Raw genomic sequence first — 57,671 nt, 5'->3', positions numbered from 1 at the left:
GTGAAGTTGAAGATGAGCAGCCGGTTGCCCTGGGAGTACACCTTCGAGTAGTAGCCGTGGTTGAAGATCGCCACGAAGCCGTTGAGAAGATTGAACAGAGCGCTGACCATCAGCAGGATTCCGGCGAAGGCCACCCAGTGCGAACGCTCCATCGGCGGCACGAGGTCGTCTGGCTCAGAGGCTTGTTGCTGCATGAGAACCATGAGATCCAGCCGCACGGCGGACCGCAATCCGTACTGACCCGTTGGTGTCCGGACCGGGGCCGGGCGAGTGGCCCCGACCGCCGTCGTCAGCCCGCCCGCACCGGTCCGGGCTCCGGGGACGGACCCAGCAGGATCACGGTGTCGTGGGCCCCCGGCTGCGGGGTGCGGGTCCTGGTGACCGGGTCCAGCCGCCCGTCGGGGCGTACGAGGAACAGCAGCGCGTGTCCGGCCGGGACGCCCTCCCCGGCGGGGCGGGCGGTGATCCGGGCGCCGTCCGCGTAGCGGCGTGCCAGTTCCGGTCTGTTGAGTTCGGCGCCGAACAGGGTGTCGCCGGACGTGTAGGGGGCGACCACGCCGTGACTCAGGCCGGGCGGCCCCAGCCGGTGGACGAACCCGTCGACGTTGCCGCGCAGGGTCGCCGACGCCAGCGCGTTGAAGTCGTCCTCCTCGGTGAGCAGCAGGACCCCGGTGATTCCTTCGAGTTCCGCTCCCTCGCCGGTGGCCGCGGCGAGCAGTTCGCCCGGCGCCAGGTGCAGTCCGGCGGCCCGGATCAGGTCGCGTTGCTGTTCTCGTCCGGCCCACATCAGCACGTCGAGGCCGGCGGTACGAAGGGCTCGTCCCATGTCGATCGCCCAGAGGTCGCCGCCCACGAGCAGCGGGCGGGCGCGCGCCGGGCGCAGCACGCCCAGGCGCCGGGCCACGGGGTGCGCGCTGAGCCCGTACAGCGTCACCGTGGTGACGATCACCAGGAAGGTGGCGGGCAGGATCTTCTGGGCTCCGCCGATGTGTTCGGCCACCAGGGTGGCGGAGAAGGTCGAGGCGGTGGCCGCGGCGACGATTCCGCGCGGTGCCATCCAGCCGATGAAGGCTCTCTCGCCGCGGGGCACATCCGTTCCTGCCGTGGACAGGAACGCGATCGCCGGTCTGATCACCAGGACCAGGGCGGCGACGAGAACGAGCGTGGGCAGGATGACGTGCCGCAGGGAAGCCGGGGTGACCGTGGCCGAGATGGAGATGAACAACAGCCCGATGATCAGCGACACCAGGGTCTCGAGGAAGGGCCGGCGCGCGGGGAGGGACATGCCCGGCAGGTTGGCCAGGGCCATCCCCATGACGACCGCGGCGATGAGTCCGGTGTCGTCCCGGATCGCGTCGCAGGCGGCCGCCACGCCCACCGCGGCGGCGAGCTGCGCCGTCGTGCCCAGCACCTCGCCCAGGTGCAGGCGGCTCAGCAGGAACCACAGCACGGCGGCACCCACCGCGCCCCCGATCAGACCGACGGCCGAACTCACCACGAACTGGCCGAGCTTGGCGGCCACGCCCCGGCTGTCGCTCGCGACGACGGCGTGGAACGCGAGCGCTCCGAGAATGCCGCCGACCGGGTCGATCAGCGACCCCTCCCAGATCAGGATGCGCTGCAGCCGCTCGGTCGGGCGCACGAAGTTGAGCAGCGGGCCGACGACGGTGGGCCCCGAGACGACGAGGATCACGCCGAGCATGACCGCCGAACTCTTCGACATGCCCAGCAGCGGTACCGCGAGAGCGGCGGTGGCGGCCCAGGTGATCAGGACGCCGAGCCAGATCAGCCGCACCACGACGCGCCGCATGTGTCCGTGCAGTTTGCGCACGTTCAGGCCGAGTCCGGCTTCGTAGAGGATCACCGCCACGGCGAGCGACACCATCGGGGAGAAGGCGTCCCCGAGCAGTTTGTCGGGGTTGACGATGTCGGTCAGCGCTCCGGCGGCGAATCCGACCGGCAGCAGGACGATCAGGGCGGGGATCCGCAGCCGGCTCGCCACCAGCTGGGAGCCGACGGCCAGGACGACGATCAGTCCGAGGCCCTCCAGGATCTGGTTGTCCGTCACGGCTGTCTCCCTGCCGGTCAGCTCGGCTGACGTTCGTCTCGTCGCGGGGGGAGCGGCACTTCTGGCCGCCGGCGGTCGTTTCAGCGGGGCCGACGGCCGGTTCCGCTCACCGCCGGACCGTCGAGGCCGGTCCGGCCGTCGGTTCCGCCGGCCTGCGGTCCCTCTCGGTCGGGCCGACCGGCGGTCCTCTTCACCGCCGGTCCGCCTCTGCGGTGCGGTGGGCGGCCGGCGGGTCAGCCCGCGCCGCCCTCGACGTCCGCGTCCGTCTGGGCCTCGAGCAGACCCCGGGTGTCGAGGCGGTACAGCACCACCAGCGCGGGCCCTACGAGCACGATCGCGATCGCCGTGACGATCAGCAGCCAGTGCAGCGAACCCGCCGCGCCGGCGGCCTGCTGGACCGTGAGCGACGTGGGGATCAGGTAGGGCCGCTGGGCGGCGCCCCACGCGGCGATCACCAGGGCCACGGCGCCCACCGAGGTGAACCGGGCCCAGCCCGCGAAGCGTCCGGAGACCAGCCACGCGGTGGCCGCCGCCGCCACCGCCGAGAGGATCACCAGCAGCAGCCCCAGGCCGTGGGTGAGGCCGTGGTAGACGTACGTGGTGTGCTCGCGCGTCACGCCGAGACCGATCAGGGCCAGGACGCCGACAGCGGCGAGGCCGCACCAGGCGCGCCGCCGGAAGTACACGATCATGTCCGGGGCGTCGAAACGGCGGGCGTCCGCGGTGAGGAAGACGGCCCCGAGGAACGCCGTGGCCGCGACGGCCAGGAGACCGGCGACGACGGAGGTCGGGCCGGCCCACACGTCGGCGGAGGCGGTGGTGCCCGGGGCGGCCCGGCCGGAGGCCACACCGCCGACCGCGGCGCCCAGGAAGAACGGGGTCAGCAGCGAGGCGACGGCGAAGACGGCTCCGAAGATCCGGCGCTGGGCCAGCCGGTGGGTGGGTTTGCGCAGGGCGAATCCCGCTCCGCGCAGCACCATGCCGACAGCCGCCAGGGCCAGCGGCAGCCACATCGCGCTGAACACCGTCTCGAAGAAGACCGGGAAGCCGGTCCACATGAGGACGAAGACGAAGATCAGCCAGACGTTGTTGACCTCCCAGACCGGTTCCATCGCGTCGTCGATCAGCCCGCGCGGCCGTCTGCCCCGTCGGGTGCCGCCGGCGACCAGGTCCCAGAACCCGGCCCCGTAGTCGACACCGCCACCGCAGGCGTAGGCGGCCGTCGCCACCAGCAGGATCCAGGCGGCCACCGTTGCGGTCATCGCCCGTCTCCCGGCTCCGGCCGCGGCCCGGACTCCGGTGGCGCGGAGGAGCCTCGCGTCGCGGCGGCCCTCTCCCGCCGGGGCCCGTACGGCGTGTCGGCCTCCGGCTCGTGTCCGGGCTCGCCGACGGGGCTCGCACCCGCGAGACGCCAGCGTCTGCTCATCTTCAGTACGACGCCCAGGAACGCGCCGAACATGAGCACGTAGACGACCACCACGATGCCGAACATCGTCCACAGCGAACCGGCGGAGGTGGGCGTGACCGCCTCGGAGACCCGCATGTGCTGAGAGACGATCCAGGGCTGGCGGCCCACTTCGGTGGTGATCCAGCCGCATTCGACCGTCACCACGCTGGCCACGCCGGCGATCGCCGCGCACCGGAAGAACCACGGCGACCGGGGCAGGTCACGGCGCCGCAGCCAGCACCAGCCGTACCAGAGCGCGAGGAGGATCAGCGCGGTGCCGATGCCGGCCATGATGTCGAAGGTCCAGTGCACGATGGTCGCCTGCGTCGGGGTGGGCCGGTCCTCGGCCGGCACCGAGGTGAGCCCCGTGACCTTGGTGCCCGGGCTGCCACCCGCGAGGATCGAGTCCAGCTGGGGGATCTTGATGCCTCCCGTGACGGTCCCGTCGGGATGCAGTCGGCCGAAGAGGTATTCGGGAACGTGCGTATCGGTCTTCCAGACCAGCTCCGCGGCGGCGAACTTCACCGGCTGCTTCTGGTAGATCTGCCGGGCGATGTTGTCGCCGAGGAAGAACTGCACGGGCGTGAGGATCGCCGCGACGGTGAACGGCACGCAGAACCCGAGCCGGTGATACCGGTCCCGGCGCCCGCGCAGCCAGCCGACCGCGTAGACGCCGGCCACCACGTAGCCCGCCGTGAGGAACATCGCGACGACGAAGTGCCAGTACTGGGGGCCGAACATCGGCGTGAACACGGCGGAGCGGACGTCGACGTTCGTAGGCCTGCCCTGGGAGTCCAGGGTGAAGCCCTGCGGGGTGTTCATCCACGCGTTCGCGCCGATGATGCCGAAGGCGCCCATCAGCGCGGCGAGCGGCAGCGGTGTGGCGAGCCAGAAGTGCGGCCAGGCCGGGAGGCGGCGCCAGCCGTAGAGGTAGATGGCGATCAGGATCGCTTCCAGGAAGAACGCCCAGGCCTCCACCCCGAATCCGAGGCCGAAGACGTCTCCCCAGGTGCCCATCATCTTCGGCCACAGCAGCCCGAACTCGAACGACAGAACGGTGCCGGTGACGATACCGACGGCGAACTGCACCGCCATGACGGCCGACCAGCGGCGGGCGAGCAGCAGGGCGACCGGGTCGTTCCTGCGCAGGGCGCGGTGGTGCATCACGAGCGTGATGAACGGCAGGGCCACGCCCAGCGGCACGAGGATGATGTGGGAGGCCAGGGTGAAGGCCATCATCTCGCGCGCGGGCAGCAGCTGGTCGGGAGTGCCGGCCAGAAAAGTGAATGCCTTGTTCATGCGGGCCTCATAGGCTGGTGCCGACAGTGGGCGGCACCGCGCACCGAGGCGACGTGAGCGCGGGCGCCACCGTCTCAGCCACCGGTGGCGAAGCCGGGGAAGAGCGTCATCCCGCCGTCGACGAACAGGGTCGTGCCCACCACGTAGTCCATGAGGTCGGAGGCCAGCACCGTCACCGCGGTCGCGATGTCCTCGGGTTCGCCGACCCTGCGGTACGGGATCAGCCGCAGGAGTTCCTGCTCGGCCTCGGGTGTCTCCCAGGCACTGCGGTTGATCGGGGTCTTGATGGCGCCGGGCGCGACCGCGTTGACCCGGATTCCCTGGGGGCCCAGTTCCTGGGCGAGCGTCTGCATGAGCATCAGGACGCCGCCCTTGGACGCGGCGTAGTTCAGGTGGCCGGACCACGGAATGATCTGGTGCACGGAACTCATGCAGACGATCTTTCCGGCCGAACGGGAGACCTCCGGCACGACACCGCGCCGCAGGAACTCCTTGGTGGCCTCCCGTGCACACAGGAACTGGCCGGTGAGGTTCACGTCGATGACCTTGTGCCACTGCGCGAGGGTCATCTCCGTCACCGACGCGTCCCGTTGCAGGCCGGCGTTGGCCACCAGGATGTCGATCGTGCCGAACTCCTCCAGCATGCGCGCGAACATCCCGACGACCTGGCCCTCGTCGGACACGTCCGCCTCATGGGCGAAGGCCCGTACGCCGAAGCCCTGGATCTGCCGGACCACGTCCTCGGCGGCCTCCTGCCCGACGACGTAGTTGACGACGACGTCGGCGCCCGCCCGGCCCAGCGCGATCGCCGTCGCCAGTCCGATTCCGGAGTTCGCCCCGGTCACCAGGGCCTTCTGGCCTCGCAGGAGCGGCAACGCCGCAAGCTGCCCACCCGTGTCCACACCTGAGGTCACTGCCGTCTCCCATTCGTCGGTGCGCCGTTGCCGGGACCGGACGTGCCCCCGGCCTGCCGGCTCACCTCGCGCGTGCCCGCTCGGCACGGCGCCGGTGTCCTTGGGGCCACCGCCGGGAACCGCCCGCCGCGACCACGTCGGCTTCGGGTCCGCGGGCCCCGCACCGAGGCAAGCACTCCGGCCCGGGGTCGGCGAGGGCGGACTCGCCTCGCTCGGCCGTTGGAAGTAGCCGGGTCCCCCGGGCGGAGCAACCGCACGGCGGCCGGTGCCCCGCGGCGCGAGTGCGCCTCACGACGAAGGCGGGAGGATCACGTTCACCAGCTCCTCCCCCGCGAGGTGGCGGAGCAGTTGAGCCCTGACCAGGCTCAGCGCGCGTGGCGGGAACGCCGACGAGTTGCCCCCGACATGAGGGGTGATCAGGGTGTTCGGTGTCCGCCACAGCGGATGTCCTTCGGGCAGCGGCTCGGGGTCCGTCACGTCGAGGGCCGCCGCGAGCCGTCCGCGCTCGAGCTCCGCCACCAGGGCGCCGGTGTCCACGACGGCGCCCCGCGCCACGTTGACGAGCAGGGCTCCGTCCCTCATCGCGGCGAGAAACTCGGCGTCCACCAGATGCCGGGTCCTCTCGGTGAGCGGAAGGGTGAGCACGACGACGTCGGCACCGGGCAGGAGATCGGGCAGTTCGGCGATGGAGCGCACCGGCCCGCGCGGCGCCGGACGGGCGGTGCGGGCGACCCGTACGACCTGGCACTCGAAGCCCGCGAGCCGTTCCTCCACGGCCTGGCCGATGGAGCCGTATCCGCAGATCACGACCGTCCGGTCGGCCAGCGAGGGAAAGTAGCCGCTCTGCCAGGTCCCGTCGTCCTGAGCCCGCACGAAGCCAGGGACACCGCGCAGCGACGCCAGCGTCAGGGTGAGGGCGAGTTCCGCCGTGCTGGCGTCGTGCACACCTCCGGCGTTGCAGAGCGTCACACCCGACGGGATGTGCGGCACGAGGTCGTCGACACCCGCCGACAGGCTCTGCACCACACGCAACCGGGGCATGCGCCGCAGCAGCGGCACGCACACCGACGCCAGACCGTAGGGAACGACGAAGAACTCCACCGAGTCGAGGACGTCTTGAGGCGGGGGTCCGCCGGTTCCGTCCCAGAACTCCGTCTCCGCTCCGGACGCCGCACCGAGCTGCGCCGGCCGGTACGGAAGCAGACTCCTCGCCGTCCGTCCGCCGGGCGGGCGCTCCACACCACTCATGGAAGGCATCTCAACAGGGATCGGCCCCGACGGCACCTCGGCCCGCCAGGGCACGGACCACCGCGAGGGGCGACACCGGCCTCCGTCTTCGGCGCACCCATCCGGGTGCATTCCGCCGGAACCGCGCCGCCGTGTGGGCCCTACGTCCCTGGCCTCCCCCCAGGATTCCGGCGAGGGCCACCCACGTCCTGCCGGACCGATCCAGGAGAAGCCGCATGACATCACCCGGGACCGCACCGACGATCGTGGTCGTCATGGGCGTCTCGGCGTCCGGCAAGAGCACACTCGGGAGGAAGCTCGCCCAGCGTCTCAATGTGCCCTTCGTGGAGGGCGACGACTTCCACACACCGCGCAACATCGCCAGGATGAGCGCGGGCCTGCGGCTCGACGACGCCGACCGCGAACCGTGGCTGCACACGCTCGCGAACTGGATCCGCGACACGAGCCGGTTCCGGCGGAGCGCGGTCGTCTCCTGCTCGGCCCTCAAACTCCCCTACCGGGAGCTGCTGCGGGCGGCCGGGCCCGGCGTGTGGTTCGTGCACCTGGACCTCGAGATCGAGATCGCCCGCCGGCGCATCACGCACCGCTCCGGCCACTTCATGCCCGAGGGACTGCTCGAGTCCCAGTACGAGGACCTCCAGCCGTTGCTCGACGACGAACCGGGGCTGAGGGTCGACGCGACGGCCGACGCCGAGACGATTCTGGACCGGGTGCAGGCGGCCCTCGCCCGCTTCGAATCCGAACGCCGGGGCACGGCCACCGACTAAGGTCCGTCCGGCGGATCATGAGTGTTCCGATGTGCGTGGCCGTGTAGACCCGGCAGCACTGCCCCGACAAGGGGCTCGGAAGGTCCTGGGGCGGGCTGACGAGCAAGATCCACCTCTTGAGCGACGGCTGCTGCAGGCCCCTCGCCCTGCTGATCACTCCCGGCCAATGGGGCGACGCACCGCAGATGATTCCGGTCCTCGAACGCGTCCGTGTTCCCCGCACTGGAGCGGGACGGCCGCGCACCACGCCGCACCGGCTCAGCGCGGACAAGGCCTACTCGTCCCGCCGCAAGCGCTGCTACCTGCGCAGTCGCCACATCAAGCACATCATCCCTGAGCCGAAGGACCAGAGAACCAACCGCCGGCGCCGGGGCAGCGCCGGAGGCCGGCCCGCTGGCTTCGCCAAGGAGCAGTACAAGCGCCGCAACGAGGTCGAACGGACGATCAACCGCCTGAAGAGCTTCCGTGCCGTCGCGACCCGGTTCGACAAACGGGCCTACGTCTTCCACGGCACCATCACTGTGGCCGCGATCCGCCTCTGGCTCCGAACGTGATGCGCCAACGACGGCTCAACCCGTGAAGGGATCCTCCACCGTCGGGATGTACGGGGACAGCAGCACCTCCGTGTGCTGGGTGACCAGGCCCCGGACGAGCCTCAGCACGCGTACCTCGTTCTCGTGACCCGGTTCTTCGTCATCGTGAACATGGAGGAGTCCGTAGGAACCAGGGGCGACCTGGGCCACATGCTCGAACAGTTCGACGACGTCAGGCGACGAGCGGTGATTGGACGAACCACCGAGGTGGATGAACGGCTCGCCGTTCATCCACCTGAGGTCAAGCAAGTACGGGCTGTCCATCTGAGCAATGCGGAGGCGAAGCTCATCGACGATCTGCTGCAGCCTGGGCTCATTGTCGTCATCGGCTGCGGTCTCCCTGACCGTGATCCACCCGTGGTACTCGAACATCCCGCGATCGTAGCGAGACGACCCACTTCACTGTCCCGATCACCGCATGATCCGCCGGACAGGCCGTAGCGGCGCACGGCACACAGCGGGGAACACGGCAGGGGGAACACGCACGGCGCCCCGGAGGTGCTCCGGGGCGCTGTTCCGCGGCAGCCGCTTCCCTTGCCGCGGGACACGAACCGGCGGTGCCGGTCGGCGCGGTGGCCGGTGGAGTTCCCTGCGGCTCCGCCACAGGAGTCACCGGCCCGGAACCAGAGTGCCCTGAGATGCGGGTGGGGCGGGTGAGGTTCGCCGGCATGTCACCGCCTTGTAAGGAACCACACACCCGAAGGGGCGGTCCGGCGGACCGCCGCGGAGGGCCGGGAAGGCCGGACTCTCACTCGGGACGGCCCCCTCGGCACCCTGCTGCCCCGTGTCAACTGCGCACCTCCATGAGCCACGTAACGCGCCGTTCAAGAAGTGAACTGCGGTCCGCCGTGGACGAAGGCGCACCTCGTCGCGATTCTCCCGCGTCACCGCCCGGCCGGACGGTGACGCGGGCCGACACCGAGCTCCACTGCGTCGAGCCGATGAACGCCCTTGCCATTGCGCCGAGTTCAGCGAACGACACGCTCCCGGATGTTCAACTCCTCGCGCTGTCAGCCGATTTCAAAGGGTTCTTTGTTTCACATCTTGACGACTTTGGTGCAGACCTTTAGGTTCACCGATCACCAAGACTCCATGAATGCATTCGTCGTTCACAGACTTGAACCCCCCACCCTTGCAGGAGTGTCCCCCATGTCCAGATTCCCCCTGCCCGGATCCAGAAGAAGGTCCGGTCGCCACCGGACGATCAGACTGCTGACGGTCACCGCCCTCGTGGCGACAACGGTGTCGGGCCTGACCCTCGCCTCGCAGGACGCGGTCGCCCTGAACGGCGCGGTCGCGCAGGCAGCCGCGGTGCCGACCGGCTGGGCCACCGTCGTCAACGCGGGCAGCGGCAAGTGCGTCGACGCGCGCGCGGCCGGAACCGCGAACGGCACGGCGGTCCAGCAGTACGCCTGCAACGGCAGCCAGGCCCAGCAGTGGCAGTTCGCCGCGACGTCGAGCGGCTACTCCCAGGTCGACAACCGGGCCGACGCCACGAAGGCCTGGGACGTCACCGACGTCTCGACCGCGGACGACGCACTGGTGCAGCTGTGGGCCTACGGAGGCGGCACCAATCAGCAGTGGCAGGCCGTGGCGGAGGCCGGCGGGGCCTACCACTTCGTGAACCGCAACAGCGGCAAGTGCCTCGACGTGCCGAGCGCCTCCACCGCCGACAGCGTGCAGCTCCACCAGTACACCTGCAACGGCACCGCGGCCCAGTCCTTCTACGTCAACGCGGTGGACACGCAACAGCCGCCCGGTACACCGGACCTGGGCCCCAATGTCACCGTCTTCGACCCGTCGACGCCGGCCGCCACCATCCAGAGCAGCCTCGACTCGGCCTTCTCCCAGCAGGAGACCAACCAGTTCGGCACCGCCCGCAAGGCCTTCCTCTTCAAGCCCGGCACCTACAGCGCCAACGCGAACGTCGGCTTCTACACCCAGGTCGCGGGTCTCGGTCTGTCCCCCGACGACGTCACGATCCGGGGTTCGGTGCACACCGAGGCGGACTGGTTCCAGGGGAACGCGACCCAGAACTTCTGGCGTTCGGCGGAGAACCTCTCGGTGACTCCCACGTCCGGTTCGGACCGGTGGGCGGTGTCGCAGGCGGCGCCGTACCGGCGGATGCATCTGCGCGGCAATCTGGCGCTGGACGACGGCGGCTGGTCCAGCGGCGGCTACATGGCCGACACGAAGATCGACGGTCAGATCAACTCCGGATCGCAGCAGCAGTGGCTGTCGCGGAACACCGAGTGGTCGAACTGGACCGGATCCAACTGGAACATGGTGTTCGTCGGCGCGAGGAACGCCCCCGCGAACAGCTTCCCGAGCCCGCCGTACACGACGGTGGACCAGACACCGGTGTCCCGTGAGAAGCCCTTCCTGTACGTCGACGCGGCGGGCGCCTGGAAGGTGTTCGTTCCGTCCGTGCGCACCAACTCCAGCGGTACCAGCTGGAGTTCGGGCACTCCCGCGGGCACGTCCCTGCCGCTCTCCGACTTCTTCGTGGTGAAACCGGGCGCGACGGCGGCGCAGCTGAACGACGCACTGGCCCAGGGAAAGAACCTGCTGGTGACGCCGGGTGTCTACCACCTGGACCAGACCCTCAAGGTCACCAGGGCCGACACGGTGGTGCTGGGCCTCGGTCTCGCCACGATCGTCCCCGACAACGGCATCACCGCCATGACGGTGGCCGACGTGAGCGGTGTCCACCTGGCGGGGCTGCTGATCGACGCGGGCACCACCAACTCCGCGCAGCTGCTGGAGATGGGGCCGAGCGGCTCCTCCGCGGACCACAGCGCCGACCCGAGTTCCCTGCACGACGTGTTCTTCCGCATCGGCGGCGCGGGCGTCGGCAAGGCCACCACCAGCCTGACGATCAACAGCGACGACGTCATCGGCGACCATCTGTGGCTGTGGCGCGCCGACCACGGCAGCGGGGTGGGCTGGACGAGCAACACGGCCGACACGGGGCTCGTGGTGAACGGTGACGACGTGACGATGTACGGCCTGTTCGTGGAGCACTACCAGAAGCACCAGACGATCTGGAACGGCAACGGCGGCCGCACGTACTTCTACCAGAACGAGATGCCCTACGACCCGCCCAACCAGGCGGCCTGGATGAACGGTTCGACGCAGGGCTACGCGGCCTACAAGGTGGCGAACTCCGTGACCAGCCATCAGGTGTACGGCTTCGGCAGCTACTGCTACTTCAACGTCAATTCCTCCGTCGCGGCCGAGCACGCCATCGAGGCGCCCAGCAACGCGAACGTGCGCTTCAAGGACATGGTGACCGTCTCGCTGGGCGGCACGGGAACCATCCGGCACGTCGTCAACGACCGGGGCGGGCCGTCCAACTCCTCGACCAACGTCGCCAACCTCGTCAGCTACCCGTGATCCGCGCAGAGAGGATGGATCAGCCGATGTACACGAACCGATCCGGTACGGCGCGCGCGACCCTGCGGGTCTTCCTGCTGCTGGCCACGCTGCTCACTCTGGCCGCACCGCCCGCCGCCCGGGCGAGCTCGGCGGCGGCGCCGTTCAAGGTGCTGGCGCTCTACAGCGGCACCTGGGACGCCGCGCACATCGACTTCGACAACGAGGCGAACGACTGGTTCCCGGCAGGCCGCGGCGAACGGCTTCACCTACACGGCCAGCACCGACTGGGACCTGCTCAGCAACGGTGGCGTCAACGCCTACCAGGTCGTCCTGTTCCTGGACGACCTGCCGCAGACGTCGGCCCAGCGGAGCGGCTTCGAGGCCTACATGCGGGGCGGCGGGGCCTGGATGGGCTTCCATGTGTCGGCCTTCACGACCAACGCGGCGGAGTGGCCGTGGTATCACAACCAGTTCCTCGGCAGCGGCAACTTCCAGTCGAACACCTGGGGTCCGACGACCGCGGTCCTGAAGGTCGAGGACCGTACGCAACCCGCCAGCAAGAACCTGCCGGCCACGTTCACCTCGGCGGTCAGCGAGTGGTACAGCTGGTCCAACGACCTGCGGCAGAACCCGGACATCAAGATCCTGGCCTCCGTCGACCCCAGCAGCTTCCCGCTGGGCACGGATCCCAACCAGAGCTGGTACAGCGGCTACTACCCGATCCTCTGGACCAACACGAAGTACAAGATGCTGTACGCGAACTTCGGCCACAACGCGATGAACTACACGACGAACACGCGGCTGTCGTCGACGTTCGCGAGTGAGACCCAGAACCGGTTCCTGCTGGACGGGCTGAAGTGGCTGGGCGGCGCCGACAACACGACCCCGCCGGCGGACTCGATCTCCGAGACGGCCTGGTACTCGCTGACCAACGCCGGCAACGGCACCTGTGTGGACGCCCGTTCGGCCGCGACGGCGAACGGGACCGCGATCCAGCAGTACGCCTGCAACGGCACACAGGCACAGCAGTTCCAGTTCCGCTCGACAGTGGCTACCGGCAGGCCGCTATCCGCGGCAACCCGCAACAGGTCATCGACGTCGCCAACGTCTCGACCGCCGACAACGCGCCGCTGCAACTGTGGAGTTACGGAGGCGGGCAGAACCAGCAGTGGCAGCCGGTGAAGGAGAGCAGCGGGCGTTACCACTTCACCGCCCGGCACAGCGGCAAGTGCCTGAGCGCGGCGGCCTCCGCGGCGAACAGCGTGCAGCTCACCCAGCGCGCCTGTGACGGCTCGGCCGCGCAGAGCTTCGCACTCACCGCGAAGCCCTGACGGACCGGTTCACGAAAGGTGCCCCCGCCGCGTGCGCGCGGCGGGGGCACCTTTCGTGGCGGGTCGGACGGCCGGGGCCGGCGAGGTCGACGGGCCCGCGCGGCGTGGTCACACCCTGCGCCACCGTGCCATCGCGAAGGAGAACAGTCCGAACAGGACCAGCCCGAGGGCGACGCAGACCAGCAGCCACGGACCCATCGGCGTTCCGGCGAAGGACCGCAGCGTGTCGTCCATCCCCTTGGCCTTGTCGGGTTCGTAGTCCACGGCGGCCCGGACCGCGAAGGCCCCCGCCGCGGCGAACACCGCGCCGCGCGCGGCCCCGCCGCCCACGCCCGCCGTGTCGACGGCCCGGCGGACCCGTCGCGACATCTCGCCGAGCTTCAGATGCTTGTGGTACTTGCGCATGACGGCCCGCGCGGCGATCCAGACGCCCGCCACGACCAGCCCCACGCCGAAGGCGCCGACGATCCACTGTCCAGCGGGCATGCCGAGCGCCTTGGCCGTCACATCGCGGGACTGCTTGTCGCTCGAACCGCTGCCGCGCGACCCGGCGGCGAAGGAGAGCACGGAGTAGGCGACGAACCCGTAGAAGACACAGCGCGCGGCCGCCATCAGGCGCTTGCCCACCGCGCCGCCGTCCTGCCCGGCGCCACCGAACACCGCCTCGGACAGGCGCCACAAGGCCATGCCGACGAGCCCGGCGCCAAGGGCCCACAGGAGGGCGGCGCCGAACGGCTTCGAGGCGATCTCCTCCAGGGCGCCGCCCCGGTCCGCCTGCCGGCCGCTGTCACCGAAGGCGATACGCAGGGCCAGCACGCCGACCAGGGCATAGATCACCCCTCGCGCGGCCAGCCCCGCCCGGGCCGCACCTTCCCGCGCCGAGCCGGTCGCCGCGCGGCGGGCGCCGATCTCTCCGTTGCGGGCCACCGACCCGGCGTTCACACGGACCGCGTCTCGTGTGCCGTACTCGAATCCAGCCGCAGCTTCATCTGAACCTCCTGATCACCGGCCTCCGTGCCCAGCTCGTGCACGGTGAAGGCGGAGCCGAGGGCCTCTCGCAGACGCTGCGTCGCGAGAGGGCCACCCTGCGCCTCCACGGTCGGTTGCCCCGAAAGTTCCTCGACAGGCCCGGCAGCACGCACCGGATCACCGGCCGTGTCGAACAGGGCGGTCCACACCGTCGGCCGGCCGAGTTCGGACTCGTGGGGCTCGTCCGCGCCCTCCCGGTCCGCGGTGAAGCGGCCGGACAGGACGGCGAGCACGCTGCGGGCATCGGCCGCGGAACAGTCGCCGAGCATCACATGAACCGTTGACGCGGGCAGTTGTTGCACGCTCATGAAAACCCTCTCCCTCGCGTCGGTGAAGGGACACGCGCGCCCGCGAACGAGCACGTCGTGATGCTGACGCGAGTACCCAGCGACCCCGCGCGAAACAAGGACCGCACACATTGCCTGCGGCGATACCAGCCCAGGTCAAAACGGTCCGTGAGCTATGTTGAGTTCTCGTGGGACATCAAGGAGGCGCACCGGTGCCATCGCCGCAGCAGGCACGCGCTCAGGCATCCGCGATCACCTCGGGAAAGACGGCTCCCGAGGCGGGCGTGGCACCCACGTCCCAGCTCAGGGAACTGTTCGACGGCCCCCGGCTCTCCCCGGGCCAGCGGCGCATCGCCCAGTACCTGATCGAGCACATCACCGAGGCGGCGTTCCTGTCGATCACCGACCTCGCCGAGCGCGTGGGCGTGAGCCAGCCCTCCGTGACCCGCTTCGCGGCGGCCGTGGGGTTCAGCGGTTACCCCGCGCTGCGTGAGAGGCTCCAGGCGATCGCGCTCAGCACCCTGGGCAGCACACCGGGAACCCCGGCCGAGGTCACGAGCAACGAACTCCAGGCGGCGGTGGACGCCGAGATCGAGAACCTGGAGAACCTGCGGCGGGACTTCGCCGATCCCGACGCGGTCATCCGTGTCGGCCGGGCCCTGTCGAAGTCGGCCCCGCTGACGGTCCTGGGCCTGCGGATCTCCGTCTCGCTGGCCGAGTACTTCGCGTACGCCGCCCGTCGTATCCACCCGGACGTCCGGCTGGTGACGCGCGGCGGCTCGGTCGCCTACGACGCGCTGCTCCAGTCGCGCGAGGCGGGTGGCACCTGGGTCCTGGCCTTCGGGATGCCCCGGCACGCCCAGGAGACGCTCACGGCCATGCGGGTCGCGCGCAGCGCGGGCCTCCAGGTGGCCCTGATCACCGACCTCGGGCTCGGCCCGCTGGCCGACGAGGCCGACGTCACCTTCGCCACCGGCACCGGATCCCGCCTCGTCTTCGACTCCTACGCGGCGCCCGTGGTGCTGTCGGCGGCGCTGCTCCAGGCCATGACCGACGCCGATCCGGAGCGCACGCAGGCGCGCCTGGAGGAGTACGAGCAGGTCGCCGAGCAGCACCAGTTCTTCCTGAAGGACTGACCCCGGCACCGCCCCGCGTACGGGGCGCGCGACGGCCCGGGCCGGCTCGCGGCACCGACAGAAAGCCCTCTCCCGTACCGGCTCTCACCACGGCATCACGGGATCATTCGTATCAAAGCACGCATGAATGTTTTCATGTCCTTGCGCATCCGGCGGTATATATAAATACTTCTTTCGGATCGCGACCCGGATGCCTCCAGGTCACGACCCATGACCACCCGGGGCCGTCCGCTCCTACCCGCATCGGGTCCCGGGTGATCGAGCGGGTCTCGCCTGCGAGGCCCGTGGTGGCGGCCCCGGTCATCCCCTATGCCGGGGCCGCCCCAGAGTCCCCCGCCGACGTAACCCGGAAGCGATGAACATGGCCCTGACGTATTCACCGATCGCCTCGGACTGGCCGTGCCAGGTCAAAACCCCCGGCAGCTTCGACTGGGAGCGATCGGCGGTGAAATGGCTGCGCGAGCTGGTGCCGAGCCGCTACGCGAGCTACCCCGTCCTGCACAAGCACCCCGTCCTGCTCGCCCGCCACGCGCATCTCCAGGTGCAGCAGGAGATACGCGTCGCCCGCACGGCACTGCAGACCGCCCGCTCCGAGCTGCCCGGCCTCGGCCTGCACGAGGGTGTCATCGAGCACACCATCAAGCTGTACGCCGCCGAGCTCATGCAGCTCCAGCACATCGCCCGGAGCATCCGCACGGTGTCCCAGGCACTGGTGGACCACGCGCACCCGCGAAACTGAGGTCCCGGGCCCTGCCGTGGTCCGGCAGGACCGAGTCCCAGGGAGACAGCGTGGACACTCCGAGGCAGCAGACCGACGGTGCCCGTGGAAGCGACGATCGCGCACCTGCCGCACCTCTCGACGTGCGGTGGATCCACGGTTCGCTCTCGGCCAAGCACAACACGGACCCCGACATCCAGGTCCACGCCTACGACGAGCACACGGTGATCCTTCGCCAGAACATGGCGATCGACTACGAAGCGCCCTTCATGTTCCTGCTGTTCGGCACGGAACGGGCCCTCCTGATCGACACGGGCGCCACGGCGTCCGCCGACCACTTCCCACTCCGGCGCGTCGTCGACGAACTGATGGAGTCGTGGTCGGCCACGCATCCCCGGGACGACGACTACGGGCTGCTGGTGCTCCACACCCATCCGCACGGCGACCACATCGCGGGGGACGGCCAGTTCACCGGCCGCCCCGGCACCGAGGTCGTGGACGCGGCCCTCGACAGCGCCTGGGACTTCTTCGGGTTCCATGACGATCCCGACGCGGTCGCCCGGGTCGATCTCGGCGGCCGGGTGCTGGAGTGTCTGGCCACGCCGGGGCACCACGAGGCCGCGGTGACGTTCTTCGACCCCTGGACCGGGCTCCTGCTCACGGGCGACACGGTCTATCCCGGCCGCCTGTACGTCGAGGACTGGCCGGCCTTCACCCGCACCGTCGACCGCCTGATCGACTTCTGCGGGCGCCGCCCCGTCACGCACGTGCTCGGCTGCCACATCGAGATGACCAGGCAACCGGGGCGGGACTACCCCGTACGCACCACCTATCAGCCCGACGAGCCGCCCCTCGAGATGACCACGGATCAACTGCTGGACATCCGCCGGGCGACCGAGTCCGCCGGTCTGCGACCCGGCCGGCACGTCTTCGACGACTTCATCATCTGCCGCCGCGACACGCCCGGGGCGGCCCGGTCCTGATCGCTCCGGTCCCGGCACGCGCGCACGGATGGCCGTATCCGGGCGATAGCCGGGGCACGAGCGGGCACACGGAAGGGAGGAACACCCCCGACGAGAGCCCTGGACGGACACATGGATTCGATCTCATGGAACGTGATCCTCGTCGTCGCGGTCCTGGGCGCCGTCGCCCTCGGCGTGGCGCTCGTGCTGCTGCTCCGACTCGTACGCACCCGCCGTGACCTGCGGCGGGCCGGACTGCCGACCGGGCCCCGCTGGGTGTTCTGGGGCGCCGTCGCCTATCTGGTGCTGCCGACGGACCTGCTCCCCGACCCCGTCTACCTGGACGACATCGGCGTCATGCTGCTCGCCCTGCGCTCGATGCGCGCCACCCAGCCCCGGTAGCCACCGCGCGCTCCGCGCCGGCGGCCTCCACAACCTCTGCTGCCCGCGATGGTCGGCGGCCGGTCCCGGGAACCCCGGGGCGCGGGCGGTCCGTTGACCGTCCGACAGCCCGCGCTGTACGCCACGGCGCGGCCGGCACGGATCACCACACCGACGGGCGGCGGCATGAGCGAGCTGGTTCCCGGGGGCAACACACCCCTGCCGGACGGCGTCCTGACCCTCAGGGTGCCGGGTCCCTTCGACGTGTCCGCCCTGATCACCGACGACAGCGGCAAGGTGCGCGGCGACGGCGACTTCGTGTTCTACAACCAGCCGGCCGCGCCCGGCGCCCGCCTCGACGGCGACCGCCTCACCATCGATCCGGCGCGGCTGAGGCCCGGAGCCGCCCGCGTCACCGTCGTCGTCAGCCCCGCCGACCCCGGGACTCCCCTGGGCCGGCTGCCCTCCCCCACCGTGCAGGTCACCTCGCAGGACGGCCGCGCCCTCGCCCGGTTCACCCCGCCCCGACCGCAGCGGGAGACGGTGCTGCTACTCGCCGAGCTGTACCGGCGCGGCACGGCCTGGAAGCTGCGTGCCCTCGGACAGGGGTACGCCGACGGACTGGCGGGCGTCGCGCGGGATTTCGGGGTCGATGTCACCGAGGACACCACACCCTCGGGACCGACGCCGGGCGCGGTGCGGGGAGTGGTCCCAGGCGGCCGACCCATGACGGCGCCGGGTACGGGACGGCTCACCGCGCCGGGAGCCGGGCCCGCCGCGACGGCGAGGAGCGGACCGGTGGGGTCGACGGGTGGCGGACCCGACCCCGATGGATTCCTGGGGCCGGTGAACTCCGCGCGCGCCTCCGCCGGTTCCCCGCCCGTCCGTCTCGACGCCCGGCTGACGGCCGCGGCCCGGGAGCACGCCGGCGCCATGGCGGCCCGCGGCCTGCTCAGCTCGGAGAGCCCGGACGGCAGGTCCGTCTACCAGCGCGTCACCTCCACCGGCTACACCTATCTGACCATCGGCGAGCATCTGGTCTCCGGCCCGCGCACCCCGCGCGAGTTCGTCGATTACTGCCTCTCCAACGAGCAGTCCCGGCGCACGCTGTGCGATCCCGCGTTCGACCAGGCGGGACTGGCGTCCGTCCCCGACCCCCGCTCGGGCGACCTGTACTGGACGGCGCTGTGGGCCCGGCCGTTCAGCCCGGCCGGCCTGGAACGGACGGCGCACGAGGTCATCGCCCTCACCAACGCCGAGCGGGCCTCGGCGGGCCTGCCGCCCCTCTCCGCCGACACCCCGCTCACCACCGCCGCCCAGGCCCACAGCGCCGACATGGTGGCCCGCGACTTCTACGCCCACACGTCCCCCGAAGGGGGCCAACCCTGGGACCGGGCCGCCGCCGCCGGCTGCACTCGCCGCACCATCGGCGAGAACATCGCCTGCGGGCAGCGCTCCCCCGCCGAGGTGGTCCAGGGCTGGATGGACAGTCCCGGCCATCGCGCCAACATCCTCAAGCCGGACTTCACCCACATCGGGATCGGCCTCGCCGGCGGCGGCCGGGCGGGCACGTACTGGACACAGCTCTTCGGCGGCTGACCCACCGTCACCCCGCGCCCCCGGTGCCTTGTGGCCCGGGGCCCACCCGGCACTCTCGACGCATCGTCAGGCCCCGCCCGTCGCGGCGCCTTTCCGCCAATTCGCCGATTCCTCTTCACCGTTTCCGCTGCATCCCTGTGCAATGCAACCCGTGCGCCCTTCCAGCGCGTACAGATGGAGCCGACGTCCGCATCCGCGGCGCGGTTCGAGCCGGGAAGTCCGACCGGCGGAAGGCACTCGGGAGAAGAGTCAGATGGTCTCAAGAACGGTGGGCACGGGCACGGCGCTGGGAGCGGTCGTGGTGTCCCTGCTGGCGGCCCCGGCGCAGGCCGCGACGACGTCGGCGGGCATCGGCGGGGACGGCACCGAACCGGTCGCGTCGGCCGCCGCCGCGGCGCCCGACGACGCGGGCCTGCGCGCGATCCTGCGCACGGCGCGCACGCAGGGAGCGCCCGGCGCGATGGCGAGAATCGACGACAACGGCACGGTCCACCGGCTGGTCGAGGGCGTCGCCGACCGCGCCACCGGACGGACCATCAGCACCAACGACCGCTTCCGCGTCGGCAGCATCACCAAGACCTTCTCGGCCGTGGTGCTGCTCCAGCTGGTCGACGAGGGCAAGCTGAAGCTCGACAAGTCGGTGAACAGCTATCTGCCGGGCCTGCTCCCCGACAACCGGATCACCGTGCGGCACGTCCTGAACCACAAGAGTGGTCTGTACGACTACACCAACGACATGTTCGCCCGGACGGTCCCCGGTTTCGAAGCCGTCCGCAACAAGGTGTTCAGCTACCGGGACCTGGTGAAGCTGTCGCTGGCGAAGCCGCGCACCAACACGCCGGGCGCCGCCTACTCGTACTCGAACACCAACTTCGTGGTCGCCGGCATGCTGATCGAGAAGCTCACCGGGCACGGGGTCGCCACGGAGTACCAGAAGCGCGTCTTCACGCCGCTGCACCTCACCGAGACCTTCTACGTCCATCCCGGCACGTCGATCCCCGGCCGCCACGCCAACGGCTATCTCCGGCCCGACGCGGCGGGAGCGGCCCTGGTGAACTCCACCAAGCAGACCGCCTCCTGGGCGCAGAGCGCGGGCGCCATCATCTCCACGGCGCACGACCTCGACGTCTTCACCTCCGCGCTGCTGCGCGGCAAACTCATGTCCGCCGCCCAGCTCACCCAGATGAAGAAGTGGACGCAGGTCAACAGCACCACGTCCTACGGCCTCGGGCTGCGGCGCCGCACCCTGTCGTGCGGGATCTCCGTGTACGGGCACACCGGCACCGTGCAGGGCTACTACTCGTACGCGTTCACCACGAAGGACGGCAAGCGCAGCCTCACCGCGCTGGCCAACACCTCGAACAACACCACGGTGCTCAACACCATGTACCGCACCCTGGAGCCCGCGTTCTGCGGCAAGCCCGCGACCAAGGCCGCCACACGGGCCGCCACGCCCGGAGCGGCGCCCGTGGAGCGGCACGAGGACATCGCGCCCGGCCTGACCCGGGACTGACACGCCGACGCCCCCGCTGCGTCTCAGCCCCGAGGGTTCGGCCGCCGGTGCGCCGGCTGGTCCGGGGCGGGGCGCAGCCTCGGCGCCGGGATCGGCAGGCTGCGGGGCTTGTCGGCGTCGACGGTGAAGGGTTCGCGGTAGTGGTGGATCTCCAGGGGATCACCGGTCGCGAGCGTGTACGTGGCGATGTCGTGCTCGATCTCCACGCGCAGCCGCCGGCCGAGGAGTTCCAGGGAGAAGGCGAGACGGTTGAACCGTTCGGGCAGCCGGGGCGCGAACGCCAGGGTGTCGCCGTGGTGCCGCAGACCGCCGAACCCCGCGACCAGGGCCATCCAGGTGCCGGCGAGCGAGGCGATGTGCAGGCCGTCGCGGGTGTTGTGCTCCAGGTCCTCCAGATCCATCAGCGCGGCCTCGACCAAGTAGTCGTAGGCGAGGCCCGGATGACCGGCCTCGACGGCGATCACGGCCTGGCAGCAGGCCGACAGGGAGGAGTCCCGGACGGTGAGGGGCTCGTAGTAGGCGAAGTTGCGGGCCTTGTGCTCCTCGTCGAAGAAGGGGCTGCACTTGTACATGGCGAGCACCAGGTCGGCCTGCTTGACGACCTGCTTGCGGTAGATGTCGAAGTACGGGAAGTGCAGCATGAGCGGGTACTGGTCGGGGCGGGTGGTCGCGAAGTCCCAACGCTGGTAGCGGGTGAACCCGGAGTGCTGCTCGTGGACGCCGAGTTCGTGGTTGTAGGGGATGTGCATGGCGTCGGCGGCGTCGCGCCACGCGGCGCTCTCCTCTTCGTCGACGCCGAGTTCCGCGGCCCGCCGGGGGTGCCGCTCGACGACGTCCGCGGCGGCCAGGAGGTTCGCGCGGGCCATCAGGTTGGTGTACGTGTTGTCGTCGGCGACGGCGCTGTACTCGTCGGGGCCCGTCACCCCGTCGATGTGGAACTTCCCCTGGTGGTCATGGTGCCCGAGCGAGCGCCACAGCCGTGCCGTCTCGGTCAGCAGCTCGACGCCGGTGTCGCGCTCGAAGCGCTGGTCGCCGGTGGCGGCGGTGTAGCGGATGACGGCGTCGGCGATATCGGCGTTCACATGGAACGCGGCGGTGCCGGCCGGCCAGTACGCCGAGCCCTCCGAGCCCGCTATCGTCCGCCACGGGAACGCGGCTCCCCGCAGGCCGAGTTGGGCGGCCCGCTCGCGTGCCGCCGGGAGGGTGTTCTGGCGCCAGCGCAGCGCCTCGGCGACGGCACCGGGCGAGGTGTAGGTGAGCAGCGGCAGGACGAAGGTCTCGGTGTCCCAGAAGGCGTGGCCGTCGTATCCGGAGCCGGTCAGGCCCTTCGCGGGGATGGCGCGCTGTTCCGCCCGGGCGCCCGCCTGCAGGACATGGAACAGGGCGAAGCGGACCGCCTGCTGGATCTCCTCGTCGCCCCCCACCTCGACGTCGGCGCGTGCCCAGAAGTCGTCGAGATAGGTGCGTTGTTCGTCGACGAGATGCTGCCAGCCGCCGTGCCGGGCCGCGGCGAGCGCCGCGTCCACCTGATCGCTCAGAGCGGGCAGGGAACGGGTGCCCGACCAGCCGTAGGAGACGAGCTTCTCCAGCCGCAGCGTCTGGCCCGGCTCCAGCACGGAGGTCACCGTGAGGCGGGCGACGTCGGCACTGCTCTCGCTGGTCATGGTGGTCCCGTCGGGTCCCCTGACGGCGTGGTCGGCGGCCGCGGCGACCCGCAGCCCGCTGTTCCGGGTGCGGTGCACGAGCCGCAGCCGGCGGCCCGCCGCGAAATGCTCCTCCGCCTCCAGCGGCGACTCCAGGGCGATCGCCGCCCGCGGATCGGCGCTGCGGCCGGGCAGTTGCTCGTTGGCCACCAGCTCCGACTGGACGACCACCCGGGTGCGGCTGTCGACGGGCTCCACCTCGTAGGCGACGGCCGCGATCGCCCGCTGGGTGAAGGAGACGAGCCGGGTGGAGCGCACCCGGACCGTGGAGCCGGCCGGTGAGGTCCACTCGCAGGTGCGGGTGAGCAGCCCGGTGCGCAGGTCGAGAACACGCTGGTGGGAACGCAGCCGGCCGTAGCGCAGGTCGAACGGCTCGTCGTCCACCAGCAGCCGGACGATCTTGCCATTGGTGACGTTGATGACCGTCTGCCCGGACTCCGGATAGCCGTAGCCCGCCTCCGCGTAGGGCAGCGGATGCACCTCGTGGACGCCGCCCAGATAGGAGCCGGGCAGCCCGTGGGGTTCGCCCTCGTCGAGGTTGCCGCGCCAGCCGACATGGCCGTTGGCGAGGGCGAACACGGACTCGCTCTGCGGCAGCAGCCCGAGGTGCAGCTCGCTCTCGCGCAGGGTCCAGGAGTCGACACCGTACGACGAGTGGGTGATCACGCGTGCTCCCCCAGTTCGGCCAGATCCCGTACGACGATGTCGGCGCCGTGGGCGCGCAGCGCGGCGCCCTGCCCGACGCGGTCCACGCCGACGACGTACCCGAAGTGGCCCGAGCGGCCCGCGTCCATGCCGGCCAGCGCGTCCTCGAAGACGGCGGCCTCGGGCGGGTCGACGCCCAGGTCCTTCGCCGCGGCCAGGAAGGTGTCGGGGCGCGGCTTGCCCGGCAGCCGCCGCTCGGTGGCGACGACACCGTCGATCCGTACGTCGAACAGGGACTCCGCCCCCACCGAGCGCAGGATGTCCTGGCAGTTGGCGCTGGAGGACACGACCGCGGTCCGCAGGCCGCGCGCGTGGACGGCCTCGATGTAGCGCAGCGTGCCGTCGTAGGCCTCGACCCCGTCCGTGCGGATCATGTCGAGAAGCAGCTCGTTCTTGCGGTTGCCCAGACCATGGACGGTGGTCCGGTCCGGTGGGTCGTCGGGTGTCCCTTCGGGCAGTTCGATGCCGCGCGAGGCGAGGAAGGTGCGGACGCCGTCGGCGCGCGGCAGCCCGTCCACGAATTCGGCGTAGTCGTCGCCGTCGTCGAAGGGACGGAATCCGTCGCCGTCGCGCCCGCGCAGGAAGTCGTCGAACGTCCGCTTCCAGGCGGCCGCGTGGACCACGGCGGTCTTGGTGATGACCCCGTCGAGGTCGAAGAGGCAGGCCAGGATCTGTTTCGGCAGGCCGAGCTCAGTCATAGGAGCAGTCTTCCCCCGGGATCCGCCTCCAGCGGGTGGCGAGCGCCACATCGGGGCGTCGGGTACCGACCCGTCGACGCCCCTGCCGGTACCGGCACGGGACTTCCCCCGCGCGCCCCGTCGCCGATACTGGAGGCATGGAAATCGCTGCCCTCACGCCCCTGTCCGGGCTCGTACGACCGAGGCGTGCATGACCTTCGACGACCTGGTGGAACGGGCCGCCTCGCTCGTACGCCCCGGCCGGCGCGCGCTCCTCGGCATCGCCGGCGCCCCCGGCGCGGGCAAGACGACGCTCGCCGAGCGACTGGTGCGGCGGCTGAACGAGGACGGGCCGTTCCGCGTCGCTCACGTGCCGATGGACGGGTTCCATCTCGCGGATGCCGAGCTGGACCGGCTGGGGCGCCGCGACCGGAAGGGGGCTCCTGACACCTTCGACGCCGGGGGGTACGCGGCGCTGCTGCGCAGGCTTCGCGAGGACGACGAGGATCTCGTCTACGCACCCGGCTTCGAGCGGGTCCTCGAACAGCCCCTGGCGGGTGCCCTCCCGGTCCCCCGGACGGCGCGTCTGATCGTCACCGAGGGGAACTACCTGCTGCTGCGGGACGACGCCTGGGCGCGGGCCCGCGCCCAGCTCGACGAGGTGTGGTTCTGCGAGCTGGACGAGGCCGAACGCATCCGACGGCTGGTCGCACGCCACGAGGAGTTCGGCAAGGGCCGCGACACGGCGGTGGCGTGGGTGCTCGGGACGGATCAGCGCAACGCCGACCTGGTCGCCGCGACACGGGACCGCGCCGACCTGGTCGTCGGCACCGCGGCGGCCGAGACCGAGACCGAGGCCGCTAAGGAGGTCACCGGGCACGAGGTCACCGGAACCGGATCTCCAGCTCGGTCTCCCCGTGGGGATCGCCGCGGGGGTCACCGATCCGCGCGGTGAACGCCTTGGTGCGGAGGGTCAGTTGTGATACGGGCTGCCCGGGAGGCGTTCCACGGCGACCGTCATCCACAGACGCGACCCGTCGGACCAAACGACGAAGGGCCGACGCGAGGGATGCCGGTGAACATGCTCGGCAGCTGGTCTCGCAGGACGGCCGCACCTTCCTTTTGAGTCATTTTGTTCCCTCGATGCAGGTGGGGAAGCCGTGATCCAGCCAGGCCTACTGGAGGCGCCTTCCCGGAGCTCGTATCGAACTAGTGTTCCCACTGTTGCCGGCTTGACCGACCGGCAAAAGCTACGGGAGGGAACACAATGCACCCAGCAAGGCCCCTAGCGGTTGGCATGGCGACAGCCGCTGTTCTGGGATTCGGCACCTCTGTCTCGGTGGCCGCCCCGGCCGCCTTGGACGATGCCAAGCCCGCGAACAGCTACGTAATGGTGGACGGACACCGCGTGGTGGCGGGGACCACAATCGGGGAGTGGGGGAAGACGAAGGGCGGCAAGTCGTACTCCTTCACCTACACGGCGGGTGAGACCAAGTCCGGCGCACCCGCCGCAGCTGCCGCGGCGCGCTGTTCCGTGTACATCTCGGACGTCTCCTTCCACGGCTCCGGAGCGAGTGCGTGGTTCCAGTGGGAGACCTCGCAAGCCTGCAGCGGCTCCTTCGGTTCGCAGAAGCTCCAGACCCAGATGTGGCGCAGCTCGTGGAGTGGGCCGCGCGGCTACAACGACTGGCACGGGACGGGCCTCACGTCGAACAGCTTCATCGACTACGGGTGGTCGACGGACTGCAACGACGGCGGCGGCACCTACACCTACTACCCTGTAATGCAGGGCTACGCCAGCGGTATCGGCTGGGGCCCGAAGACCCGCTCCGACAACGAACTGCGCAAGGGATGCGGGACCAGGTCTCCGAATCCGTAGGAGAGCGCATGGCCGAAAACCCTCCGCCGCGTTACTCGCCCGAGGGCACCCCCTTGGGCCGCAGCGCGGACAACACCCGGGTTGGCAACAGCTACTCAACCGAAACCCCGCGTGCCCGCAAGCTGTGGTGGCGGATCAGAGATGCGCTCAGCCGGCCGGTGAAGAACAGCAAGCAGCGCCACTGATCGCGAGGAACGGTGGGGCCTCTCCGCAGCAGAGCGCGGAGAGGCCCCCTTCCTTTCTGACGCTGTCCGCACCCGCTCCGGCGTCCGCCGGCTTGTTACGGCGCTAAGTGGCTGTTGTCGTTCCGATCTTGAGGTATGTCGGTCGAACGAGGATCTCAACCGGTTGCACGTGGCAGGGGCAGTGCTGCTGTAGGCACGATTGCTGCTCCGATCTGGCGTCGGCCGACCTCGCCTCTGCTCCAGACGAATGCCCGCCATCGACGCGGCTCCTCGCTACTCCAGTTCTGGAACGCCATGACCGCGACGGTGGCAGAGACCCGCCACCTGATGGTGCGACCGGAGGCTTCGGGTATCTCGACCAGACCTTCGAGCTTCTGAGCCAGGGCGAAGCTGTCCATGTCGCCCGTGTCGGCGCGATCCCAGGTGGAGACCATGTCGATGAGCGCATGGGATTCGATGAGCGCTTGGACAGAAGGGGCAATTTCGACGAATACACCGCTTCCGTCCTCCACCCCGACCCGCCCGTCTGTGTGAATCAGATAGCGCACCGGGGAAGAGACACGTTCCCCAAGCCAGTCGAAGTACCAGCCGTGAGCGGAGTCGGGCCACACGTTCTGGCCCGGGTCGAAGTGCCAGTCCCGGACTTCCTCGCGACGCTCGTTTCTGACTGTGTAGCTGTTTCTCACCTGGTAGCGAAGGCCGCCGTACCTCTGCTCGAACCCCTCCCGGCGAATGACGAGCATCGGGGGTGCGGTGATCGGTTGGCTGAACCCATCGCGAATCCGCAGGAAGTCTGCGGTGAGCCGAGGTCCCTGCGAGGGCTCCCGCCAGCCAGTTCGGCGAAGCAGACGCTTGGCACGGACAGTGAGGCCAGCGGGGTCATCCAGGATGTGCATCCTGCGCTTTTTCCGACGTTGAGGTTGATCTTCTTGGGCCCAACGCTACTCGGTCGGGACCGTTCGACGTGTGGCTGTCGTCGTCCCGAGCTTGAGGGCACCGGTCGAACGGAGGTCTCGATCGGGTGACTGCGGGGGTCGCCGCGCATGATAACAGGGCCTCTTGGTAGCTCAAAGGGTGTCTACGCCAAAAAGCTGTCCAGGAGGCCCTGTTGACGCAGTTCTATGGCATCACCGGGGTGGCGTCCACTTCGGCCACTCGTGCGTGTGACTGTCTGGCTCACCGGTTCGGGAATGCCGGCGACCACGGGGTGCGCGAGCGCCACTACCCGACGGACATGTCGGACGCCGAGTGGGCGGTGGTCCGTCCGCTGCTGCCGGTGCCGGGCTGGCTTCGGGGCCAGGGCGGGCAGCCGGAGGCTTACTGCCACCGCGCGATACTGGACGCGATCCGCTACCTCGTCGACAACGGCACCAAATGGCGGGCCATCCCGGTCGACTTCCCGCCGTGGGACCGCGTCTACGCCTTCTTCCGCCGCTGGCGCGACCACGGCCTGGTCCGCGAGTTCCATGACCGGCTCCGCCGCCGAGTGCGCGAGCAGGCTGGGCGGGATCCGGAGCCGAGTGCAGGCGTGATCGACTCCCAATCGGTCAAGGCGGACGCCGTCGTCGGATCCGACAGCCGCGGCTTCGACGGCGGCAAGCTGATCAACGGACGCAAGCGGCACGCTGTGGTCGATACGCTCGGCCTCCTGCTCGCGGTGATGGTCACCGCCGCGGATGTCGGCGACCGAGCCGCCGCCCAGGTGCTGCTCGCCCAGGTGGCAGCCGCGCACCACCTGCTGGCCCTGGTCTGGGCCGACGGCGGCTACACCGGCAGTCTCGTCGAGTACTGCCTCGCCGTCCTCGCCCTGGTCCTCGCAATCGTCAAACGCAGCGATGACATGCGCGGCTTCGTCGTTCTCCCCAAGCGGTGGATCGTGGAGCGGTTCTTCGCCCACCTGATGCGAAGCCGCCGCCTCGTGCGCGACTTCGAGCGATCCACCAGCAGCGCGGAGGCGATGGTCTACTGGTCGATGACGCAGCTCATGACCCGCCGCCTGGCTCGGCCACGCCCGTCGCGAGCGTGAACCGGCCCGGCGCCAACTCGACCAGCCAGCCCCGGGCCACCAGCCGCTTGGCCTTCGACCGCAGTGTCTCGACCTTCCCGGGCACCGGGTCCAGGCCGAAGCAGGCGGCCATCTCCTGGCACGTCAGCGGCCCTTGACCGAGTCGGCTCCGGTCCGCGAGAGCCTGCAGAATCCGCTGGTAGTCCACCGACAGTGCCGACCAGGACTGTCCCGCACGCCACATCGGCACCATCGATTTCGGCTTCGCAGCCCCCGAAGACCCGGGCGCTGTCGGCAGCTGGCTGCGGTCCGCCAGGTCCTCGGGGCTGGCATCGTCGCAGCCCGGGGCCAGGACCTCGCCGACGCGCGAGCGGGCGATGACCCACTCGTTCCACTCCCGCTCGACCACGGCCAGCTCGGCCTGAATTCGGTCGGCCTCCTCCCGCAGTTCGTCCAGGCGACGGCGAGCGGTCAGCTCACGCTGTTCCAGCAGCCCCACGACCGACGGCATCCCCGACCTCCACCAGAGCGACGACTCGACACGTCACCACTCCCCCGAGACCGCCGACCCCATTCCTGGCCAGCGGAAACGCAGCCATCAAGGCCGGAACGACAACAGCCACTAAGGGCCGCCAGCGAGGTCTATCTAGTTGGGCTGTGGAATTCGCTACCGCGATGAAAGCGGTACAAGCTCCGGAGATTCGGCGCAGCTCTGCCTCCAGGCGGAGGGGTACCCGCCCTCGCTCCCAGGTACCAGGTACCAGGCGACCATCGAGCGGCGACGCGCCCGGACTATTGAGCCGCCGCCTGTATGCCGCGGCTGCTTCGTCCAGCTCCCGGCAACTGGCGTCTGCGACTCCTGCAGCTAGGCGGCAGCGCTACAGACCGCACTGCCCTGGCCCCGACGCGTGCACATTGCACTCCCGAAGGAATGCCGCCCCACACTTGCCCCCCACCGGCTCCGCCAGCACTACGAACTGGCCCGATACGCCTCTGATCGCTCTGACGGCACCGGAAGGCCGGAACCAACTCCCAAATCCTTTCGCATCGCTGCCTGCATGTCGGTGATCACGTCCCAGATATCGAGCACGTAGCCGTGCAGGTCCTGCCACGTACTCTCCCCCTCACTGTTGCTGCTCGCTGCCTGGCGGTCGAGGCGTTTGCGCGCGTCCGCCAGAGCGATGCGAACTCGGTTGGCCGCGTCCAGGACGTAGTCAGGGACCAGCATCTGCGCCTGGGCAAAGTCGGCTTGGAACGTCTGGCGTGCCTGCTCCGTGTGTTCCGCAGCGTTGCCGCCTGCCCGCAGGGCGTTTACGTCTTCCATGAGCAGGATGCGCCACTGCCTGGCGCTGCCGTTCAGAGCTATGTATGCCGCTCGGCGGCGTTCCAAGTCAGCTGCGGCTGACTCTTCCTGGCGCGCCGCAGCGCTCGCGCGTTGCTGCAGGTCGAACTCTTGCAGACGGACTCGTGAGCTCACCCAGGCTGTGGTGAGCGGCGCCAGCAGAGTGCCCATCACGCCTACAAGGGCGACCAGAAGCGTTGCCATACCTGTATTCATGGCTCCCCCACGTCAGCAGGTCGATTGGCCGGCCATCCGGAAACCGTGGCGGCACAGGCGACCCCGGATGCGAGGACCATGCCGGATGGAACCCGCCGGCCCTCCTAGCCGAATCATCGGCAGCAAGAAGGCGGACGACAAGGACGGCCGCGTCGGACTCACCGTGGTCCGGGCCGGCGAAAGCGCCGACCGAAGCGCCCCTCGATGCGGAGCCGCTCACCCGCGCGCTCTGCGGCAGAGACCCCAACCGACCGCCCGTTGTCGCAAGCCGCCCTCGGAGGGCCAGGGGCAGCAATAGGAGACGCATAGCCGCAGGCTTCCTGCGTCCTGAGCCCGACTCACCCCGCTTTCCCTATCTGTGACGGGGTGTCAGTCCCACAACAGCGACAGCCAGACCCGCTCTGTCTCCAAGGCTCGCTATCGGGGCCCTCCACACGGCCGGAGTGAAGAACAGCACGGCTGCCTCCGCCGCAACGCCCGCAACCCCCGTCTCCCTCTCGGCCTCCGATGTGCGCGGTGCGAACCGGACATGACGCGACCAAGTCGAAGCCTTGGCTCCCGGACAAGCGACGACAGGGGCCACGGCGGTGTCAGTCTGCTGAAGTATTCTTCCCGCCACCGCACACCGACTGGGAGGATCGAGAGAATTGACTGACCTGCCCGCTTTCCCACTGCCCTTTCATGCTTCCCGTTCCATATCGTTCGCGACACCGCGAACGCTGAGGGAACTTCAGATGTTGCAGTGCAGCGCACACATTCGAGCGAAGCCGGCGTGGTTCGACAAGATGAACGACGCCGAAATCGTGTCCCGATGGATGCAAGAGGCGGTCGCCCAGGGCCTCACCGAAGCGCAGGTTCGCTACGTGCTTGCCGAACTCGTGCATTACGCCGCGCTGCGGGACGGACCAACCGGCGTGGAGGTGTCCGCCGTCGACGGGGTGTGGCAGTCGGACACCCTGGTCGACGACAAGCTCAGATCCCGGCTGCGCGAGGCGGTTCAGGTTCTGGAACAGGTGCCCGAAGCAGAGCAGGACTGGCATCCCGGATCCGACGGCCAGGTACTGGATCTGGTTCATCCCTCACTGTTCTGCCTGGTGAGAGGGGTGAGCGGCGGGCCCGAGCGGGCGTGGCAGAACCCGACGAACCGCTACTCGAAGTACGAATTCTCGGAGAAATTCCAGTGGCTCCCCACGGACGTCGATGTCAGTGACGACGGCGATGTCTCTTTCCGTTCGTACGTCAACAACGTCCACCCCGAGACTCATCGCGAACTGGCCTCCGTCCTGCCGGACTTGTTCGCGCGTTTGCGCCCGCTCCTGGAGAATGTGCTCACCGATCTGCGCCATCCGCGGCCCCTGCGGATCGAGGCCGATCCTTACGGGTGGTACGAGTCGCGGGAGCCGGAGTATCCGGACAAATCTTCCTACAGTGACGATGAGGCCTACGCAGAAGCCCTCCGTGTATGGGAAGAGGCCCATGACAACTGGTGGGAAGACCGCCGCCCGACCGTCCCGGACGCCCCCGCCTTCACCCCGCCCGAGTTGCCCGATGAATCCGCCCGGGTCGACCTGCGCGGCTGCCGTCTCCAGGTCATCGTCAAGCTCGCCACCATTCATCTCACCCCGGACAAGCCCGAGTACCCCGGCGGTTCCTGGCATGTCGAGGGGATGTTGAACGAACGGATCGTCTCGACCGGCATCTACTACTGGGACAACGAGAACATCACCGAAAGCCGGCTGAGTTTCCGGGCGGCACTCGACGACCCGAGCTACGAACAGAACGACGACAACGGCCTGCGTGAGGTATACGGCCTGGAGGACGAAGACGCACTGAACCAGGTGCTGGGATCGGCATCGACCCCAGCAGGTCGCTGCCTGGCGTTCCCGAACATCCTGCAACACCGCGTCGGCTCATTCCGCCTCACCAACCCCACCCGCCCGGGATATCGCAAGATTCTCGCGTTCTTCCTGGTCGACCCGTCGGAAAGGATCGTCTCGACATCCGATGTGGCACCGCAACAACCATGGTCCGACACCTCGACCATGACGCTCGAACAGGCCAAGAGCTATCGCGAACAACTCATGCAGGAACGCAAGTTCTTCGTCGACGAACACAACGAGCAGCTCTACGAAAGAGAATTCTCCCTCTGCGAGCACTGAACCTCTTCTGTCCTGGCTACGTTCAGGACAGAAGGGTGTGAACGGCCTGGACGATGGCGCCGATGCGGCGGGCGAAACATCTGGCCCGCCCGAGCAGTCGTCCCTTCTCGGCGATCGGAAATCCACCTCGCCGTCGGTCATGCCGTTGACCGCCGCGTTCGCATCCCGGTCCAGGAAGACCCCGCACGTCTGGCACGTCCACGTACGGACGTGCAGGGGTTTGGGGCAGTCCTTCACGCCCCATGCGGAGCACGCCTGACTGGTGGGCTCGGCACGGCCGATCTCCACGAGGGTGCGCCCGCACCGGCGGCCTGGTCCAGCATGCTCACGAACGCCGACCATCCGGCATTGTGGGCGAACTTGGCCAGGCGGGTGCGGGCGAAGCCTTTCACCGCCAGGTCCTCGACGGCAACCGCTTGATTCTCGCGGATCCACCGGGTGGAGAGCTGGAGTCGGGTGCCTCCTCAGCCGTTCAGCAGGTTCAGGTGGGCGAGGGTGGGGACGGCGCCTGTCGTCCCCGGGGCGTCGACGATCTGCACGAACGGCACCTGCGCGCCGCGCCGAATGTTCCCGTCCTCGCGGGCCCCCGCGGGCGCATCGGCGGCCTGGACGTGGGAAGAGAGGGTGCGGCCGGCCCCCACGAGGACCTCCGGGCGGGCTGAGAACCGCGGATCGACGATGAGGGTGAAGACACCCAGGGGTCCGGCCAGCGCACGCAGTGCGGGGTCGGACAGCCGGATGCTCTCCTGGTTCACGCCCAGGGCGGCGGTGAGCTTCGCCGCCGAGGTGAATCCGGCGGCCGTACGGCCGCCCGGCAGGGTGCGGAAGAAGCGGACGGTACAGCCGGCGCGACCCGACCGGACGGGGATGTGGAGAAGTCCGGCCGGGACGGGTTGAGAAGGCTCGGGATCCTCGGAACGGTTGACGGCGGACATGGTGACTCTCCTCGGAGAAGGCGAAGTTGGTGGCCCGGACGGCTCGGCCGGGGCGTTGCCCTGACGTTATGCCATCCACGCCCGGGTACGACCGCCTCGCTGACGGCGGCTTGACGCGAAGCGGGGCGCCCGTGACGCCGCCCTGACGGCAAAGGAACCCGCTCCTCGGGGTCCCGGGCCCTTCAAGCGTTGCCTTCGTCAGCTCCCTCACGTCGAGCGGCAACCCGCGGAGGATCCGGCGTCGCACCAAGGACAGCTCGCCGTGCTGGGGTGAGGGCGGGACGGCGAGCACCGGGCAGGCCGCATGCGCGAGGCAGTACCGGCCCACCGAAGGGAACCGCGCCCGACGCGTCTCGACCTACCCGCCGCGCCGACCACCAGGACGTCGGCGACGCGGTCGGCGCTCTCCACGAGGACCCGCCCCGGGGTGCCCCGCACGACGAGCCACTGCCAGGCGGCCCTCGGACACGCGCCGTCGAAGGCCGTACCGAGGGCGGCGAGCAGCCGCAGGGCGGCCCACTTCCTCAGCTCGTCGCCGCTGCCCGCCCTCATCCGTCGGTCACCCACTCATCGGCGTCCAGCCGCACGACCTGAGGCGGTCGGCGAAGCGTGTGTGGCAGGGGCACCGCGCGTCCCTCACGTACAACTGACTCCGCGGGAAACGATCGTGGCCTCCTCTGACACCGGCCGAGGAGACACGTGATCAGCAGGACGGCCCCTGACCGAACGCGGTCCGCTGTCTGCGGGTCTGCCGTCTGCCGTCCGCGCGGCGGGCGCCCGCCGCCGGTGCGGCCTTGCCCGCAGGCGCTTGGCGCCGGACCATGGGGCGGGTCGGCTGCCGAGGGGGTGCCTGCTTGACCGTATCGATCATCACCGGCCTGGTGGCACTGGTCGGCGTCGCGCTCGGAGGCTGGCTCTCCCTGCGCAACCAGGACCGGGCATGGCAGCGGGAGCACCAGCGTCAGTGGCGCGACATCCGCCTCACTGTGTGCAACGACTTCCTGGCGGCCAACCGGCGGTACGTCGCCTACGTCCTCGACCCCCGCGCGTCCATCACCGCACTGCCGCATCCGCGCGAACCGGGTCACCTGATGCCGTTCTTCGACGAGATGGGCAGGCCGTACAAGGAGGCGCTGGAGACAGGCTTCACCGCCATGCGCCTCGTCATGGAGCGTCCGGAGACCGTGCGGTGCGGAGTGATCCTCGTCAACTCCTCACGCAGGGTGGCCGCCTCGCGCGCGACGCTCTCCGAGGCCGACATCCCGTCGGAGGCGTTCGAGAATCTGTGGGGAGCCGAGCAGGACTTCATCAACGCCGTCCGAAGCGAACTCGGCCTCGTCACGATGCCGCGCTCACCGTCAGCGTGAGGGCGGGCGACCCGACGCGGCAGCGCTCCTCGCCCATGGCCCGCGACCGCCACCGACCGGACTCGTGACCAACCCGAGCTTGGCTAGGTCCGTTCGTCCGGCACGGCTTCGGACATGGGCTCCGCCCGGACCAACTCCTGGTACCGCTGCCACAGTTCGGGCCGGGTGTCGTCCATGTACCAGCCGCGCAGGAAGAGTTCCAGAAACGCGCTCTCCGTCTCGTCGCCTCGGCGGCGGTAGCGCTCCGGGTCCGATTCGACCAGCGCGGCCACCGGCCGCGCGCCGGCCGGTCCCTCCGCCACGGTCAGCCGGTAGATGCCGCGACCGGTCCAACTGCGGTGCAGAGCGAGCTGGTCGCCCTCCAGGTACACGTCCCACTTCTCGTCCATGCTCTGCGACCGGATGCCGTGCCGGATGCGCTGCCACTGCCCCGCGGTCCACTCCAAGTCCGGGACGGACACGGGTTCGGGGCGATGCAGCGGCGTCACGTCGTCGCCGAGCCCGGCGCGACCGAGGTCCTCACCGAGTTTGTCCTCCGCCACCCACTCAGGGAGCGCCTCGCACGCGGTCCGCCACCCGGCCGGGATGCCCGCCGTGCCGACCCGCGAGGCGACGATCCCGCCGACGATCGCACAGGTGGTGTCCACGTCCCCGCCGACCGACGCGCACGCCCACAGCGCCTCCTCGAAGTCCTCCAGGTGCCGGGCCGCGCACCACAGGGCGAACGGTACGGTGTCCACCGCGCTCACCTGTCGTCCGTTGCCCAACCGGTGCGCCGCGTACTCGGCGTGCGGTTGTCCCAGCAGCCGGCGTGCCTCGGCCACGCCCGAGCGAACCCGTCCCCGAGGGGTCAGTTCCTCCACCGCGGCGAGCAACTGGGCTCCGGTCACCGGCCGTACGGTGCCGCGCGCCGCGTACGCGGCCGCCACCGCTACCGCGACAGCCCCGGCCACCGCCTCCGGATGAGTGTGCGTCACCCGGGCCGACCGACCGGCCTGGGCTGCCGCCTCGGCCGGATCCACGGCGAACCAGGCTCCCAGGGGCGCCACGCGCATCGCGGCCCCGTTGCCCCACGACCCCTGGCCGTCGAACAGCCCCGCGGCCAGCTCCGTCCAGCGTCCGCCCTCGCGGACCAGGCGCAGCAGCCTGTTCATCGCGGGACCGTAGCCGCGGTCGAAGTCGTGCCTGCGGGCGAAGCCCCGCGCCAGGTCGTACTGGTCCACGGCACCGCGGCTGCGCAGTACGCCGAAGACCGAGCAGGCCATCTCGGTGTCGTCCGTCCACGGCCACTCGGCGGGCGGCAACCGGCGCTCCCGGAGGCATGGAAGATTGTCGGGCACGAAGAACTGGGCGCCGAAGGCGTCACCGACCGCCAGCCCGCGGAGGGCGTCGCGAGCGGCCGAACGGTGGTCGAAGGAACGGAAGTCGAAGAGGTCGGAGGAAGGGAGTTCAGTGGGCATCGCCTCCATCCTGCCAACCCCGCCCCCCACATCGCCACGGCATTGTCCGCTCCCCGGTTCCCCACACGAAGAAGCAACAAGAGCCACGGCACCGGCTGCGATGCGGACGAAAGCCGGTACTCGGTTCCGGCCCGGTTCATCGGGCACAAGGTCCAGGTCGTTCTGCGGTCCACCGAGCTGATCGCCTACGACGGCCGCCTCGAGATCGCCCGCCATCCCCCCGGCTGACTGGTCGGGTCGAGGACCGCATCGTCCTCGACCACTACCTCGAGGTCCTCCTGCGCAAGCCGGGCGCCTTAGCCGGCTCCGAAGCTCTCGACCAGCCCAAGCCAACGGTTCTTTCACCAGCACCCACGAAGCGCTCTCGGCGGCGGCGAAGACCGCCCTTGGCGACAGCGACGGCACCAAGGCCCAGCAGCAGCTCAAAGCGGTCTGAACCGGGTCCGCCTACGTCAGCCGTTCGGGGCCTCGAAAGTATTCACCGCGGTCCGGAAGGTTCCCTGACCGGGCTGGGCAGGGTTGATCAGCACCACGAAGTCCGGCAGGGCTCCCGGAACAGGACGCCCTTCTTGGTCCTGGCTGCCGGTTTCGGCCTGCCAGTCGATCAAGTGGATGACCACGGCGTACCGGCCCTCCGACACAAGGTGCTCGATCACGCTGTCCGAGGCGTTCCCGCTGACGTGTTCGATGCCCCCCACGAGAGCACGACCGCAGGAGACGAAGTGGTAGGGCTGGGAAGCGACCAACTGATGGGCTGACTCCCGCTCGGTCAACCCGGCCGGCGAGGCCGCAGTGCCCGAGCGGACCAGCACACCGAACGCGCCGTCCCCACCGACGTTGAGCGGAACAAGAGCGCCCGCCTGGATATGACGGAGGATGTCCTCATCCTCCAGGAGTTCGTCCTCCCAGGTGTCGTAATCCACCACGGCCTCGAACCGCTGCGGATCCCACAGGACGAGCATTCCGGCATCCGTGGCGACCGTCGCCGGAACCTCGTCTAGGGGCTGCTGAGCAGTCACTCGCTCCTCCGGGCATCTCACTGGCCGCACTCGGACGAGCTGATTCTCCCGGCAAAGGACAACGAGCGATCCAGCGGGGCCGCGTCACGCCAACACCCGGGACCACTTCAGGCCGCCACCACCAGCGGATCCGCCCCCCACCGGGGCCGCTTCGGACCACCGGACAGGGGCCGGCTCAAACCGTCACAGCCAAGGAACGGTGTGGGGCCGGAAACGCGCGTGGTCCGGGCCCTCACCGCCTTCCTTCGTGCAGTCAGTGCCGCCCAAGCAGCCGGGCTTTTGCAGCTCTGCCCGGATTGCCGGTGCCCCTGGCAGCCGCGCGCCCTCTATCTGGCCACACGCGCACTAACGATTGACGGATCGCATCCCTGCCTCGTCATACCGCTCCCCCGCCACCTCGGGCAGCTCCGCATCGATGCGGGCCAACTCCTCCTTGGTCAGCGCGATACCGACCGCGGCGGCGTTCTGTTCCAAGTAGGTGCGGCGCTTGGTGCCCGGGATCGGTACCAGGTCCTCGCCCTGGGCCAGCACCCAGGCGATCGCCAGCTGGGCCGGAGTCACATCCTTCTCGGCGGCGATCTCCTTCACCTTTGCCGCCAGCCGCAGGTTCGCCTCCAGGTTGGCGTCCTGGAAACGCGGGTTCTCCCGGCGCCAGTCGTTCGCGTCCAGCTCATCCGTCGAGGTGAACCGCCCGGCGAGGAAGCCGCGGCCGAGTGGCGAGTACGGCACGAAGCCGATGCCCAGCTCACGGCAGGCGGGCAACACCTCGGCCTCCACGTCCCGTGACCACAGCGAGTACTCGCTCTGCACCGCGGTGATCGGATGCACCACGTGGGCGCGCCGGATGGTCTCCGAGCTCGCCTCGCTCAGGCCGATGCACCGCACCTTGCCTTCGGCCACCAGTTCGCCCAGCGCGCCGACCGTCTCCTCGATGGGGACGTTCGGGTCGACCCGGTGCTGGTAGTACAGGTCGATGCGGTCGGTCCCCAGTCGTTCGAGGGAGCCGTGGACGGAGCTGCGGACGTGCTCGGCCGAGCCGTCCTGCGGGCCGACCGTGCTGATGTCGCCCGGCACGGCGTTGTCCATCCGGTAGTTGAACTTCGTCGCGATCACGTACTCCTCGCGATGTCCCCGGATCGCCTCGCCGACGAGCGACTCATTGGTGAGCGGCCCGTACATCTGCGCGGTGTCGAGAAAGTTCACCCCGAGGTCGAGGGCGCGCCGGATGGTCGCGATGCCCTCCTGCTGATCGACAGATCCGTAGAAGGCAGACATGCCCATACACCCCAGGCCGATGGACGATACCTGGAGATCCCGCAGACTGCGTTTCTGCATGTCGTGTCCAGCCTTCCCTATCGTTCGAGCGCACGAAGCCCCTCATCGATTCAAGCGGCGAATTCCAACGCCGGCATCCCGTGAGAGGCGGACGGCGCCACGGGCCTCGTGCGCCGTAGTGGTGTCTGCGACGCTACGAGTTCGAGCGCACTCCAACGCAAGTCGATCGATGCGCAGAGCGTGCAAACCCCGCCTGAAGAAGACCTGCGACACGCAGCTCGCCGCCCAGGCCGCCAGCCCCCGCGCTCGTCGTCCCGTCGCCCGAGGTGTGCGAACACATCGCCCGACAGGTCGAGGGGAGAGCCGAGGCGATCTGCACGACAGTGCCATGCTCGAACTCGCATGGACCACGAAGCTGCGCCTGCCCGACCGGATCACCGCCGACTACCGGAACTGACCGGACTCCGCCCCGTCATGCCGGCTGGCCGGGACCGTCACGAGTCCGGCTCGCCGATAGGACCCCCACCACCGGCTGCTGCACGCCGCGCTCACGCCGAAGCCGTGCGGCGCCGGCACGACGCCGCACGCCGCCCGCGCAGACAGGCAACGATGCGGCCGGCCCGGTCCCGTACCGGGCAGGAGCCAGAAGGGCGATCGTCCGGGAAAGCGAGAGGGCCCGGATCGTATGGATCCGGGCCCTCTCCAGCAGTAGCGGGGACAGGATTTGAACCTGCGACCTCTGGGTTATGAGCCCAGCGAGCTACCGAGCTGCTCCACCCCGCGTCGGTATCCCCACCGTACGCCATCGCAGCAACGCCGAAGACCACCAGCGGGCTTCTCGTCGTCGGTGGTGCTGGGCTTCCAGATCGACCTGATGTGCGTGCAGTCCGTGGCGCGGTCGCACCAGAAACGTGGTTGGTCGGTTTCCACCCGGCGGAGCCGAAGGTCGGACTTCGAGCAGTCGGAGGACGCCGAGACGATCAGGAGCTGCGGGTCTTCGAGATGGGTGCCGAGTGACGAAGGATCCAACCGGCGACCACCACGGGTACCGGCGCAGCGGTGTAGCCGCCCAGGGCTGCCGCCAGCAGCTGGACCAGATCATCGGGGAAGGGCGCGGACCTCACCACCCCATTAGCTCGCGTGTTCGAATTCTAGTTCAAGTCGACATGTCCTGCGGCGCAACGTGCGAGCCGGTGCGCGAGGCTGCGCAGCCGGGTCGGGATCGCACAGCAGTGTGCGCAGAGCGGGTCCGGTCAGTCCTGGTAAGACATCGGCCACAGACCTTGGACAGGTGGGGGCGAACAGATCCGCCAAGTCCTGCGCAACCCTCCCGCACTGCACAGATCCTCCGCATCGGCGGGACCGCCACATCGGGATCGTCGAGGGTGTCCATCCGGATGGCACTTGCCTGCGCACGCATCTCCAGAACCGCGGCAAGCCGCTCGAACGCCTGCGGGAGACGCCCCTGTGAGCTCCATCAACGCCCGCGTGGTCGCCTGGATCCACGGCGCGGTGAACACCTCCGCACCATGGGGCCGGGGCGCCTCGTCGGTGCCACACCCGATCAGGACAGCGGCGAGCAAGGTAGCGGACTCCTGGTCGATATTGATGGTCATCGCCTTGGCCGCTCTGCGTGAGCGCGGCGACCTCCGGGGGCTTGCCGCCTCCCTCGCCCACGAGCACGGCGTCAGCCCCGACGTCTGGTCCCGCGCGGTGAACGCGACACGCAAACCATCCGAAGCCCGTCAAAGGGCGTAGCGCCACGGAAGGAGCTGGCACGGTGTGGTGGGGCTCCATATGCGACAAGGGACCGAGCTGGACACGGGCGGACCAGTCCGTGTCAGTGGGCGGGCCGGGCCTGTAGGAAGGCGAGCCGATCTGGTTCGTCGTGGGACAGCATGCCAGCCGGGTCGATCATGATGCGGATTCGTGAAATTCCCCAGGTCCGCTCTTCGTTCCCCAGACGATTGCGCGATCAATGACGAGTCGGGCCACTCGCTCGTGGAGCTCGCGGGCTGCGCACTGGGTCGTATCCCGCTGAGTGGCGTGGGCCGTGATCATCGCTGCGGGAGACTCGGTAGAGCACGCACTGGCGAAGCGGTCCCTCAGGCACACTCGGATCCTCAAAGTCGTCGGCCGGATCCCGGGTCATGCCAATCCGGCGCATCACGGCCTGGGAACGAAGGTTGTCGACGGTCGTCGACGCAACCACTTCCGGCAGCCCGAGGGCCTCGAATGCGAAGGCCAAGCAGGCGAGGGCGGCCTCGGTGGCGTAGCCGTGGCCCCAAGCCGAACGCATCAACCGCCAACCGATATCCACACCCGTGAACGGCATATCGTCGCCCACCTCGTCCAAGCCGGCTCGGCCGATGAATTCACCGGTGTGGCGTGCTTCGAGTGCCCACCACCCAAAACCGCGCTCGTCGAACTCGGCCTGCATGCCTGCTACCACGGCATCGCTCTGCTCCCGCGTCAGCAGCTCCCCCAGGTACTCTCGGACTTCGGGATCGGCGTTCATCGCCGCCCACGGTTCGAGGTCGGACTCCCGCCACGGGCGGAGCAGTAGACGATCGGTACACAGCTCTCGCATGCCACCCAGCCAACCCGATCAAGAGCAGGACGTCGATCGGTTATACGTGCCCTGACGGCTACACCACCGGACGCAGCCCCCATCAAGTCAAGCCGTCAAGTGGGCCCTCGACGGCGCCCGTGGCGGGGAGCCAAGGAAAGCAGGTCTGGCGAGACCCTGAGCATGGTGTGGGGAATTGCAGATATCGCCATCAAACAGGGGCACCACGGCTTCGTGAAGGTCGTCGCCTGCCGGATGGGGCACCTGTGAGCGCCCCACCTCAATCCGTTCGGCCCGTGCTGCCGCAGCCAGGGAATCCAGCGTACTCGGGTGGCCCGGACTCGTCGAAGGCCCACAGCTCCCCGACGAGCCCCACCTAAAGAGCGCTTTGTTCCGGCGAGGTTGTTTGGTGGCGCTTCACCGGGACGAGTTGAGAAGGCTGCTGGGGCGAAGGTGTTCCATGTGATGGACGGGGCGGATGCCACTCTTCGGTCGCCCGTTTCCCGTTCCCTCCTGTCTGATCCCAGGGTGCCCCGCTCGGCTCCGTTTGCGCCCTGCAGGGACGGGCCGGCCGCCGGTACCACCGAAGCATGACGCGACAACACCCGTATCCCAGCGACCTCTTTGATGCACGCTGGGAACTGATCGGACCCATCCTCACCACCAGGGCTACGGCTACTTCGTCGCCTGGCAGAAAGGAGGCGTATTTACACGCCTGTTGCCTGATCACTCACCGGCAGCTCGGCGTATTGCGCCGCCGTCGATAGAGGTCATCGGGAGGCTGAGCGCTGTTGCCGTGCGGACCTGATCCGGGAAGCGTCCAACGTCCTATGCAATGACAATGCCATGCGGTAGTTCACACCCGTCGTGCTGGAGGTGCAGCCGGCGGAGGTCCTGCAGGGCAGCTATGGGAAAGGGGTGTTGAACCCACTTCGCAAGATAGCCGTCCTCGCCGTGGACCTGCAGTACTGAGTGAGCGGCCTCCATGACGACGTGTCCTAGAAGGCCGCGCGGCTGCGTGGAGCCCCAGACGAGTGTGCCTTCCTGGTCAGGCGCATCGAAGCTTGCGGACATGTCAGGGAAACGGTAGATCGTCAGATCAACCTCCGACCCCCTGCCTCGCAGCACCCACCTCACTTCAGCCGGTTCAAGGTCAAAGGAGAAGCGCTGGACAGGTATGGGGCCGTACAGACCCGCCACACCGCGAAGCAAGTCGGCAAGAGCATCCGTGCAGTAGCTGACGATGTCCTTCCGCTCCGAAGAGCCGTCCTCGATGAGGCACGTCGCCCAGCCACTGCCACTCAGTTCCCAACTGAACTGGAGACCATTGGCCATCCCGCCCCTCCCGGTGATCGTCTCCGAAGACGGTACAGCGCAGAAGCAGGCGGATCGCCTCGCACCCAACACAACCAACGGCGAAGACCTCACCAGTCAGGAGACCGACCAGTTCGCTGAGCAGCGGCGGGCCGCGCACACCCCCTGCCACTTCATTGTGTTAGCCGCTGCAAGAAGCCCTCTCACTCAAATGTTCAATAGCAAGTCCGCTGGAAGATCTTACGTTGTTACAGACCAAGTGAACTTCGCAGAGGCTGGAGTGCTTCCCGACCTGCTTCGCTTTCGAAGGAGAGGAGTTCAATGGCGTGCGCGACGGTCTGGGCCACGCGGATGCTGGTGCCGGCCACCTCCTCCTGATCCCACTGTTCGTTGGTCCGCTCGATAGCGAAGTACGAACACAGAGCGGCAGCGGCGTTGAGATAGACCGCAGCGTCGCGACCAAGGGGGAAGTCGACCGAGGCATCTTGGATTTGCTTAGCCGCGTGGTCGAGTGCTGCGACAAGAGAACCGGTTTCTGCCGCAGCGTCATTAACCGCGCTGACAGCAGCAATGCTAGCGGCGAGAACGGGGGGCTGCGTGTGTTTGGCCCGTGCGGCCAGTGCCTCGCAGACGAGCACGCTCTGCCGCCTGACAACCTGACGCACAACGGAGTCGACGAGGACAGGAGTATCAGGGCCGGCAGCGCGCCGGACGTCGATGCACTGGCGTGCAGAGCGGATCAGGTCACGTGGAACTCCTCCGCTCAATGCATGGCAAAACAGGATGAGCGGATCGGGAAAATCGAGAACGCGTCGGTTCACCAACCGCTGCGATTCTGCAGTGTCCAGCCGCTTGACTGGCACGATCGCGTCGAAGGAGGAATCAAACGCGTCACGCACGGGAACGCCCCTGAGGGAGAAGCTGTGCAGGGCGTCTTCAGACACCGACACGATGAAGTGGACGCCACGGATATGCAGGATGTCCTTGATGCTGTTGACGAACTTGAGCGCTTCCTTCCCCTTGTCGATCTTGTCGAGTTCGTCCAGTCCGATGACAATCCGCTGTTTAGTCTCCTGGACGTAGAGAGAGACGAATTCCTTGAACTTGGTGACAAGTTCGGGATGCGTGAGCTCACGCTCAGTCTGCTCGAACTGATCCTGGTCTTCTGCGGAGAAGAACTTGAGAGCGAAAACATTCTTCGTCGTTCTTTTCTGCATGTGGGAAAACTCCAGGCTGTGCATAGCGTGCCTGGCCGCGTTGAGGATCCCGGAATGACGATGATAGTGCGGGATCGGGGAGACTGCGAAGATCCGTGCCGCCGAGGAGAACACCAACGCGGCCCCGCCGGCCAGACCGATGAGGATGAGGAGAAGTCCCGGAATATCAGTCGTCTTGAAGACCGGAACGCCGTTGCGACCGACCGCGAAAAGGATCACACCTACGAGCGCCAGGCCGACGCATACGCCAGCACGAGCCATGTCAATGCGGCGCAGCGCCACCCGCTGGGCCTGACGCTCCTCCCGTTCGTCCCCGTAGGCCGCTCTGACCGACGACGCCACCTCGCGGAAGATGACACGGATGAAGTCTTCAGCGGCGTAGCTGACTGGGATCGGCAGGTACACCGACAGCGTTCCCTCCATGTGGCGTTGAATATCTCGCATGAGGGTGGTCTTACCGATGCCGCGCGGCCCGCTGATACCGATGGCGGACGTACCGTGTTCGCGAATGAAGGTGAGGACACCCTCTGTGGATGTGGACGGGACCACGTCCGCGGAGTCGATCTCCACCAGGATCGGCGCGTTGAGGGTTTTCAGTGTTGCGACTTCATGCTTGTCGCGTTCCTTGTGCTCGTTGATCACGCTGTTGGCAAGGGCCTGAACCTCATTCACCAATGCGGCGTAGAAGGGTGCTTGCGCCGTCGCAAGATTACTCACCGCCCGTTCACGCCGCTGAGTCACGGGTCCTCTGCGGGCACGAGCCGCGGTAACGAGTAAGACAGTGACGAGCAAGGAGAGAGCGCTGAACCACCAGTTCTGCGCATGGTATGACGGCAGCCAGGTGGTGTGCTTGAGCGCAGCCAACGCGTAAGTGATGGTTACGCCGGCCGCCGCGATGCATAGGAGGGTAGAGAGCGCATTCTCGACGCGGCGGGATGTAGCCAGCCGATCCGCGGCCACAAATGCTAAATAGGCCGAGTGCCACTCGTCATGGGCAGCCAGGTTGGAGCCGTCGTACCGCGCCCTCACCGCTTCCCGCACGGTCCCGTCAGTCCGGGGCACCCGCCTTTTCTCAAACTCTGTCCATGCCTCGGTGAACAGTCCCTCTTCGCGACGCTCGAACTGTTCTGACTCCTTGGCGGTCAGGAAGGGATGCGCAGGCGAGTTGACCACAGCGGCTCCTTGAGTTGCTCGGATTGATCGACACCGCAGCATCCATGTCGAAGGCGGTACCACCGCCGCCCACCGAATGAACATTCCATCCGTCAGCTGCGGGCTTCCGTCGGCACCAACCGTCTACCTCGCTGCAAGATCCGCCACATGGAACGAGGAGACATCTTGGCGGTACTGCATGGTCGTCAGATGGGGTGCACGGGCGCACAGGGTCCCCGTGCGGGAGTAGATCGGCATTCACCGCGATCGCGACGCTGTCCACTTCGACTAGCGGATGTGCCAGACCGCGCAGGAAAGGCGGAGCCGGCCACCGACGCTCCGCCCGTCGCCGGGTGATCGCAGAGCACCAGGACGCCGTCGCCGGACACGCCGTGAGGCACTGGCAGCCGTGCGGAAACACCCGGCGCCAGCCCCTCCACAGGCATCGAGAGGGCCCCTGACGCATCCCCGACGCCAGCTTCTTCCACCTGCGCGACGTCTTTGTCTGCATCGCCCCCCCCAGATCGCAGGGAGAAACGGTAGACCGATCGTGCCCGGCTGTCCCCGCTTTGCACAGAAATCCTCCACCGACACCCCAAAGCTGTACCAATGGAGCCCAAGCGTCTGCATACTGGGGATCCGCCGCCTCGATCGGCGATCCATGGGCGGCCCGCTCGGCGTGTTCTGTGAGGTCACTGGGGGACATCGTGATTCCGGCACCGACGCTGAACTCCATCCTGGCGCGGGGGGAGCCTGGCCACCCCGTGCAGGATCAGCCCGATACTGGCGGCACCGGGCAAAGACGCCTGGTGAGCATCCTGTTCGCAGCACCCGACACGGTGGTGATCGAGGGGTTGCACGACAACATGGCCCTGTACAACGCCCGTTCGGGGCACATGTGGGATCTGTACATTGCCGGGTACTACGCGTACGGCGGGAATGAATACGATCCGGACGGCTTCCCGATCAGGGAGGCGACCGGCCGCGACGCGGGCAGCCACCGACTCGGCGTTGGTCAAGGAACAGATTGGTGGTTCGGTCCGCAACGGTTCGTGCAACTGTCGAACACCGTCGCAGCGGCGCATTCCGAGTGCCTGGAGCGTGTGCCGGTGCTCCGCGGCAGGCGCACGCCGTGGAAGTACTCCGGTTCTCCCGAGATCGTCAATCTGTGGGTATCCGACGCCGCACCTGATTGGGAGTCTTTGACGGCCCATGAGGTAGGACACCAGGGGCCTTCCGCGCTCAGCGCAGTCGTGGAGTCGCACAGTGACTGGCGGACCGATCCTCTCCCGCCCGGATACGGACCGGGCACCCGTGCCTTCGCCGCAGCAGACGTCCTGCACGTCGATGCCCTGCGCCGGGCGCTTTCCTGGGCGGTTGCTGGTGCAGCGGGGGCCGCGTTGTCCGAGGGCGCTACGCACTTGGTCAACGGGTTGACGAAGATGTTCTGACGCTACGTCAGTCCACATCGTGTTTCTCGACGAGCTCGGCCAGCTGCCGCTGCGCACGCTTCGACCCGGAGTCCGCGAGTTCCCGATACAAGGGGATCGCCTCGGCGTCGCGTCCCAGCTCCAGGAGTAGACCTGCGGCCGTCCACAGGGCCTTGGGGTAGCCGGCTGCGGCGGAACGCCGGTAGAGATCGACGGATTCGTCCATTCGATCCAGTTGCCGTGCCAGCCCTGCGGCTGGGTACAGGGCGCTTGTGTGGCCCGCGTGAGCCAGCGTGCACAGCCATGTCAGCCCGTCCCCGATGCGACCGGCATCCTTCAGGAGCCGCACGGCTTGCCGCAGCGCATGGGCGTCTCCGTTCTCGGCGGCTTGCCGATGAAGCGTGAGTGCTTCATCGGCGAAGCCGTGCGTCTCCAGCATCTGTGCCGCTTTCCGAGAATCGCTCCCGGCCGCACCACGCTCCAGCAGCCACGCACGCGCGTCGCCGTACCGGCCTGCGTCCAACATGAGTTGAAAAGCCGTCCACTGGGCCGGAAGAGCTCCGTACTCGGCGGCAGCCCGGCTTGCGGCGATCTGCTCGTCGAGGAGCCTCTTGCGGGGGCTGAGCGCGGCGGCCTTGGCGCAAGCGGCCGGGTCGCCGGCGGCCTCACCGCGCCGGTAGAGATAGATGGCTCGGTCGACGTGACCGATCTCGGCCACCTGGTCGGCCGCATGGCTGAAGGCGTCCGGGCGGCGCCGGGCCAGTCGAAGCAGCCAGCGCACGGCTGCCTCGGTGCCGTACACATCGACAGCAAGTTCCGTCGCCTGCTCCATGGCACCTGGGTCGCCAGCCTCGGCGGCCCGCCGAAACAGCCGCACCGCCCTCGTTCTCCCATCCCGCCGGCGCGCCCACCGTTCTGCCGCATGCCGCAGAGCTCGAATTGATCCTGTCTCGGCTGCAATACGCTCTAGGAACACAGCCGAATGGGCTTCGAAGTACGGCAGTTGCCTGGCGATTTGGTCCACTGCGTCGGGCGTCTCACCAATCGGCGAGCGCAAGTAGATATCGACTGCCATGTCGGTCAGGCCCTGCGCGGCCAATTGGGCCGCCATCCAACAAGCCGCTGCCCTCTCTCCTTCGGAGACGGCCTGCCGGTAGCAGTCGAATGCCTCATCGATGCGGTCCGTACTGAGCAGCAGCCTGACCAGCGCAGGGCGTACGTCTGTCCTTCCTTCCTCCACGGTGCCTACCAGCAGGGTGATGGCGGCGCTTTCCCGGCCCGCCTTTACGAGCGCCTGAACGACAGGCTCGAGCCTCTCCACATCGCCGAGGTCTGCCAGCCTTGCGGCGACTGCGGCTGCCTCATCGAACTTCTCAATAGTGAGGAGCGCCGCAGCTGCGGAGCCCAGATCCGCCGCGCCTGAACCGTCGTCCACTGGCTCTCGGGGCTGCGGCTGCATATCCGCAAAGTGATCACCAGTCGGCCCTCGCTGCCCTGGGGCCGCCGCAATGCCGGCCGCGTCAGCACTGCGCTGGTAGAAACGGGTCGCCTCATCGATCTCACCGGCCCTGCGCAAGTGGTCACCTACGGCCAGCAGGGCGCGCGCGCCTCCTCGCTCGCTGGCGCGGTCGAAGAAGGACACCGCTGCGCCGACCCTCCCGGCCCTTAAAAGAGTGCCCGCCGCCAGCCAGTAGGCGCTGTCGTCGGGCTCAGCCGCTGCGCACCGTTGGAGCCACCCCACCAGTTCGTCGATGCGCCCCGCGTCCTCTAGGAGATGGACCGCCCAGCGCCGGGCATCGAGATCACCCAGGCCAGCGGCTTGTCGGTAGGCGGCTATGGCATCCTCAATGAGCCCTGCCTCACGGGCATCATGGCCAGCCCACCGCAGGAGATCACGCTTGTCCTTTGCCGGGCTCGGTGGCTGAGGCGAGCCCCTTGTTTCGTCAGCCGGCATGAGCTCCCCTCACCACAGCGGCTTCGTCCACGATCATGGTCTGTCCTTCCCGGGTAAGGCAGGCGCCGAGGCTGCTGGTCCGGCCCCATGGCCCTAAGCCGCCGCGGGGTCCAGGACTGCACGGCGGCTCGTGCGCACCCTGCCGCTCGGTCACTTCCTCTCGTTGTCCAGAATCCGGGCCAGGCCCCGCACAGCCCGGTACTGGAGGGCCCGAACCACACCCTCGTTCTTACCCATCACGCGGGCCTTCTCCACGACGGATAGCCCCTGGAGGATTCGCGGAGTCGCACACTCCTGCTGCTGCGGGGTCAGGCGCCGTACGGCCTCGAGCAGCGCAGAGGGCCTCCAGGACTCGGCCTTCCGGGGAGCACTCGACTCCGGCTGCATCGAGCATCTCGCCGGTGGTCACCTCCAGGCGGAAGCGGCTCGACTTGAGGTGGTCCGCGACGAGGTTGCGGGCGATCGTCACCAGCCAGGCGCCGAAGTCACGTCCCTGCCAGGTGAAGGTTGCGATGCGCCGCAGGGCGCGCAGGAACGTGTCGCTCGTGAGGTCCTCCGCGGTCGCCTTCGCGCCGACACGGTAGTAGATGTAGCGGTGCACGGTGTCGCTGTACCGGTCGTAGAGCTGGCCGAAGGCGGCGGGATCGCCTGCCTGGGCTCACTCCACCAGTTTCAGGATCCGGGCACTGTCGCTGTCCGGACCCGGGGGGGCGCACGTTGCTAGCGCCGGAGTCCTCGCCAGGCCCGGCTGAGCCTCGTCCGGCTCCGAGAGCAGTGCATCGACGCGATCGCGCGAACGGAACGCGGCCCGGCTTACCACAAGTGCGGCCGCACGGGCTTGGTCTGGCATGTGCTGCAAGGCGGGCAGATCCCAGACACATGCGTACGTCGGGTCTGAGTCTGCTCTCGTCGGATCGCTCAGACCGGCAACGCCCTCACAACGGCTCTGGCGTTGTCGAGGCTGGCCAAGTGGCGGCCGTGTCTGACCATGTTCAGGATGCCGGGCACGCTACGCGGCCAAGTCGTCCTGTGTTGCCCGATCTCAGTCGCTGCCGGGCTGGTCTGTCATGTCGAGCTTCTGGCCGAGGCGGCAGATTCAGTGCAGTTGTCGACCCCTACGAACGGCACCGGCAACTTGGCTTCTGGAACCTGGACACTACGCCTGTGAAGTGCCTGGGCACCCGGCCTGCGGACGCGCCTTGTTACTCACTACGGAATGAGATGGGTGTGTAGCACGCCTCGACGGCCAGGGGTGTCAACGGCTGAGTGCTTCGTCCCAGACGTTGCCGCGGTTGGCCCAGCTCCACAGCCATTGCCACAGCGAGGGGGTCGCATGGCGCAGGCCGTCGCGGGGACGCTGGACCCATGTGGGATCCCAGCCCCCCAGCGTCGTAGAGCAGCACCGGGTTGTCGACGGCGAGCAGCGAGACGTACCACTCCATTGAGCAGCCGCCCGAGGTCAGACTGGGACAAGTACAAGCCGAACCGGGGAGAAGGACCCCCGTCGCGCCCCGCGGCAGAACGCTTCGACTGGACCGGCGTCAAGGACGAAGGGCCCGGCGCGGAGACCCTGGGCACCCCGAAAACCGCGCTCGACCTGGGGCCGGCCGAAGGCGAGAACGCCGCATTCCTCACCCGGTCCCGCGTCCAGGTGACGTGACCGGGGTCGACTTCTCGCCCTTACAGGTCGCCCGCGCCCGCGCATTTTGGGACCGCCTCCCGACACTGAAGTTCATCCACGCCGAGCCTGCGCATTCCTCGACGACGACCTGAGCATCTGGGATGCCGTCTCCTCCACGTGGGGCGCCGTCTGGCTGACCGACCCCGAACGCCTCTTCCCTTGCGTCGCCAAGCGCCTTGAGCCCGGCGGCGTCTTCGCCTTCTCGCACCGCAAGCCCGTCACCGGCCAGTACGGCACGCAGCAGATGGGCGGCAAGTGGCTGGAAGGCCGCGAGAAGGAGCTGACGGTGTATCGATGGCAGTACAGCGCCACCCAGTGGGCCGACATCCTCAAACCACGGCTTCACCGACGTCCACGCGGAAGTCATCCCCAACCCGGACCCCGCCGAGCTCGGCACACTCCTCGTGCGCGCCTGCGCTCCTGGATGACCCGGCTTACGCTCGAATACAGACGCTCCCGCTCGTCCGCTCCCCGAGGCGGACAAGCGGGACTCTGTCATTCCGCACCCACATTCCGCCAAGGTGTCGTTCCGAGAACGTACTGGCTGCGCCTCTGCCCCGATTGAGCGCCCTTGGACGCATCCGGATCACGCACTCACCTGCACCGAGAAACCTGCATGGCGAGTTACGCAGGCTCGCTGGGTTTCATCAGGGTGCAAGACCCTAGCTGTTCTGGCGTGTTACGAAGTCTTCTCGCCTGGAGCGGCCGTGAGCGCCTCGGTCTGCTCCGGGTCCGCGACAACGTCATCGTCCTGCACTCGATGCGCTGGTCCGACGCGATCAGAGACCCGTCCCAGCCGAAACCGGAAGAGGTCGAGCTCACCGAAGGTGAGATCGCCCAGGCGGAGCAGCTCATCGAACGGCCGACCCGCGATGACCTGGAGGGTGAGGAATTCACCGACCGGTACAGGGAAGCGGTGGAGCAGCTCATCGACGCGAAGAGGGAGCGGGCGGAGGCGGCTGGGGCGCCTTCTGCCACATTCAGCTCCACCCCGACTTGATCGACGGGTACCTTGCCGGCACCGAACTCACCCTCATCCATCGGCCGACAACAGTCCGAAGAACTCGGTAACCGGTGTGCCCGGTGGTGTTGAGCCGGGTCGCTCCGCTCTGCCGCTCGGCGCCGTGTCGCCGGGGTTCGAAGCCTGGCGGCGGACGTCCGGGACCTCGCGCCGGTTGTCGTACGGGACTTGGTTGTTGAAGGGGAAACGGTGTGCGTCGTGGTCGGCCTCCTAGCGCCGGCGACGCGGACTCGCGCCAGACCTGGGGCGCCAGTGCCTGTGTCTCCATCGTGCGCCCGGAGCCGAGGGCGGGCCAGTCGGCGGACGGCTCTTGCCTCTGCGGAACTCCCGCCGTGCGTCGGCCATTTGGCGTGCCGCGGCATGCCCCAGGCGGCCGCCGACGGCTGCGGTGGACAGGCCGGACCAGGAGGGCAGACGATGGGAGTAGTGCTGGCCGGGGCGAACCCGAAGTCGTCGACCCCATCCTGATCAGCCACGCCCTCCCGGCCCGCGTCGAGGAGGCCTCCCCACGCCGAACACCCCCTGCCGTCGGTCGACGCCGACCCCACCGAACGTCGGGACGAGCCCGTCTCCGGCCACGCCCTGTTCTCGCCGCATGTCCAGAGCGGAGAGTCGAAACCCGGCGCTCCCATGGCACTGCCCGTGCAGCCGGACCTTGTCATCCGCTGGCCAGGACGGGGCCGACACCGGTCAGCCGCACGTGACCGCAGCTCCGCCGTCGCAGCGGGCAAACCCTGCACCAAGCCACTCCCGCCGGCACGACCCACGCCGGGCCGCGCCGTTCCCATTGCATTCGGAGAGGATGACCCATGCCGTTGAACAAGTACGGGGTGCTGGCCGCCCGCGCCGTCGACCGGCGCCGGGAGGGATCCAGTGACACTCCGCATTACCAGATCCACCTCACCGACGGCACCGGTGCCCACTACCGGGCCGCGGTCAATGTCGAGTCCCAGCAGGCCCCCTCAGAGCTGCTGTATCTGGCGGACGACAACTTCCACCACCCCCTCACAGAGCTGCTCCCACCGGCCGGCAGCGGATGGAACGCCCTGCCGTCGCAGCCGGGCACCACAAGCGTCGACTTCATCCGCGGCAATCTCTTCGATCCCGCTTCGATGCGGACTCTCCCGCCCGATCTTCCGGGCGCCGACAACGACCTGGCCGACTTGCTCGACCACTACGTTCAACGGGCCATCGGCGATTCCTCCGCCACCGTCTACGCCTTCGGGCAGAGATGGGGCCCCAAAAAGGCCGAAGAGGACAAGGTGTTCGGGTTCCGGCCCAACGACGGCGTCCACGACATCCACATGAACCAGGGCAACAGCGGGCGCTTCCGCTCCGACAACGGCGTCTGGCAGGACGGCGCCCTGCTCCTGCACCTGCCCGCCGAAGATCGCTGGGTCGCCGTTTTCCTGGCCTTCCAGTCCCAGGCCTGGCACACCGACGACAGCACCGGTCACCCCATCGACACCGCACCGCCCCGCCCCAGCAGCCGCGAGGAACCGCTGCGGATCATGGCTGCGCTGGTCAATCCCGTCGGCCCAGCGCCCGAGGCCGAGACCGTCACCGTACTCAACACCTCCCCTGCCCCCATCAACCTCCAGGGTTGGCAGCTCGCTGACCAGAACCGACAGGCCATCGGCCTGCCCACGGAGCCCCTTCCGCCCGGCGCCGCACTTGCCGTCCCCGCCGGCAACGGGTTCCGCCTCGACGACCGAGGCGGAACCATCACCCTCCTCGACCCCAACGGCCTCAAAGTCCACGGTGTCTCCTACACCGCGCGACAAGCCCAACGTGAGGGCCAGACCATCACCTTCTGACGCCATCAATCCACGAGGATCGGATCCACGTCTGGTACGCCCGCCGACCTGGTACTGCAACGGTCCATCTCGTGGCTGTTGGCCAGTCGGGCGTATCGCCCGGCTGGTGAGGTGGGCGGTCATCACCTTCGAGGAACGGTTCTGCGCGGCCACCGTGCGCCGGCTGTCAGCGCCGACGCGGTCCCGGCTGGACGATGTGACCTGCAGCCGGTGCGAGCCGGACATGAACTTGCACCTCGAATTGGCGGCCGCCACGGCGGCGGCCAGGGTGCCCGGCCCTAGAGCCTGTTTCTTGGAAGTGCGGTGCGCATGGTGCTGCATGCCGGATCGAAATCTTGTGGCAGCAGCGCTCGCCCCGCAGCGGCTGATCGAGCGGGTCGCGGGCCTCGACGAGGCGGCAGCGCTGCTGCCTGGCTTCGACCGGGCCTCCCCCGCCGGGATGACGAATGATCGATCCGCTCCACGGCTGAATCCACAGCGGACGCGGCCGGGGCGGAGGGCGTGGCGTGGGGATTTGTACGGGTTGTCGGGTCATGATGGCGCAGTGCGACTTGATCACGTGTCCTATGCGGTGGCCCGCGACAGCTTCGTCTCGACCGTCCAGTGGATCGGATCGGCCCTCGGCGCCGGGTTCGTCGACGGGGGCGTACACCCGCGATTCGGCACCCGCAATTTCATTCTCCCGCTGAGCGGCGGCACCTACGTCGAGGTCGTCACCACGCTCGACCACCCCGCCGCCGACCGCGCACCCTTCGGCCGGGCGGTCGCGCGCCGCGCCGCCGAGGGCGGCGGCTGGCTCGGTTGGGTGGTCTCCGTCGACGACATCGCCCCGGTCGAGGCCCGCCTCGGCCGCACCTCGGCCGAGGGCCACCGTGTCCGCCCCGACGGGTTCGACCTGAGGTGGAAGCAGATCGGCCTGCTGGAACTGCTGGAGGACCCGCAACTGCCCTACTTCCTTCAGTGGCTGGTCCCCATCGAGGAGCGCCCGAGCGCCGACCCGCGCACCTCCACCACCATCCACGGGGTCTCCATCGCCGGCGACGCCGCCTCCATCGCCGAGTTCCTCGGCGAACCGGCCGACCACCCCCTCGACCAGATCGACGTCACCTGGGTCGAGGACGAGGAACCGGGCCTGGTCTCGGTTGAGTTCGCCACCGCCCACGGCCCGGTCACGATCTGACCAGGGCCCGACTACCCAGCGGGAGCAGCCGGCTGGTGTCTCCTGGCTAGCGGGTGCCTCTTTGATGGGTTGGTCAGTTGATCGGATGTGTCTGCCCGATGAGTGATCACTGATGCGATGTGGGGCCGGATCGAGCCGCTGATGCCGGCCGATCCGGTCCGTGGACAGCGGTGGGCTGATCACCGCCGAACGCTCGAGGCCATCGCGTGGAAGTACCGCGCCAACTCGCCCTGGCGGGACCTGCCCGACGAGCTCGGCCCGTTCCAGACCGCCCACAAACGGCTGATCAGATGGGCCGTCGACGGAACCTGGCAGAACATCCTGACCGCCGTGCCGGCGGCCGCGGACGCCGATGACGACATCGGCTGGAGCGTCCCGGTCGACTCCACCGTCGTCCGCGCCCACCAGCATTCCGTCGGAGCATGCAAAAGGGGGCCGAAGGCCGCAGCGAGCCCGCCGACCACGCCCTCGGACGCTCACGCGGCGGCCTGACAAGGTCCACCTGGCCGCCGACGACCGTGCACGGCCCCTGGCCCTGACCGTCACCGCGGGCCACGCCGGCGACGCACCCGCCTTCGAAGCGGTCATGGCCCGCATCCGCGCGCCACGAAGCGGGCCCGGCGGGCCCCGAACCGGCCGTTGGCCGTGCTCGCGGACCGGGCCCAATCCTCCCGTGCCATCCGGTCCCACCTGCGACGACACGGGATCCGCGCGGTCATCCCGCAGCCCGTCCGACCAGATCGGCCACCGCCTGCGGCGAGGACGCCGAGGCGGCCGCCCGCCCGGCTTCGACGCCGAGATCTACAAGCAGCGGAAGAGCGTCGAACGCTGCATCAACCGCCTCAAGCAGTGGCGCGGCCTGGCCGCACGATGCGACAAACTCGCCATCGCCTACCAGGAAGCACTCCACCTCGCCGCCATCCTCATCCGGGCACGACGCTGACCAAAGAGACAGAACCTAAAGCGCGTTGCAGAACGCCGTGATTTTGCAGGCCAAGGCCCGATCGCGACTGTTCTGATCACGCGGCCAGGGCGAGATTGTGCGTGCGGGCGACGGCCTGGACCGCGTGGTGAAGGCCGTCGCCGTGCTGTCGGCAGTCGCGGAGGATCTTGTAGTTCTTCGGCCGGCCGATCGCATGCTCGACCCGCGCACGGACTCGGCGATGCTCGGCGTTGTCGGCTTCCTCGCCGGCCGGCAGAGCCCGGCCGGGTCGTTTGCGGTGCGGGACGACCAGGCCCGTGTTGATGTAGGCGCCGTCACCGAGCACGGTGACGCCCTGACACCGCTGCGGCAAGCCGGAGTCGCGCCACACATGGGCATCGGCCCTGTTGCCCGGGGCCGGGCGGGCGGTGGCCACGACCAGGCGCGAGTCGGCGTCGATGATGACCTGCACGTTCGCGGAGAATCGGTAGTTGCGGCTGGAGGCACCGACCTTGCGGTCGCGGACCGGAATCTAGGTGCCGTCCACGATCCACAGCCGGTCCGCAGCATCGACAGGACGGGCGGCCGGCTCGAGCGCGAGGAGGGGCCCAAGCCGCTGGATGACCCGACACACCGTTGCAGGCGAGATCCCGAACAGTGGCGCGAGCTGCGCGTCTGTGTGAGGCACCAGACCGCCGCCGGGCCCCATGCTCCCGAGACCTCCGCCCCGGTGGCCCCCGGCCGGCCAGGGAATCAGAGATCCACGACGGACAGGGTGTCCGACCCGGTGTTGGTCACATGCGCGTGCCGCCCGTCCGGGGCGAGGATGACTCCGTGGGGCGCCTTCCCCGTCGGGATCGGCGCGCCGACGAGCTCGCCGGAAGCAGTGTCCACGACCGCCAGGCATCCGACAGCCGGGAGGGTGACGACGAGGGTCCTACCGTCATGGCTGACGGCGACACCGTGCGGGGCCCCGGGCAGGAGAATGCGGCCCTTCACCGTGAGCAGGACCGTGTCGACGACCAGTACCTCGTCGGCGCCGGTGTCGGCCACGTACAGAAGCCCGCCGCCCGGCGGGAGGGCCAGGCCGAGGGGAGAGACACCCGCGGCGACACGGGGCCCGCTCACCGCAAGGGTGGCCGTGTCGATGACGGACACGGTGGCGGAGCTGGCATCGGACACGTACACGCTCCTCCCGTCCGGGGCGACGGCGAGCCCCAAGGGGGTGCCGTCGACAGTCACCGGTGAACCGACGACCGAGAGGGAGGCGGTGTCGAGGACGACGACGCGTCCGCCGATGGTGTCCGTGACGTAGAGCCGCGTTCCGTCCGGTGACAGACCGAGCGCACCCGGCTGTCCGCCGACGGGAACGGAGGCTCCCGTCACCCTGTCAGCGCTGGTGTCGATCACCGACACCGTGCCCGCGCCGGACTCCGCGACGTACACGCGATGTCCGTCCGGGGACACCGCGACGCCCATGGGACGGCTGCCCACCGGGATGCCGGTCGTCAAGGTGTCGACGACCGAAACGGTCCCCGCCTCCGGGTTGGCGACGTAGGCGCGCCTGCCGTCGGGGGTGAGTGCCACCGCCCCGGGCCCCGGGAGCAAATCCGATCCCGTCGCTGGAGGTTGGCCGACGCAGATCCGCTCGGTCATTGTCCTGGTCCCGGTGTCGATCAGACACAAGATGGAGGTCTCGCCTGCGACGACGTAGAGGCGGTCTCCCGCCGGGCTCACAGCGACTGTCCTCGGCCCTCCGTGGACCGGGATCGGCTCCCCCGCCACCGTCCGGGTCCTCGTGTCGATGACGACGACGTGCTCGAACGGACAGGCGACGTAAAGGCTCCCGCCGTCCGGGGACACGGCGAGGCCGGCGGGAATGTGGCCGATGTCGACGGTGGCCGTCACCTCTTGGGCGAGCGTGTCGAAGACCGAGACCACCGAACTGTCGGCGATGTACAGCTCGCGTCCGTCCGGGGACACCGCCAGAGCGCCGGGGAAAGCGTCGAGGGCGACGGGCTCACCGGTCATGGCGAGCGGGTCGGTGGTGAACACGGCGAGAGACGGCCCGTGGACACTCACGTAGAGGCGGCTGCCGTCACGCGACACCGCGATGTCCTGGGCGTCGGTCGGCACGGGCGCGGTACCGGTGATCTCGCGGGTGGTGGTGTCGATCGCGGACACCTCGCCGTGCCCGAGGACGTACACGTGCCGGCCGTCCTCGGGCACGGCGAGCGCGACGGCGTCCACACCGACCTGGATCGTCTCGAGTACGTCGTCGGTACGGGTGTCGAGCACCGTCACGGTGCCTGCGCCGGTGTTGGCGACGTACACGTGGCGGCCGTCGGGGGTGAGTCGTACAGCGTTCGGGCCCGGGCCGGCGTCGATCTGCCGTTCGCGCGGACCGACAACGGCCACCTTGTCGTCGCCGGAGGCGGTGACGTACACGCGCCGTCCGTCCGCATGCGCGGCCACGGCCTCCGGTCGTGAAGGCACCGGTGCCGACACCACCCGGGTGTCGAACGGCAGCAGGAAGTCCATGTCCCGCGCTGTGGCATAGCCGCGCAGTCCGTCGGGGGTGAGGGCCAGGCCGAAGGGCGGAGCCCCGAGCGGCAGTCTCCTGCGGACCTTCAGCGTGCCGACATCCAGTACCGCGATCGAGTCCGCCTCCTGCAAGGACACGTACAGGCGTTGCCCGTCCGGGGACACTCCCAGGTCGGCGGGGAAGGGACCGACCGGGACGACGGCGTCGACGGTGCGGGTCAGCGCGTCGATGACGGTGACGGTCCGGCTCTGGAAACCGGTCGCGACGACACGGCGGCCGTCGGGCGTGACGAGGAGGCTGATGGGGTCGCTGTCGACCGGGACGGGTGTGCCGACCGGCTGTCCGCTGTCCGTGGCGATCACCATGACCGCGGACACCACGGAGTCGGACGCGTACAGGCGGCTGCCGTCGGGAGAGACCGCCAGGGCGTCTGGGTGGCCGTTCGTCGGGATCCGGCGGATCTCCGTGTCCGAGTCTGTGTCGATCACCGAGATGAAGCCCCCGACGGAGGCGCTCGCATAGACCCGCTTCCTGATCGGGTCGAGCGCGATGCCGGCGGGACGTTCACCGACGGAGACGGTGCTCGTCACGGCTTTCGTTCCGGTGTCGACGACGGACACGCCCAAGGCGGTTGCCACATGAATACGGCCGCCGTCGGGAGTGACAGTCATCTGTGCGGGTGACTGGCAGGCGATGGAGTCGGTCACGTGGTGGGTGTGCGTGTCCACCACCAGCACACTCCCGCCCTTGGGGCTGGAAACATAGACGTGTCGGCCGTCGGGGGCCATGCACAGCGCCCACGGCGTCATGCCCAGGGCAATGGGTGCGGTACTGGAGTCGCCCACATCCTCAGCATGGAACCGAGCCCCGGCACCCGCAATCGGGGCGGCCACTCGCGACCGGGCCGGCTCACAAGTCCACCGCCGTCACCACTGGACGGCCTCCGGATCCGCCTCGAAGCCGTCTCAGCGGCTACGACCAGCGGAGAGTCGCTCTGCGTTCCGACAACGTGCCGGACTTCGTCCATACAACGTGACACCCGTGAATCGCCATCTCATACCAGAGCATGCGGATGCGGCCCTCAGAGAGATGGCATCTTGCAGCGCCTCAAGTCGGCCGGATGAAGGCACTGTTGCCCTGCGGCCGGCCCGAGGACGACCGGATACAGTGCGCGAGACGGCAGCCTGACCAGAGAGGGGAAGCGTGACCGACACCAGCGATACCCGACCCGCCGACAGTGAAGCGCAAGCGCCGCGGCAGAGCCGACTGCAC

Annotated in this window: 44 protein-coding genes, 1 tRNA gene and 7 pseudogenes (2 of these 52 running past the window's edge); 25 read left to right on the top strand and 27 right to left on the bottom strand. The window is 68.9% G+C overall.

Translation table 11 applies throughout. The features are described from left to right. The 6 genes from OG788_RS40300 to OG788_RS40275 form a co-directional block, all read right to left on the bottom strand. A protein-coding gene (locus tag OG788_RS40300) for a hypothetical protein (RefSeq protein ID WP_406375884.1) crosses the window boundary here: on the bottom strand, positions 1-152 show its 5' portion. Its footprint begins 241 nt before the window's first position; 152 of the gene's 393 nt are visible here — the first part of the coding sequence; it begins with the start codon at positions 150-152; its stop codon lies beyond the left edge, outside the window. 137 nt (positions 153-289) lie between these two features. After that, positions 290-2,068, bottom strand: coding sequence for a cation:proton antiporter (locus OG788_RS40295; protein ID WP_406375883.1), 1,779 nt, complete (start codon positions 2,066-2,068; stop codon positions 290-292). 233 nt (positions 2,069-2,301) lie between these two features. Further along, positions 2,302-3,330: a cytochrome d ubiquinol oxidase subunit II gene (locus OG788_RS40290; protein WP_406375882.1), complete on the bottom strand. Its 1,029-nt coding sequence runs from the start codon at positions 3,328-3,330 to the stop codon at positions 2,302-2,304. Next, positions 3,327-4,814 (bottom strand): cytochrome ubiquinol oxidase subunit I, encoded by a 1,488-nt coding sequence (locus OG788_RS40285; protein WP_406375881.1) that lies wholly within the window; start codon positions 4,812-4,814, stop codon positions 3,327-3,329. The genes OG788_RS40290 and OG788_RS40285 overlap by 4 nt, the downstream gene beginning before the upstream one ends. A 74-nt stretch (positions 4,815-4,888) precedes the next feature. After that, positions 4,889-5,728 (bottom strand): SDR family oxidoreductase, encoded by an 840-nt coding sequence (locus OG788_RS40280; protein WP_406375880.1) that lies wholly within the window; start codon positions 5,726-5,728, stop codon positions 4,889-4,891. Between the two features lie 288 nt (positions 5,729-6,016). Beyond that, positions 6,017-6,976 (bottom strand): 2-hydroxyacid dehydrogenase, encoded by a 960-nt coding sequence (locus tag OG788_RS40275; RefSeq protein WP_406375879.1) that lies wholly within the window; start codon positions 6,974-6,976, stop codon positions 6,017-6,019. Between the two features lie 215 nt (positions 6,977-7,191). On the opposite strand from OG788_RS40275, the gene OG788_RS40270 reads away from it, so the two are divergent. Together OG788_RS40270 and OG788_RS40265 are read left to right on the top strand one after the other, a co-directional pair. Then, complete coding sequence (locus OG788_RS40270; RefSeq protein ID WP_406375878.1) at positions 7,192-7,743, top strand: gluconokinase; 552 nt, start codon at positions 7,192-7,194, stop codon at positions 7,741-7,743. 53 nt (positions 7,744-7,796) lie between these two features. Next, a pseudogene (locus tag OG788_RS40265) lies at positions 7,797-8,297 on the top strand (IS5 family transposase); the annotation flags it as partial. Between the two features lie 15 nt (positions 8,298-8,312). Here OG788_RS40265 and OG788_RS40260 read toward each other — a convergent pair. Further along, positions 8,313-8,708, bottom strand: coding sequence for an Imm7 family immunity protein (locus OG788_RS40260; RefSeq protein WP_406375877.1), 396 nt, complete (start codon positions 8,706-8,708; stop codon positions 8,313-8,315). Between the two features lie 777 nt (positions 8,709-9,485). Between OG788_RS40260 and OG788_RS40255 the strand changes: the two genes are divergently transcribed. Continuing rightward, positions 9,486-11,732, top strand: coding sequence for an RICIN domain-containing protein (locus OG788_RS40255; protein ID WP_406375876.1), 2,247 nt, complete (start codon positions 9,486-9,488; stop codon positions 11,730-11,732). A gap of 26 nt (positions 11,733-11,758) precedes the next feature. After that, positions 11,759-13,045 (top strand): annotated as a pseudogene (locus tag OG788_RS40250) (ThuA domain-containing protein). 108 nt (positions 13,046-13,153) lie between these two features. On the opposite strand, the gene OG788_RS40245 reads toward OG788_RS40250, so the two are convergent. Both OG788_RS40245 and OG788_RS40240 read right to left on the bottom strand, forming a co-directional pair. Then, positions 13,154-13,987 (bottom strand): DUF1206 domain-containing protein, encoded by an 834-nt coding sequence (locus OG788_RS40245; RefSeq protein ID WP_406375875.1) that lies wholly within the window; start codon positions 13,985-13,987, stop codon positions 13,154-13,156. Next, on the bottom strand, positions 13,984-14,382 hold the full coding sequence (locus OG788_RS40240) for a hypothetical protein (protein WP_356758625.1): 399 nt from the start codon (positions 14,380-14,382) through the stop codon (positions 13,984-13,986). Before OG788_RS40240 ends, OG788_RS40245 begins: the two co-directional genes overlap by 4 nt. 191 nt (positions 14,383-14,573) lie before the next feature. Between OG788_RS40240 and OG788_RS40235 the strand changes: the two genes are divergently transcribed. From OG788_RS40235 to OG788_RS40210, 6 genes are all read left to right on the top strand, one after another. After that, a complete protein-coding gene (locus OG788_RS40235; protein WP_351554523.1) occupies positions 14,574-15,497 on the top strand; it encodes a MurR/RpiR family transcriptional regulator in 924 nt (307 codons plus the stop codon). 355 nt (positions 15,498-15,852) lie between these two features. Beyond that, entirely contained in the window at positions 15,853-16,236 is a 384-nt protein-coding gene (locus OG788_RS40230) for a hypothetical protein (protein ID WP_266764450.1), read from the top strand. Between the two features lie 50 nt (positions 16,237-16,286). Continuing rightward, positions 16,287-17,198 (top strand): MBL fold metallo-hydrolase, encoded by a 912-nt coding sequence (locus OG788_RS40225; RefSeq protein ID WP_406375874.1) that lies wholly within the window; start codon positions 16,287-16,289, stop codon positions 17,196-17,198. Positions 17,199-17,309: 111 nt separating this feature from the next. Continuing rightward, positions 17,310-17,579 carry a DUF1232 domain-containing protein gene (locus tag OG788_RS40220; protein WP_406375873.1) on the top strand — a complete coding sequence of 90 codons (270 nt, stop codon included), beginning with the start codon at positions 17,310-17,312 and terminating at the stop codon, positions 17,577-17,579. A 165-nt stretch (positions 17,580-17,744) separates the two neighbouring features. After that, entirely contained in the window at positions 17,745-19,157 is a 1,413-nt protein-coding gene (locus OG788_RS40215; RefSeq protein ID WP_406376975.1) for a CAP domain-containing protein, read from the top strand. 253 nt (positions 19,158-19,410) lie between these two features. Continuing rightward, entirely contained in the window at positions 19,411-20,670 is a 1,260-nt protein-coding gene (locus OG788_RS40210) for a serine hydrolase domain-containing protein (protein ID WP_406375872.1), read from the top strand. Between the two features lie 23 nt (positions 20,671-20,693). On the opposite strand, the gene OG788_RS40205 is transcribed toward OG788_RS40210, so the two are convergent. Beyond that, positions 20,694-23,039 (bottom strand): glycoside hydrolase family 65 protein, encoded by a 2,346-nt coding sequence (locus OG788_RS40205; RefSeq protein WP_406375871.1) that lies wholly within the window; start codon positions 23,037-23,039, stop codon positions 20,694-20,696. Beyond that, on the bottom strand, positions 23,036-23,776 hold the full coding sequence (locus OG788_RS40200; RefSeq protein WP_406375870.1) for an HAD family hydrolase: 741 nt from the start codon (positions 23,774-23,776) through the stop codon (positions 23,036-23,038). Before OG788_RS40200 ends, OG788_RS40205 begins: the two co-directional genes overlap by 4 nt. 190 nt (positions 23,777-23,966) lie before the next feature. Here OG788_RS40200 and OG788_RS40195 point away from each other — a divergent pair, with 190 nt between their 5' ends. The 3 genes from OG788_RS40195 to OG788_RS40185 all read left to right on the top strand — a co-directional run bounded on the left by OG788_RS40195 (position 23,967) and on the right by OG788_RS40185 (position 25,819). Next, positions 23,967-24,710: a nucleoside/nucleotide kinase family protein gene (locus OG788_RS40195; RefSeq protein WP_406375869.1), complete on the top strand. Its 744-nt coding sequence runs from the start codon at positions 23,967-23,969 to the stop codon at positions 24,708-24,710. Between the two features lie 342 nt (positions 24,711-25,052). Beyond that, positions 25,053-25,634: a hypothetical protein gene (locus OG788_RS40190; RefSeq protein ID WP_406375868.1), complete on the top strand. Its 582-nt coding sequence runs from the start codon at positions 25,053-25,055 to the stop codon at positions 25,632-25,634. A gap of 8 nt (positions 25,635-25,642) precedes the next feature. Then, positions 25,643-25,819 carry a hypothetical protein gene (locus tag OG788_RS40185; RefSeq protein ID WP_406375867.1) on the top strand — a complete coding sequence of 59 codons (177 nt, stop codon included), beginning with the start codon at positions 25,643-25,645 and terminating at the stop codon, positions 25,817-25,819. A 155-nt stretch (positions 25,820-25,974) separates the two neighbouring features. Here OG788_RS40185 and OG788_RS40180 read toward each other — a convergent pair whose 3' ends face one another. Continuing rightward, positions 25,975-26,562: a hypothetical protein gene (locus OG788_RS40180; protein ID WP_406375866.1), complete on the bottom strand. Its 588-nt coding sequence runs from the start codon at positions 26,560-26,562 to the stop codon at positions 25,975-25,977. Positions 26,563-26,927: 365 nt separating this feature from the next. Between OG788_RS40180 and OG788_RS40175 the strand changes: the two genes are divergently transcribed. Further along, complete coding sequence (locus OG788_RS40175) at positions 26,928-27,845, top strand: IS5 family transposase (RefSeq protein WP_406375865.1); 918 nt, start codon at positions 26,928-26,930, stop codon at positions 27,843-27,845. Here the strand turns inward: OG788_RS40175 and OG788_RS40170 are convergent. Together OG788_RS40170 and OG788_RS40165 are read right to left on the bottom strand one after the other, a co-directional pair. Further along, complete coding sequence (locus OG788_RS40170; RefSeq protein WP_406375864.1) at positions 27,802-28,335, bottom strand: hypothetical protein; 534 nt, start codon at positions 28,333-28,335, stop codon at positions 27,802-27,804. The two genes, OG788_RS40175 and OG788_RS40170, sit on opposite strands and share 44 nt — an antisense overlap. A 459-nt stretch (positions 28,336-28,794) precedes the next feature. Next, positions 28,795-29,370, bottom strand: coding sequence for a hypothetical protein (locus tag OG788_RS40165; RefSeq protein ID WP_406375863.1), 576 nt, complete (start codon positions 29,368-29,370; stop codon positions 28,795-28,797). 659 nt (positions 29,371-30,029) lie between these two features. On the opposite strand from OG788_RS40165, the gene OG788_RS40160 reads away from it, so the two are divergent. Beyond that, entirely contained in the window at positions 30,030-31,541 is a 1,512-nt protein-coding gene (locus tag OG788_RS40160; RefSeq protein WP_406375862.1) for a DUF4246 domain-containing protein, read from the top strand. 144 nt (positions 31,542-31,685) lie between these two features. Here the strand turns inward: OG788_RS40160 and OG788_RS40155 are convergent. Together OG788_RS40155 and OG788_RS40150 are read right to left on the bottom strand one after the other, a co-directional pair. Then, positions 31,686-31,990 (bottom strand): annotated as a pseudogene (locus OG788_RS40155) (zinc ribbon domain-containing protein); the annotation flags it as partial. Positions 31,991-32,005: 15 nt separating this feature from the next. Further along, on the bottom strand, positions 32,006-32,476 hold the full coding sequence (locus OG788_RS40150) for an SAV_915 family protein (RefSeq protein ID WP_406375861.1): 471 nt from the start codon (positions 32,474-32,476) through the stop codon (positions 32,006-32,008). 854 nt (positions 32,477-33,330) lie between these two features. On the opposite strand from OG788_RS40150, the gene OG788_RS40145 reads away from it, so the two are divergent. After that, positions 33,331-33,843 (top strand): hypothetical protein, encoded by a 513-nt coding sequence (locus tag OG788_RS40145; protein WP_406375860.1) that lies wholly within the window; start codon positions 33,331-33,333, stop codon positions 33,841-33,843. Between the two features lie 539 nt (positions 33,844-34,382). On the opposite strand, the pseudogene OG788_RS40140 reads toward OG788_RS40145, so the two are convergent. Beyond that, a pseudogene (locus OG788_RS40140) lies at positions 34,383-35,303 on the bottom strand (ADP-ribosylglycohydrolase family protein); the annotation flags it as partial. 42 nt (positions 35,304-35,345) lie between these two features. On the opposite strand from OG788_RS40140, the gene OG788_RS40135 reads away from it, so the two are divergent. After that, on the top strand, positions 35,346-35,531 hold the full coding sequence (locus OG788_RS40135) for a Mu transposase domain-containing protein (protein WP_406375859.1): 186 nt from the start codon (positions 35,346-35,348) through the stop codon (positions 35,529-35,531). Between the two features lie 224 nt (positions 35,532-35,755). Here OG788_RS40135 and OG788_RS40130 read toward each other — a convergent pair whose 3' ends face one another. The 3 genes from OG788_RS40130 to OG788_RS40120 form a co-directional block, all read right to left on the bottom strand. Continuing rightward, positions 35,756-36,322, bottom strand: coding sequence for a hypothetical protein (locus OG788_RS40130; protein WP_406375858.1), 567 nt, complete (start codon positions 36,320-36,322; stop codon positions 35,756-35,758). A 345-nt stretch (positions 36,323-36,667) separates the two neighbouring features. Continuing rightward, complete coding sequence (locus OG788_RS40125) at positions 36,668-37,657, bottom strand: aldo/keto reductase (RefSeq protein ID WP_406375857.1); 990 nt, start codon at positions 37,655-37,657, stop codon at positions 36,668-36,670. A 649-nt stretch (positions 37,658-38,306) separates the two neighbouring features. Continuing rightward, positions 38,307-38,380: transfer RNA gene (locus OG788_RS40120), tRNA-Met, on the bottom strand. Positions 38,381-39,064: 684 nt separating this feature from the next. Between OG788_RS40120 and OG788_RS40115 the strand changes: the two genes are divergently transcribed. Next, positions 39,065-39,355, top strand: coding sequence for a hypothetical protein (locus OG788_RS40115; RefSeq protein ID WP_406375856.1), 291 nt, complete (start codon positions 39,065-39,067; stop codon positions 39,353-39,355). 217 nt (positions 39,356-39,572) lie between these two features. On the opposite strand, the gene OG788_RS40110 is transcribed toward OG788_RS40115, so the two are convergent. The 3 genes from OG788_RS40110 to OG788_RS40100 all read right to left on the bottom strand — a co-directional run bounded on the left by OG788_RS40110 (position 39,573) and on the right by OG788_RS40100 (position 43,870). Next, positions 39,573-40,187 (bottom strand): GNAT family N-acetyltransferase, encoded by a 615-nt coding sequence (locus tag OG788_RS40110; protein ID WP_406375855.1) that lies wholly within the window; start codon positions 40,185-40,187, stop codon positions 39,573-39,575. Positions 40,188-40,994: 807 nt separating this feature from the next. Continuing rightward, a complete protein-coding gene (locus OG788_RS40105; protein ID WP_406375854.1) occupies positions 40,995-41,501 on the bottom strand; it encodes a hypothetical protein in 507 nt (168 codons plus the stop codon). A gap of 227 nt (positions 41,502-41,728) precedes the next feature. Continuing rightward, a complete protein-coding gene (locus OG788_RS40100; protein WP_406375853.1) occupies positions 41,729-43,870 on the bottom strand; it encodes an ATP-binding protein in 2,142 nt (713 codons plus the stop codon). Positions 43,871-44,658: 788 nt separating this feature from the next. On the opposite strand from OG788_RS40100, the gene OG788_RS40095 reads away from it, so the two are divergent. Further along, positions 44,659-45,300 carry a hypothetical protein gene (locus OG788_RS40095; RefSeq protein ID WP_406375852.1) on the top strand — a complete coding sequence of 214 codons (642 nt, stop codon included), beginning with the start codon at positions 44,659-44,661 and terminating at the stop codon, positions 45,298-45,300. 7 nt (positions 45,301-45,307) lie between these two features. On the opposite strand, the gene OG788_RS40090 is transcribed toward OG788_RS40095, so the two are convergent. Next, positions 45,308-46,921: a hypothetical protein gene (locus tag OG788_RS40090; protein ID WP_406375851.1), complete on the bottom strand. Its 1,614-nt coding sequence runs from the start codon at positions 46,919-46,921 to the stop codon at positions 45,308-45,310. 462 nt (positions 46,922-47,383) lie between these two features. After that, positions 47,384-47,939 (bottom strand): annotated as a pseudogene (locus tag OG788_RS40085) (ECF subfamily RNA polymerase sigma factor, BldN family); the annotation flags it as partial. A 735-nt stretch (positions 47,940-48,674) separates the two neighbouring features. On the opposite strand from OG788_RS40085, the gene OG788_RS40080 reads away from it, so the two are divergent. The 5 genes and pseudogenes from OG788_RS40080 to OG788_RS40060 all read left to right on the top strand — a co-directional run bounded on the left by OG788_RS40080 (position 48,675) and on the right by OG788_RS40060 (position 53,875). After that, positions 48,675-48,893: a hypothetical protein gene (locus tag OG788_RS40080; RefSeq protein WP_406375850.1), complete on the top strand. Its 219-nt coding sequence runs from the start codon at positions 48,675-48,677 to the stop codon at positions 48,891-48,893. A gap of 697 nt (positions 48,894-49,590) precedes the next feature. Beyond that, the gene (locus OG788_RS40075; protein ID WP_406375849.1) at positions 49,591-49,914 is read left to right on the top strand and encodes a hypothetical protein; all 324 of its coding nucleotides are present in this window, start codon (positions 49,591-49,593) and stop codon (positions 49,912-49,914) included. Between the two features lie 830 nt (positions 49,915-50,744). Beyond that, the gene (locus OG788_RS40070) at positions 50,745-51,752 is read left to right on the top strand and encodes a DUF2278 family protein (protein ID WP_406375848.1); all 1,008 of its coding nucleotides are present in this window, start codon (positions 50,745-50,747) and stop codon (positions 51,750-51,752) included. Positions 51,753-52,296: 544 nt separating this feature from the next. Next, a complete protein-coding gene (locus tag OG788_RS40065; RefSeq protein WP_406375847.1) occupies positions 52,297-52,932 on the top strand; it encodes a VOC family protein in 636 nt (211 codons plus the stop codon). A gap of 117 nt (positions 52,933-53,049) precedes the next feature. After that, a pseudogene (locus OG788_RS40060) lies at positions 53,050-53,875 on the top strand (IS5 family transposase). Between the two features lie 76 nt (positions 53,876-53,951). Here OG788_RS40060 and OG788_RS40055 read toward each other — a convergent pair. Further along, a pseudogene (locus tag OG788_RS40055) lies at positions 53,952-54,533 on the bottom strand (transposase family protein); the annotation flags it as partial. Between the two features lie 74 nt (positions 54,534-54,607). Beyond that, complete coding sequence (locus tag OG788_RS40050; protein ID WP_406375846.1) at positions 54,608-57,244, bottom strand: hypothetical protein; 2,637 nt, start codon at positions 57,242-57,244, stop codon at positions 54,608-54,610. 358 nt (positions 57,245-57,602) lie between these two features. Between OG788_RS40050 and OG788_RS40045 the strand changes: the two genes are divergently transcribed. Continuing rightward, positions 57,603-57,671: the 5' end (the start) of a metallophosphoesterase gene (locus OG788_RS40045; RefSeq protein WP_406375844.1), read on the top strand. 1,152 nt of this gene lie beyond the right edge of the window; the window shows 69 of its 1,221 coding nt (coding positions 1-69); its start codon is at positions 57,603-57,605; the stop codon falls past the right edge of the window.

The sequence above is a fragment of the Streptomyces sp. NBC_00647 genome (genome assembly GCF_045207245.1).
Classification (GTDB): domain Bacteria; phylum Actinomycetota; class Actinomycetes; order Streptomycetales; family Streptomycetaceae; genus Streptomyces.
The sequence above is the reverse complement of the archived record's forward strand: the minus strand, read 5'-3'. Positions and strand labels throughout refer to the sequence as shown.

Excerpts from the sequence above, each read along its gene's own strand:
- OG788_RS40290 (WP_406375882.1), bottom strand. The coding sequence starts at position 3,330 with ATGACCGCAACGGTGGCCGCCTGGATCCTGCTGGTGGCGACGGCCGCC.
- OG788_RS40285 (WP_406375881.1), bottom strand. The coding sequence starts at position 4,814 with ATGAACAAGGCATTCACTTTTCTGGCCGGCACTCCCGACCAGCTGCTG.
- OG788_RS40275 (WP_406375879.1), bottom strand. The coding sequence starts at position 6,976 with ATGAGTGGTGTGGAGCGCCCGCCCGGCGGACGGACGGCGAGGAGTCTG.
- OG788_RS40270 (WP_406375878.1), top strand. The coding sequence starts at position 7,192 with ATGACATCACCCGGGACCGCACCGACGATCGTGGTCGTCATGGGCGTC.
- OG788_RS40260 (WP_406375877.1), bottom strand. The coding sequence starts at position 8,708 with ATGTTCGAGTACCACGGGTGGATCACGGTCAGGGAGACCGCAGCCGAT.
- OG788_RS40255 (WP_406375876.1), top strand. The coding sequence starts at position 9,486 with ATGTCCAGATTCCCCCTGCCCGGATCCAGAAGAAGGTCCGGTCGCCAC.
- OG788_RS40240 (WP_356758625.1), bottom strand. The coding sequence starts at position 14,382 with ATGAGCGTGCAACAACTGCCCGCGTCAACGGTTCATGTGATGCTCGGC.
- OG788_RS40230 (WP_266764450.1), top strand. The coding sequence starts at position 15,853 with ATGAACATGGCCCTGACGTATTCACCGATCGCCTCGGACTGGCCGTGC.
- OG788_RS40220 (WP_406375873.1), top strand. The coding sequence starts at position 17,310 with ATGGATTCGATCTCATGGAACGTGATCCTCGTCGTCGCGGTCCTGGGC.
- OG788_RS40215 (WP_406376975.1), top strand. The coding sequence starts at position 17,745 with ATGAGCGAGCTGGTTCCCGGGGGCAACACACCCCTGCCGGACGGCGTC.
- OG788_RS40210 (WP_406375872.1), top strand. The coding sequence starts at position 19,411 with ATGGTCTCAAGAACGGTGGGCACGGGCACGGCGCTGGGAGCGGTCGTG.
- OG788_RS40200 (WP_406375870.1), bottom strand. The coding sequence starts at position 23,776 with ATGACTGAGCTCGGCCTGCCGAAACAGATCCTGGCCTGCCTCTTCGAC.
- OG788_RS40195 (WP_406375869.1), top strand. The coding sequence starts at position 23,967 with ATGACCTTCGACGACCTGGTGGAACGGGCCGCCTCGCTCGTACGCCCC.
- OG788_RS40190 (WP_406375868.1), top strand. The coding sequence starts at position 25,053 with ATGGCGACAGCCGCTGTTCTGGGATTCGGCACCTCTGTCTCGGTGGCC.
- OG788_RS40185 (WP_406375867.1), top strand. The coding sequence starts at position 25,643 with ATGGCCGAAAACCCTCCGCCGCGTTACTCGCCCGAGGGCACCCCCTTG.
- OG788_RS40180 (WP_406375866.1), bottom strand. The coding sequence starts at position 26,562 with ATGCTCGTCATTCGCCGGGAGGGGTTCGAGCAGAGGTACGGCGGCCTT.
- OG788_RS40170 (WP_406375864.1), bottom strand. The coding sequence starts at position 28,335 with ATGCCGTCGGTCGTGGGGCTGCTGGAACAGCGTGAGCTGACCGCTCGC.
- OG788_RS40165 (WP_406375863.1), bottom strand. The coding sequence starts at position 29,370 with ATGGCAACGCTTCTGGTCGCCCTTGTAGGCGTGATGGGCACTCTGCTG.
- OG788_RS40150 (WP_406375861.1), bottom strand. The coding sequence starts at position 32,476 with ATGTCCGCCGTCAACCGTTCCGAGGATCCCGAGCCTTCTCAACCCGTC.
- OG788_RS40125 (WP_406375857.1), bottom strand. The coding sequence starts at position 37,657 with ATGCAGAAACGCAGTCTGCGGGATCTCCAGGTATCGTCCATCGGCCTG.
- OG788_RS40110 (WP_406375855.1), bottom strand. The coding sequence starts at position 40,187 with ATGCGAGAGCTGTGTACCGATCGTCTACTGCTCCGCCCGTGGCGGGAG.
- OG788_RS40105 (WP_406375854.1), bottom strand. The coding sequence starts at position 41,501 with ATGGCCAATGGTCTCCAGTTCAGTTGGGAACTGAGTGGCAGTGGCTGG.
- OG788_RS40070 (WP_406375848.1), top strand. The coding sequence starts at position 50,745 with ATGCCGTTGAACAAGTACGGGGTGCTGGCCGCCCGCGCCGTCGACCGG.